General features: G+C 66.7%; 55 protein-coding genes, 2 pseudogenes and 1 riboswitch (1 of these 58 only partly in view). Of the genes and pseudogenes, 29 read left to right on the forward strand and 28 right to left on the reverse strand.

Features of this window, described 5'->3' with window-relative positions:
* Positions 1-193, forward strand: a pseudogene (locus JOZ00_RS19255) (DUF1298 domain-containing protein); the annotation flags it as partial.
* Here JOZ00_RS19255 and JOZ00_RS19260 read toward each other — a convergent pair.
* From JOZ00_RS19260 to JOZ00_RS19270, 3 genes are all read right to left on the reverse strand, one after another.
* Entirely contained in the window at positions 194-808 is a 615-nt protein-coding gene (locus JOZ00_RS19260) for a MarR family transcriptional regulator (RefSeq protein WP_293346434.1), read from the reverse strand.
* Positions 805-2,457: a pyruvate, phosphate dikinase gene (locus JOZ00_RS19265; RefSeq protein WP_293346617.1), complete on the reverse strand. Its 1,653-nt coding sequence runs from the start codon at positions 2,455-2,457 to the stop codon at positions 805-807. Before JOZ00_RS19265 ends, JOZ00_RS19260 begins: the two co-directional genes overlap by 4 nt.
* Before the next feature lie 66 nt (positions 2,458-2,523).
* On the reverse strand, positions 2,524-3,240 hold the full coding sequence (locus JOZ00_RS19270; protein WP_293346437.1) for a histidine phosphatase family protein: 717 nt from the start codon (positions 3,238-3,240) through the stop codon (positions 2,524-2,526).
* Between the two features lie 87 nt (positions 3,241-3,327).
* On the opposite strand from JOZ00_RS19270, the gene JOZ00_RS19275 reads away from it, so the two are divergent.
* On the forward strand, positions 3,328-3,840 hold the full coding sequence (locus JOZ00_RS19275) for a DoxX family protein (protein WP_293346440.1): 513 nt from the start codon (positions 3,328-3,330) through the stop codon (positions 3,838-3,840).
* A gap of 50 nt (positions 3,841-3,890) precedes the next feature.
* Here JOZ00_RS19275 and JOZ00_RS19280 read toward each other — a convergent pair.
* The 3 genes and pseudogenes from JOZ00_RS19280 to JOZ00_RS19290 all read right to left on the reverse strand — a co-directional run.
* Positions 3,891-4,691, reverse strand: a pseudogene (locus tag JOZ00_RS19280) (13E12 repeat family protein); the annotation flags it as partial.
* Between the two features lie 65 nt (positions 4,692-4,756).
* Positions 4,757-6,121: an FAD-dependent oxidoreductase gene (locus tag JOZ00_RS19285; RefSeq protein ID WP_293346443.1), complete on the reverse strand. Its 1,365-nt coding sequence runs from the start codon at positions 6,119-6,121 to the stop codon at positions 4,757-4,759.
* A 155-nt stretch (positions 6,122-6,276) separates the two neighbouring features.
* The gene (locus JOZ00_RS19290) at positions 6,277-6,507 is read right to left on the reverse strand and encodes a hypothetical protein (protein ID WP_293346446.1); all 231 of its coding nucleotides are present in this window, start codon (positions 6,505-6,507) and stop codon (positions 6,277-6,279) included.
* 124 nt (positions 6,508-6,631) lie between these two features.
* On the opposite strand from JOZ00_RS19290, the gene JOZ00_RS19295 reads away from it, so the two are divergent.
* Positions 6,632-8,434, forward strand: coding sequence for a DUF3556 domain-containing protein (locus JOZ00_RS19295; RefSeq protein WP_293346449.1), 1,803 nt, complete (start codon positions 6,632-6,634; stop codon positions 8,432-8,434).
* On the opposite strand, the gene metE is transcribed toward JOZ00_RS19295, so the two are convergent.
* From metE to JOZ00_RS19340, 9 genes are all read right to left on the reverse strand, one after another.
* On the reverse strand, positions 8,431-10,701 hold the full coding sequence (gene metE / locus JOZ00_RS19300) for a 5-methyltetrahydropteroyltriglutamate--homocysteine S-methyltransferase (RefSeq protein WP_293346452.1): 2,271 nt from the start codon (positions 10,699-10,701) through the stop codon (positions 8,431-8,433). The two genes, JOZ00_RS19295 and metE, sit on opposite strands and share 4 nt — an antisense overlap.
* A gap of 146 nt (positions 10,702-10,847) precedes the next feature.
* Positions 10,848-11,047: riboswitch (cobalamin riboswitch) on the reverse strand.
* A gap of 57 nt (positions 11,048-11,104) precedes the next feature.
* A complete protein-coding gene (locus tag JOZ00_RS19305) occupies positions 11,105-11,746 on the reverse strand; it encodes an SDR family oxidoreductase (protein ID WP_293346455.1) in 642 nt (213 codons plus the stop codon).
* Positions 11,747-11,789: 43 nt separating this feature from the next.
* The gene (locus tag JOZ00_RS19310; protein ID WP_293346458.1) at positions 11,790-12,632 is read right to left on the reverse strand and encodes an SDR family oxidoreductase; all 843 of its coding nucleotides are present in this window, start codon (positions 12,630-12,632) and stop codon (positions 11,790-11,792) included.
* Positions 12,633-12,737: 105 nt separating this feature from the next.
* Entirely contained in the window at positions 12,738-14,015 is a 1,278-nt protein-coding gene (locus tag JOZ00_RS19315; RefSeq protein ID WP_293346461.1) for a TetR/AcrR family transcriptional regulator, read from the reverse strand.
* A 138-nt stretch (positions 14,016-14,153) separates the two neighbouring features.
* Positions 14,154-14,801, reverse strand: coding sequence for a nitroreductase family protein (locus JOZ00_RS19320; RefSeq protein ID WP_293346463.1), 648 nt, complete (start codon positions 14,799-14,801; stop codon positions 14,154-14,156).
* Positions 14,801-15,892 carry an acyl-CoA dehydrogenase family protein gene (locus JOZ00_RS19325; protein WP_293346465.1) on the reverse strand — a complete coding sequence of 364 codons (1,092 nt, stop codon included), beginning with the start codon at positions 15,890-15,892 and terminating at the stop codon, positions 14,801-14,803. The genes JOZ00_RS19320 and JOZ00_RS19325 overlap by 1 nt, the downstream gene beginning before the upstream one ends.
* The gene (locus tag JOZ00_RS19330) at positions 15,889-17,031 is read right to left on the reverse strand and encodes an acyl-CoA dehydrogenase family protein (protein WP_293346467.1); all 1,143 of its coding nucleotides are present in this window, start codon (positions 17,029-17,031) and stop codon (positions 15,889-15,891) included. The genes JOZ00_RS19325 and JOZ00_RS19330 overlap by 4 nt, the downstream gene beginning before the upstream one ends.
* A gap of 46 nt (positions 17,032-17,077) precedes the next feature.
* Positions 17,078-17,647 (reverse strand): nuclear transport factor 2 family protein, encoded by a 570-nt coding sequence (locus JOZ00_RS19335; protein WP_293346469.1) that lies wholly within the window; start codon positions 17,645-17,647, stop codon positions 17,078-17,080.
* A 2-nt stretch (positions 17,648-17,649) separates the two neighbouring features.
* Entirely contained in the window at positions 17,650-18,630 is a 981-nt protein-coding gene (locus JOZ00_RS19340) for an SDR family NAD(P)-dependent oxidoreductase (protein WP_293346472.1), read from the reverse strand.
* Between the two features lie 150 nt (positions 18,631-18,780).
* On the opposite strand from JOZ00_RS19340, the gene JOZ00_RS19345 reads away from it, so the two are divergent.
* The 8 genes from JOZ00_RS19345 to JOZ00_RS19380 all read left to right on the forward strand — a co-directional run bounded on the left by JOZ00_RS19345 (position 18,781) and on the right by JOZ00_RS19380 (position 28,322).
* The gene (locus tag JOZ00_RS19345) at positions 18,781-20,454 is read left to right on the forward strand and encodes a VWA domain-containing protein (protein ID WP_366022369.1); all 1,674 of its coding nucleotides are present in this window, start codon (positions 18,781-18,783) and stop codon (positions 20,452-20,454) included.
* 128 nt (positions 20,455-20,582) lie between these two features.
* A complete protein-coding gene (locus tag JOZ00_RS19350; RefSeq protein ID WP_293346478.1) occupies positions 20,583-21,440 on the forward strand; it encodes a CbbQ/NirQ/NorQ/GpvN family protein in 858 nt (285 codons plus the stop codon).
* Positions 21,441-21,537: 97 nt separating this feature from the next.
* Positions 21,538-22,650 (forward strand): ABC transporter substrate-binding protein, encoded by a 1,113-nt coding sequence (locus tag JOZ00_RS19355; protein ID WP_293346480.1) that lies wholly within the window; start codon positions 21,538-21,540, stop codon positions 22,648-22,650.
* A 10-nt stretch (positions 22,651-22,660) separates the two neighbouring features.
* Complete coding sequence (locus tag JOZ00_RS19360) at positions 22,661-23,803, forward strand: spirocyclase AveC family protein (RefSeq protein WP_293346483.1); 1,143 nt, start codon at positions 22,661-22,663, stop codon at positions 23,801-23,803.
* Positions 23,796-24,788 (forward strand): SDR family oxidoreductase, encoded by a 993-nt coding sequence (locus tag JOZ00_RS19365; RefSeq protein WP_293346486.1) that lies wholly within the window; start codon positions 23,796-23,798, stop codon positions 24,786-24,788. Before JOZ00_RS19360 ends, JOZ00_RS19365 begins: the two co-directional genes overlap by 8 nt.
* Before the next feature lie 9 nt (positions 24,789-24,797).
* Positions 24,798-26,015: a cytochrome P450 gene (locus tag JOZ00_RS19370; protein ID WP_293346489.1), complete on the forward strand. Its 1,218-nt coding sequence runs from the start codon at positions 24,798-24,800 to the stop codon at positions 26,013-26,015.
* A gap of 124 nt (positions 26,016-26,139) precedes the next feature.
* Entirely contained in the window at positions 26,140-27,624 is a 1,485-nt protein-coding gene (locus tag JOZ00_RS19375) for an aldehyde dehydrogenase family protein (RefSeq protein WP_293346492.1), read from the forward strand.
* A gap of 56 nt (positions 27,625-27,680) precedes the next feature.
* On the forward strand, positions 27,681-28,322 hold the full coding sequence (locus JOZ00_RS19380) for a maleylpyruvate isomerase family mycothiol-dependent enzyme (protein WP_293346495.1): 642 nt from the start codon (positions 27,681-27,683) through the stop codon (positions 28,320-28,322).
* Between the two features lie 7 nt (positions 28,323-28,329).
* On the opposite strand, the gene JOZ00_RS19385 is transcribed toward JOZ00_RS19380, so the two are convergent.
* Positions 28,330-28,623 (reverse strand): hypothetical protein, encoded by a 294-nt coding sequence (locus JOZ00_RS19385; protein WP_293346498.1) that lies wholly within the window; start codon positions 28,621-28,623, stop codon positions 28,330-28,332.
* A gap of 236 nt (positions 28,624-28,859) precedes the next feature.
* Between JOZ00_RS19385 and JOZ00_RS19390 the strand changes: the two genes are divergently transcribed.
* Entirely contained in the window at positions 28,860-30,128 is a 1,269-nt protein-coding gene (locus JOZ00_RS19390; RefSeq protein ID WP_293346500.1) for a cytochrome P450, read from the forward strand.
* A 53-nt stretch (positions 30,129-30,181) separates the two neighbouring features.
* Complete coding sequence (locus tag JOZ00_RS19395; protein WP_293346620.1) at positions 30,182-30,925, forward strand: lysophospholipid acyltransferase family protein; 744 nt, start codon at positions 30,182-30,184, stop codon at positions 30,923-30,925.
* Here the strand turns inward: JOZ00_RS19395 and JOZ00_RS19400 are convergent.
* The gene (locus JOZ00_RS19400) at positions 30,922-32,358 is read right to left on the reverse strand and encodes a wax ester/triacylglycerol synthase family O-acyltransferase (protein ID WP_293346503.1); all 1,437 of its coding nucleotides are present in this window, start codon (positions 32,356-32,358) and stop codon (positions 30,922-30,924) included. The genes JOZ00_RS19395 and JOZ00_RS19400 overlap by 4 nt on opposite strands.
* A 190-nt stretch (positions 32,359-32,548) precedes the next feature.
* Between JOZ00_RS19400 and JOZ00_RS19405 the strand changes: the two genes are divergently transcribed.
* Together JOZ00_RS19405 and JOZ00_RS19410 are read left to right on the forward strand one after the other, a co-directional pair.
* Positions 32,549-33,706, forward strand: coding sequence for a thiolase family protein (locus JOZ00_RS19405; RefSeq protein WP_293346506.1), 1,158 nt, complete (start codon positions 32,549-32,551; stop codon positions 33,704-33,706).
* Positions 33,703-34,494, forward strand: coding sequence for a crotonase/enoyl-CoA hydratase family protein (locus JOZ00_RS19410; protein WP_293346509.1), 792 nt, complete (start codon positions 33,703-33,705; stop codon positions 34,492-34,494). Before JOZ00_RS19405 ends, JOZ00_RS19410 begins: the two co-directional genes overlap by 4 nt.
* A 51-nt stretch (positions 34,495-34,545) precedes the next feature.
* Here the strand turns inward: JOZ00_RS19410 and JOZ00_RS19415 are convergent, their stop codons facing one another.
* The 3 genes from JOZ00_RS19415 to JOZ00_RS19425 are packed head-to-tail and all read right to left on the reverse strand — an operon-like array spanning position 34,546 to position 37,179.
* Positions 34,546-35,562: an NAD(P)/FAD-dependent oxidoreductase gene (locus JOZ00_RS19415; protein ID WP_293346512.1), complete on the reverse strand. Its 1,017-nt coding sequence runs from the start codon at positions 35,560-35,562 to the stop codon at positions 34,546-34,548.
* On the reverse strand, positions 35,559-36,059 hold the full coding sequence (locus tag JOZ00_RS19420) for an isoprenylcysteine carboxyl methyltransferase family protein (protein ID WP_293346515.1): 501 nt from the start codon (positions 36,057-36,059) through the stop codon (positions 35,559-35,561). Before JOZ00_RS19420 ends, JOZ00_RS19415 begins: the two co-directional genes overlap by 4 nt.
* Positions 36,060-36,093: 34 nt before the next feature.
* Positions 36,094-37,179, reverse strand: coding sequence for a type III polyketide synthase (locus JOZ00_RS19425; protein WP_293346623.1), 1,086 nt, complete (start codon positions 37,177-37,179; stop codon positions 36,094-36,096).
* Positions 37,180-37,277: 98 nt separating this feature from the next.
* On the opposite strand from JOZ00_RS19425, the gene JOZ00_RS19430 reads away from it, so the two are divergent.
* Positions 37,278-38,417, forward strand: coding sequence for an NAD(P)H-binding protein (locus tag JOZ00_RS19430; RefSeq protein ID WP_293346518.1), 1,140 nt, complete (start codon positions 37,278-37,280; stop codon positions 38,415-38,417).
* Positions 38,414-39,136, forward strand: a complete 723-nt coding sequence (locus tag JOZ00_RS19435) for a type II CAAX endopeptidase family protein (protein WP_293346521.1) — start codon at positions 38,414-38,416, stop codon at positions 39,134-39,136. Before JOZ00_RS19430 ends, JOZ00_RS19435 begins: the two co-directional genes overlap by 4 nt.
* A gap of 7 nt (positions 39,137-39,143) precedes the next feature.
* Here the strand turns inward: JOZ00_RS19435 and JOZ00_RS19440 are convergent, their stop codons facing one another.
* Together JOZ00_RS19440 and JOZ00_RS19445 are read right to left on the reverse strand one after the other, a co-directional pair.
* A complete protein-coding gene (locus JOZ00_RS19440; RefSeq protein WP_293346524.1) occupies positions 39,144-40,493 on the reverse strand; it encodes a DUF2867 domain-containing protein in 1,350 nt (449 codons plus the stop codon).
* A gap of 94 nt (positions 40,494-40,587) precedes the next feature.
* Positions 40,588-41,400 carry an enoyl-CoA hydratase gene (locus tag JOZ00_RS19445; protein WP_293346527.1) on the reverse strand — a complete coding sequence of 271 codons (813 nt, stop codon included), beginning with the start codon at positions 41,398-41,400 and terminating at the stop codon, positions 40,588-40,590.
* A gap of 108 nt (positions 41,401-41,508) precedes the next feature.
* Here JOZ00_RS19445 and JOZ00_RS19450 point away from each other — a divergent pair, with 108 nt between their 5' ends.
* Together JOZ00_RS19450 and JOZ00_RS19455 are read left to right on the forward strand one after the other, a co-directional pair.
* Positions 41,509-42,591, forward strand: a complete 1,083-nt coding sequence (locus JOZ00_RS19450) for a CaiB/BaiF CoA-transferase family protein (protein WP_293346530.1) — start codon at positions 41,509-41,511, stop codon at positions 42,589-42,591.
* A gap of 53 nt (positions 42,592-42,644) precedes the next feature.
* Positions 42,645-43,409 carry a 3-hydroxyacyl-CoA dehydrogenase gene (locus JOZ00_RS19455; RefSeq protein WP_293346533.1) on the forward strand — a complete coding sequence of 255 codons (765 nt, stop codon included), beginning with the start codon at positions 42,645-42,647 and terminating at the stop codon, positions 43,407-43,409.
* A 136-nt stretch (positions 43,410-43,545) separates the two neighbouring features.
* On the opposite strand, the gene JOZ00_RS19460 is transcribed toward JOZ00_RS19455, so the two are convergent.
* Positions 43,546-43,668 carry a hypothetical protein gene (locus JOZ00_RS19460; RefSeq protein WP_003878506.1) on the reverse strand — a complete coding sequence of 41 codons (123 nt, stop codon included), beginning with the start codon at positions 43,666-43,668 and terminating at the stop codon, positions 43,546-43,548.
* 320 nt (positions 43,669-43,988) lie between these two features.
* Between JOZ00_RS19460 and JOZ00_RS19465 the strand changes: the two genes are divergently transcribed.
* Together JOZ00_RS19465 and JOZ00_RS19470 are read left to right on the forward strand one after the other, a co-directional pair.
* Positions 43,989-46,331, forward strand: a complete 2,343-nt coding sequence (locus JOZ00_RS19465; protein ID WP_293346536.1) for an MMPL family transporter — start codon at positions 43,989-43,991, stop codon at positions 46,329-46,331.
* A gap of 33 nt (positions 46,332-46,364) precedes the next feature.
* Positions 46,365-47,003: a class I SAM-dependent methyltransferase gene (locus tag JOZ00_RS19470; RefSeq protein ID WP_293346539.1), complete on the forward strand. Its 639-nt coding sequence runs from the start codon at positions 46,365-46,367 to the stop codon at positions 47,001-47,003.
* On the opposite strand, the gene JOZ00_RS19475 is transcribed toward JOZ00_RS19470, so the two are convergent.
* Positions 46,992-47,705 carry an NAD-dependent deacylase gene (locus JOZ00_RS19475; protein WP_293346542.1) on the reverse strand — a complete coding sequence of 238 codons (714 nt, stop codon included), beginning with the start codon at positions 47,703-47,705 and terminating at the stop codon, positions 46,992-46,994. The two genes, JOZ00_RS19470 and JOZ00_RS19475, sit on opposite strands and share 12 nt — an antisense overlap.
* A 38-nt stretch (positions 47,706-47,743) precedes the next feature.
* Here JOZ00_RS19475 and JOZ00_RS19480 point away from each other — a divergent pair, with 38 nt between their 5' ends.
* A complete protein-coding gene (locus JOZ00_RS19480) occupies positions 47,744-48,112 on the forward strand; it encodes a GntR family transcriptional regulator (protein WP_293346545.1) in 369 nt (122 codons plus the stop codon).
* Between the two features lie 30 nt (positions 48,113-48,142).
* Here JOZ00_RS19480 and JOZ00_RS19485 read toward each other — a convergent pair whose 3' ends face one another.
* On the reverse strand, positions 48,143-48,664 hold the full coding sequence (locus JOZ00_RS19485; protein WP_293346547.1) for a DUF1697 domain-containing protein: 522 nt from the start codon (positions 48,662-48,664) through the stop codon (positions 48,143-48,145).
* A 50-nt stretch (positions 48,665-48,714) separates the two neighbouring features.
* Between JOZ00_RS19485 and JOZ00_RS19490 the strand changes: the two genes are divergently transcribed.
* Positions 48,715-49,158 carry a PPOX class F420-dependent oxidoreductase gene (locus JOZ00_RS19490; RefSeq protein WP_293346550.1) on the forward strand — a complete coding sequence of 148 codons (444 nt, stop codon included), beginning with the start codon at positions 48,715-48,717 and terminating at the stop codon, positions 49,156-49,158.
* 50 nt (positions 49,159-49,208) lie between these two features.
* Positions 49,209-49,415 carry a DUF5302 domain-containing protein gene (locus JOZ00_RS19495; RefSeq protein ID WP_293346553.1) on the forward strand — a complete coding sequence of 69 codons (207 nt, stop codon included), beginning with the start codon at positions 49,209-49,211 and terminating at the stop codon, positions 49,413-49,415.
* On the opposite strand, the gene JOZ00_RS19500 is transcribed toward JOZ00_RS19495, so the two are convergent.
* Positions 49,412-49,798 carry a DUF4345 domain-containing protein gene (locus JOZ00_RS19500; RefSeq protein WP_293346556.1) on the reverse strand — a complete coding sequence of 129 codons (387 nt, stop codon included), beginning with the start codon at positions 49,796-49,798 and terminating at the stop codon, positions 49,412-49,414. The two genes, JOZ00_RS19495 and JOZ00_RS19500, sit on opposite strands and share 4 nt — an antisense overlap.
* Positions 49,799-49,883: 85 nt before the next feature.
* Between JOZ00_RS19500 and JOZ00_RS19505 the strand changes: the two genes are divergently transcribed.
* The 3 genes from JOZ00_RS19505 to JOZ00_RS19515 are packed head-to-tail and all read left to right on the forward strand — an operon-like array spanning position 49,884 to position 51,218.
* A complete protein-coding gene (locus JOZ00_RS19505) occupies positions 49,884-50,459 on the forward strand; it encodes a TetR/AcrR family transcriptional regulator (protein ID WP_293346559.1) in 576 nt (191 codons plus the stop codon).
* 9 nt (positions 50,460-50,468) lie between these two features.
* Positions 50,469-51,044, forward strand: coding sequence for an HhH-GPD-type base excision DNA repair protein (locus JOZ00_RS19510; RefSeq protein ID WP_293346562.1), 576 nt, complete (start codon positions 50,469-50,471; stop codon positions 51,042-51,044).
* 27 nt (positions 51,045-51,071) lie between these two features.
* Positions 51,072-51,218 (forward strand): hypothetical protein, encoded by a 147-nt coding sequence (locus JOZ00_RS19515; protein ID WP_063892814.1) that lies wholly within the window; start codon positions 51,072-51,074, stop codon positions 51,216-51,218.
* Positions 51,219-51,293: 75 nt separating this feature from the next.
* On the opposite strand, the gene JOZ00_RS19520 is transcribed toward JOZ00_RS19515, so the two are convergent.
* Both JOZ00_RS19520 and JOZ00_RS19525 read right to left on the reverse strand, forming a co-directional pair.
* Entirely contained in the window at positions 51,294-52,355 is a 1,062-nt protein-coding gene (locus JOZ00_RS19520) for a hypothetical protein (protein WP_293346587.1), read from the reverse strand.
* Between the two features lie 47 nt (positions 52,356-52,402).
* Positions 52,403-53,152 (reverse strand): hypothetical protein, encoded by a 750-nt coding sequence (locus tag JOZ00_RS19525; protein WP_293346590.1) that lies wholly within the window; start codon positions 53,150-53,152, stop codon positions 52,403-52,405.
* Between the two features lie 391 nt (positions 53,153-53,543).
* Between JOZ00_RS19525 and JOZ00_RS19530 the strand changes: the two genes are divergently transcribed.
* Entirely contained in the window at positions 53,544-54,383 is an 840-nt protein-coding gene (locus tag JOZ00_RS19530; protein ID WP_293346593.1) for a DUF732 domain-containing protein, read from the forward strand.
* A 25-nt stretch (positions 54,384-54,408) separates the two neighbouring features.
* Positions 54,409-55,515, forward strand: partial view of a mannosyltransferase gene (locus JOZ00_RS19535; RefSeq protein WP_293346626.1) — the 5' portion only. 129 nt of this gene lie beyond the right edge of the window; the window shows 1,107 of its 1,236 coding nt (coding positions 1-1,107); the start codon lies at positions 54,409-54,411; its stop codon lies off the right edge, out of view.

Here is a 55,515-nt window from a genome sequence, read left to right on the forward strand (position 1 = left end):
TTTGAACTTCGGTGGTGCCCCGGTGCTTCTGACGGCCGGATACCCGGCGTTGTCGCCGGCAATGGGCCTCGCCCACGGGGTGCATGGCATCGGCGACACCATCGCGATCAGCGTGCATGCGGCGGAGTCGGCATTCGGCAACCAGGGTGTCGGCATCGATGGGTATCTTCGGCTGCTCGACGCGGCGCTGTAACTACTGCGCGTCTCCGGATCTGGCCGCTTCTTCGCGCGTGAGGCCGACGGCGTTGATGAGCTCTTCGTGCAGCTCGAACCACACCGTGTGGTAGGAGTCGATCAGCGGCCGGGTCAGCCAGGCGGTATCTCCGGCCTTCACTTTGTCAAGCGCCGCAGACAGTTTCGTAGCGTAGCCGCTCAACCGGGGAAGCTGCGCCGCAGCCTTTTCGATGATGGGCGCCACGCTGGCGTGCACGTCGCCGAGGCGCGCCAGTACCGCGGCGTCGTATTCGGCGTCATCGTGGGTGTTGGGAGTACCGTTCGGGCCGCCCTTGAGCTGCCAATCGGTGACCAGGGACTTGAATTCGGCGTTTACGGCACGAAAATCCTGGTAGGCGGCGGTCATTGCGGCCGGGTCGATGCCCGCCCGCTCCTCGGCGAGCAACTCCTGCAGTGCGGCCCGACCGCTGTTGCTGATCTGCACCGTCGCACCGGTGGCCAGCAGGCCCGCCGCGCTCAGCTGCTCGACGATCGCGGTGATGTCGCCGATTTCGGAACCCAACGTCGCGGCGAGGTCGGCGGGACGGACCCGGCCCTTCAGCCGGACCGCTTGCAGCACAGCCAGTTCGGTCATGATGCGGCCTGCCTTTGCAGGCGAAGCGCGGTCAGCATCGCGATCAGCGGGACGGGGGAAACGACATCGGTATGTCCGCTCTCCAACGCCGCGCGCACCGCGGCGGCAGAGGTGTTCTGGAGCCGCGGGTACTTGCCGCCGGCGTGTGCACGCAGGGGGCTGATCCGGCGGGCGATGTCGGCCAGCTCACGCAGTTCCGGCGTGTCATTTTCCGACCATGCCGACAAGCTCAAGTTGCCTTCGCGCACTTCACCTTCGGTGCCATCGACGGTGACCTGCTTGCCGGCCAGCAATTTGGTGATGCCTTGACCGCAGCCCACCACGGCTACCCGGCCCAGCTCTCGGCTGAGTACCGCCGCATGGCTGGCGGCCCCGCCGACCTCGGTGACGATCCCCTGCGCGGCCAGCATGCCCGAAACGTCTTCGGGCCTGGTGTGATCGCGGACCAGGATGACCGCCTCGCCCCGTTCGGCCGCGAGCAGCGCCTCGTCGACATCGGTGTATGCCTTACCCGATGCCACGCCCGGACAAGCCGGTAGTCCCCTCGCTAAAAGCGGTGCCGCCAAACGTATTTCCGGCTGTAGGGCGGGAAGTAGCAGTGCCTCGACGTGTGCCGGGGTCACCCGTCGCAGGGTCTCGGAATCGTCGATGAGTCCCTCATGCCGAAGCTGCAGCGCCAACCGCACGGCCGCCTGTGCCGAACGCTCGGCCGATCGCGCCTGCAACAGCCAGAGCTTGCCGTCTTCGACGGTGAACTCGATCTCCTGGATGTCAGACTCAAGCCGCTCCAAGGTTCGGGCGGCCCCCATCAGTTCGTCGTAGACGGACGGCTGCTCGTCGCGCAGGGCCGTGATCGGTTCCACGTCAAGCGATCCCGACACCACGTCGTCGCCCTGGCCGCCGGGCAGCCATTCGCCGAACGGCTCGTCGTCGCCCGTTATTGGATTACGCGAAAAGAACGCTCCGGCACCCGAATTGGGACCGTGATTGCCGAACGCCATCGCCTGTACCACCACTGCGGTGCCGTGAAGGTCGTCCATGCCGTAGTGCTCGCGATAGGCCACCGCGCGCGGTGAATTCCACGAGGCGAACACCGCCTCGATGCAAGCACGCAGTTGCACGTAAGGGTCGTCGGGCACGACCGCCTCGTCACCGCCACCCACGATGCGCCCGTACATCCGCGCGAATCGGCGGTAGGTGTCGCGGGCGAAGGCCGGGTCGCCGGTGTCGGCAGCCAGAGCCTGCTCGACCGCGTCGTTCATCCCGACGTTCAGCACCGTGTCCATCATGCCCGGCATCGACTGTGTCGCTCCCGAGCGAACGCTCACGAGCAGGGGACGGGGGCCACGCCCGAACGTGCGCGCGACTTCGGTTTCCAGCCAACTCATCCGGTCGAGGACGTCGGTCCAGATCGAATCCATCGTCGCCGCGGGGTCGGCGAGATAACGCAGGCCCACCTCGGTGGTGATGCAGAATGCGGGCGGCACCGGCAGCTTGTACCGGTGCATCGCATCGACGCCGTGGCCCTTGTTACCCACAAGCTTTCGTGGGTGGCTCGCGCTGCCGTCCAGCAACACCACGGATTGTTCGGTACGGGCCGTGGTGCACCCCCTTTGGTAAAGCCGCTCGTCTGACGCTTTAAGGCCGATGTCGGAACGCCCGCTATGTTCCCACACGAATCAGCAGCCTCAGCCGCTCGGAGCCTTTGCTGCCCGTCAGCACGGCGGCGGGTCGGCGTCCCATTCCGTCAATGTCCACCCATCGGTTGGGCTTCCCCTCACCACGACGTGGCCGACGTTGGGCAGCGGCTTATTGGTCAACAGCGACTGGTCGGGGTTGTGTACGTTCATCAAGACCCACACCATGATCGCCGCGGCATGCGAGAACGCGACCGGATTCACCTCACCGGTGTCGTAGATGTGCTGGACGGCGTCGTTGAACCGCGACTCGAATTCGTTGCCGTCGATGGAACCCGGAATGCGTGCGCTTCGATCGCCCTGCAGCCACTGCATCGGAGCGGCGAATAAAGCCCTCGCGTTGGCCTCGGGTTGCCCTTCGTATTGGCCGGCCTCGATCTCCCGCAGCCCGGGCAGCACATCGACGGTCTCGCTCAACGCCTGTGCTGTCGGCGTGGCCGTTTCTTGAGTGCGGACCATGTTGGAGGCGTAGACGCCGTCATAGTGGTTGGCGCTCAATTGCCCGGCCTGAGTCGTCGCCTGACACCACCCCTTCGGGGTGAGGTCGGGACCGGGAACCGACGTATCGATCAAGCCCGAAGCGTTGCCCTGAGACTCGGCGTGCCGCACCAGGGTCAGCGTGATGGTGTGCGGGCCGGCAGCTCGGGCAATCCCGCAGCCCGCGGCCGACGTCAGGACGAAAAGGGCGGCAATCAAAAACCGCACGGCTGAGATCGCTCGCCGATTCACGGGCAAGAGTCTAGATGCCAGGTAGCGACCCGGCATCGGCTTGGCTTGGCGGCTCCTGTTATCCGCTTAACCGCATGATCTAGGTTTGCACGTATGACTCCCTACGACGTTGGGTTACTGATCCTGCGGCTGGCGTTGGGCGTGACGTTGGCCGCGCACGGCTACAACAAATTCTTCGGCGGCGGTCGCATCCCCGGCACCGCACGGTGGTTCGAAAGCATCGGCATGAAGCCGGGTAAGTTTCACGCCACCGTCGCTGCGACCACGGAAATGGCCGCCGGCCTGGGTCTGGCCGCCGGGCTGCTGACGCCGATACCGGCGGCCGGTTTCGTGTCGCTGATGCTGGTCGCGGCCTGGACGGTGCATCGCCACAACGGCTTTTTCATCGTCAAGGAAGGCTGGGAATACAACCTGGTCCTGGCCGTCGCCGCCGTGGCCGTCGCCACGCTGGGCCCGGGCAAGCTCAGCCTGGACCACGTCATCTTCGGCGACAAGCTCTGGTTCCCGGGTTGGCATGGTCTGCTGATCTCGGTCGTCCTCGGTCTGGCCGGTGCCATCGGCCAGCTGGCGATCTTCTACCGGCCGCCCGCCAAGCAAGCCAGCTAGCCGGGTAGCTGCGGCTCGTCGTCTTCCGCCAGCAGCCTCTCGGGGTGGTGGCCGTCGTGGCCGCGTTGGCCGGGGCTGCGCGCGTCGCGCTCGATGGCTTCTTCGGGGGCGGAGCCGTCGACGGTGGGGTTGAGGTCGTCGGGATTGCACATGCCGGGGGAGGCCAGCTTGGCGAACACGGCCTCGAGGGTGGCGCGGGCTTCCGGGGTCAGCCAGCCGGTCAGTCGCGACATGCCGTCGGCTTGCTGATTGCCGAGTACCAGGCTGCGAGCCCGCACCCTGTCCTCGTCGGTGAAGTTGCCGTCGGGGTTGAGGCAGTCCATCGGGCGGCGGGCCAGTTTCGCGAGTTGCTCGGGGTGAAACTGGGCGGCCTTCGACGCGAGCTGCCGTTCGGCCTGCTCGCGTGTCTCGATGTCGACGAAGTCGGGGAGCTGGTGAAAGAACCGTCGAATCACCGCCACGTGGTCGACGCCGATCGCCCCATCGCGCTGCGCCGCCGCGGTGGCGGGCGACAGCGGCGTCAGGGGCTCGCCGGTCAGCGCGCGTCGCGGGCCCAGGTCGGCGGCGTCGGCGATCCTGACACTCGCCTCAGCGCGCGTGATATGCAACCGGTCGGCCAACGCGTGTGGGAGCTTTCCGCCCAGCTCGCCGGGGTCGGACTGCCCGGCGAGCTGATTGATCAACTGGTGTCCGGGAACTTGTAGCCGGCGCGTCTCGTGTTCGAGCACCTCCAGCAGTCGCAACCGCTCCGGGTTGGTCAGCGAGTCGTACGGGTGCCCGACGAATCGAGACACCGCCGCACGCAACGCCTCGACATCCTCGCGAACCTCCGCACGATCGATCGAACCCATGTTCGAATGCTACTGCGACCCTCCGACAAGGAGACGTTGAAACCATAGTGGCACAAGTGATTTGATCAGCCGACCGCAGCGGTCTCGGCTGCCGTCACCTCGGCCGCGGCGCGCTCGCCGGAACGGATCGCGCCGTCGATCCAGCCGCACATGACGGCCGAGCTCTCGGTCCCCGCCCAGTGGATGCGGCCGCAGGGCTCGCGCAGGGTGTAGCCGAATTCGGTGAGCACCCCGGTCGGGGCGTGGCCGATCATCCCGCCACCGGAATACCGCTCGACGGTCCAGTTCTGTTCGTGGTACTCGGCGGGCGTCCTCGCCTGATCGCCGAACCGGTCGACCAGCTCGGCGATGATCGCCGACTTCCGTTCGTCCGCGGTGAGCCTGCCCAGCCGGCGCGCCGCGGGTCCCTCCGTGATGACGCACATGATCCCGGGGTCGCCGGTATCCGTGCACGCGTCGATGGTCAGGGTGGCGGGGGAGCCCGGCGCGGCCGATTGACCGGACAATCCGTCGGCACGCCAAAACGGCGCGTCATAGACGATCGAGATCTTGATGACGGCGCCGCTCGGCATGCGCTGGTGCAGGAACTCCCGATCGATCGGCAGCATCGGCTCGTAGACGATCGACGTCGCGATCGCCAGCGGGATCGCGACAATGACCCGGCGCGCACGGACCGTCAGATCGGCCGCGCTGATCGTCACGCCGTCGTCGTCCTGGGTGATCTGCCGGACAGGTTGCGAAAGATGCAGCGCGTCGCCCAATTCGGCCACCATCGGGCGGTGCAGTGCGCCCATCCCGCCGACCGGGCGGGCGTCTTGGGAGCCACCCTTGCCCGAAATCGCGAATGTGAGTCCGCCGGCAGACGCCGTCTGCAGCAGCCCCCACAGCAAGGACGTCTCCGAGGCCGCCGAGGTGTAGAGGCCGGCAAAAGCCATGTCGAGCATTTCGGCGGCCTCTTTGGACATGGTGTTCTTGTGGATCCATTCCCCGATGCTGATTCGGTCCCACTCCTGGGCCTTCTTCGCCTCCCAAGGCGCTTCGCGCGGAATCGATTTGCACATCTTCTCGATCGAGGCCAAACCGATCCCGAGGTTGGCGACCGCCCACGGGCTCACCGTCCAGGGAATGGTGCCGCCGTAGCGGTGCTTCTTGCCGCCGACGATCATCATCGCGTCGCCGTCGTTGTGTTGCTTGTACTCCGGCACGCCGAATTCCTGCATCAGCGCATAGATCCGGTCCTGACCCGGTCCGATCCACGCGCCGCCGCGGTCGATCCACGTCCCGTCCGGGCGGGTTTGCGTGAACGTCCGGCCGCCGACCCGGTCGCGCGCCTCCAGCAAGGCCACCGAGCGACCCGCCTGTTTCAATCGCATGGCGGCCGTCAAGCCCGCGAATCCCGCGCCGACCACGCAAAAATCGACCTCAGACACGACCGGCTCCTCACCTAGTGCCACCCCAGCAGCAAAGTACTCCCGCGACGGGTCGAGAAGTGGCGAGTTAGCAGAGATTTCCGCTCGATTTCTGGTGTGCGGAATGCACCGAAGATCGTTATCAGTGAAATCTGTTGCGAGACTTGGGAATCAGGTCAATTGGCGGGCGACGGTCCGCCGTACTGCCAGACCAAAGTGTGATCGCCTGTCATCGTGGGGTTGCACCACATCGTCCTGCCGTTGGTGTCGTCGGTGGTTGCATGCAACACCGTGCACCCATCGCCGGGTGTGGGTGCGTCAGCCCTGGCAGTAGCGGCCTCGGGAGCAAAAGCGATCGATGAGGCAACGGCAATCGCTGCCGCGATCAGAAACCGAAATCTGCTCATGGTGAATATCCCCTCAGGCGCGCGCCGCCTCGATTTCACGGTATCTGTCAGGGAACTCGCAGGCAAAGGATATTTAGCCTGAACTTAAGCCCGCTCGCTTATAACGCGTTCTAGTCTGTGCAACATGGGATTTTTGCAGCCCGAGCTGCCGCAGATCGACATGGACGAGTGGAATAAGGGCACTCGCAGCGAAAAGATCCGGCCGATGGCCAAGCACTGGGCCGAGGTCGGCTTCGGTACGCCGGTTGCGCTGCACCTCTTCTATGTCGTGAAGATCCTGCTTTACATTCTGGGCGCGTGGTTGTTCGCGTTGACTACCAAGGGCGTCAACGGATTTACGGGCGTCGGGTCGTGGTGGTCGGAGCCGATCGTGTTCGAGAAGGTCGTGCTCTACACGATGCTCTTCGAGGTGGTCGGCCTGGGATGTGGCTTCGGGCCGCTGAACAACCGGTTTTTTCCGCCGATGGGCTCGATCCTGTACTGGATGCAGTTCGGCACGATTCGGTTGCCACCGTGGCCGAATCGGGTGCCGCTGACCAAGGGCACCAAGCGCACCCCGACCGATGTCTTGCTGTACGCGCTGCTGCTTTTCGTGACGCTCGGGGCGCTGATCTCGGATGGTGACGGCCCGATACCCGAGTTGGGCACCAAAATCGGGCTGTTGCCGGGGTGGAAGATCGCGCTGGTTCTGATACTCCTGGCCATACTCGGGCTGCGCGACAAGGTGATCTTCCTGGCCGCCCGTGGCGAGGTGTACGCCACGATGGCGGTGACCTTCCTCTTCGGCGGGGTCGACATGATCGTCGCGTCCAAGGTCGTCTTCCTGGTCATCTGGGTGGGCGCGGCGACATCGAAGCTCAACAAGCACTTCCCGTTCGTGATTTCCACGATGATGTCCAACAATCCACTGGTCCGGCCCAGGTCGCTGAAACGCCGCTTCTTCGAGAAGTTTCCGGACGATCTGCGGCCCGGGCGGCTGTCGCGGTGGCTGGCGCACCTGAGCACCGCCATCGAGATGCTGGTGCCGCTGCCGCTGTTCTTCTGCCACGGCGGCTGGCCGACCACGGTGGCCGCCGTCGTGATGGTGTGCTTCCACCTTGGAATCCTCGTCTCGATCCCCATGGGCGTTCCGCTCGAGTGGAACGTCTTCATGATCTTCGGGGTCTTGTCGCTGTTCGTCGCGCACGCCCGTTTGGGGTTGGGCGATCTGAGACATCCGGTGGTGGTGGCGATCCTGTTCGTCGTCATGGCCGGAATCGTGTTGATAGGCAACATGTTTCCACGCAAGGTCTCATTCCTGCCGGGGATGCGTTACTACGCCGGAAACTGGGACACCACGCTGTGGTGCGTCAAACCGTCGGCCAGCGACAAGATCTCACGCGGAATCGTGGCGATCGCCAGCATGCCGCAGGCCCAGCTAGAGCGGTTCTATGGCAGCCCGGAGGCGGCGCAGATCCCGATCTACATGGGATATGCGTTCCGCGGGTTCAACACTCACGGCAGGGCGCTGTTCACGCTGGCGCACCGCGCCATGGCGGGTCAGAACGAGGACGACTACGTCATCACCGACGGTGAGCGAATCTGCAGCACCGCCATCGGCTGGAACTTCGGCGACGGCCACATGCACAACGAGCAGCTGATCGCCGCGATGCAGGAGCGATGCCATTTCGCGCCCGGCGAGGTGCGAGTGGTCCTGCTCGACGCGCAGCCGATCCACAAGCAAACGCAGGCATATCGTTTGGTGGATGCGGCGACCGGCGAGTTCGAGCACGGCATCGTCAAGGTCGCGGACATGGTGACCCGCCAGCCCTGGGCCGACGATGTGCCGGTCCAGGTGCTGACGGAGTCAACGGAGTCAACGGACTCAACCGAAGAGGTGGCTCAAGAGCCGGCCAACGAGCCGGCTCAAGAGCCCGAGGCCACTTAGGCCCCCGCGCGCACCTCCCGCGCCGCGGCGACCATGTTCTTCAGCGACGCGGTCACCTCGTCGGTCTTGCGGGTCTTGAGTCCGCAGTCGGGGTTAACCCACAACCGGTCCGGCGGAACGGCTTTGAGCGCCGCTCGCAGTGACGTGGCCATCTCGTCGGCGGTGGGCACCCGCGGCGAGTGGATGTCGTAGACACCCGGCCCGACGCTGTTGGAGAAGCCGATCGAGTTGAGGTCGTCCAGCACCTCCATGTGCGAACGGGCCGCCTCGATCGATGTGACGTCGGCGTCCAGGTCGGCGATGGCACCGATCACCTCACCGAATTCCGAGTAGCACAAGTGGGTGTGGATCTGGGTCGAGTCGGCGACGCCGGCGGTGGCAAGCCGGAAGGACCCGACGGCCCACTTCAGGTACTCCTCCTGATCGGCACGACGCAGCGGCAGCAGCTCGCGCAGCGCGGGCTCGTCGACCTGGATGACCGCGATCCCGGCATCCTGCAGATCCACGGTCTCGTCGCGAATCGCCAGCGCCACCTGGTTGGCGGTGTCGGCCAGCGGCTGGTCGTCGCGGACGAACGACCACGCCAGGATCGTGACCGGGCCGGTCAGCATGCCCTTGACCGGCTTGTCGGTCAGCGACTGCGCGTACTTGGCCCACTCCACCGTCATCGGCTGCTGCCGGATGACGTCGCCGTAGAGCACCGGCGGACGCACGCAACGGCTGCCGTAGGACTGCACCCAGCCGTTCTTGGTGGCGAAGAAACCGTCCAGCTGTTCGGCGAAGTACTGCACCATGTCGTTGCGCTCCGGCTCGCCGTGCACCAGCACGTCCAGACCGAGTTGCTCCTGCAGCTTGATGACGTCGAGAATTTCCTGCTTCATCCGGCGGTCGTACTCGGCTTCGTCGATCTCACCGGCGACCAGTGCGGCACGGGCCTTGCGGATCTCGACGGTCTGCGGGAACGAGCCGATCGTCGTGGTCGGCAGCGGCGGCAGGTGCAGTCGGTCGTCCTGGCTGGCGCGTCGCGCGGCCGGTTCACCGCGGTGCGTTCCGGACTTGACGATCTCGGCGATACGGGCCCGGACCTGGTCGTTGTGCAGCCGCGGGTCCTTCTTGCGGGAGGCGACGGCGGCGTTGGACGCCTCGATGTCCTTCTCGACCGCCTCGCGGCCCTCGTGCAGTGCCCGAGACAGCGTCACCACCTCGGCGACTTTCTCCTGACCGAACGCGAGCCAGCTGCGCAGTGCATCATCCAGGCCCGTCTCGGGCTCGAGCGAATATGGCACGTGCAGGGTGGAGCAAGACGTCGAGACCGCGACGTTGGCGGCCGAACCCAGCAGCGACGTCAGCTTGCTGAGCGCCGCTTGCAGGTCGGTGCGCCAGATGTTGCGTCCGTCGACGACACCCGCGACCAGGATCTTACCGGCGAGTTCGGGCACTGCGGCGATCGCGGTGTTAGCGCCGTACACCAGGTCGACACCGATCGCCTCGACGGGGGTGCGGGCGAGCGCGGCCAGCGAGGCTCCGGGGTCGCCGAAGTAGGTGGCGACGTAGATGGCCGGCCGGTTGCTCACTTTGCCCAGCGCGTTGTAGACCGCCTCGGCCAGTGCCGGCGCGTCGGGGGAGATGTCAGTCACCAGCGCCGGTTCGTCGAGCTGCACCCACTGCGCGCCGTTGTCGGCGAGCAGCGATAGCAGTTCGGAGTAGATCGGCACCAGCTCCTGCAGCCGCTCGATCGGCGCACCGCCACCGTCGACGCCCTTGCTCAGCAGCAGGAAGGTGACCGGTCCGATGACGACCGGGCGAGCGGGAATGCCAAGACCTCGAGCCTCTTTCAGCTCGGAGAGCACCTTGTCCGGGTTGAGGGCGAACTTCGTCGCGGGCCCGATCTCGGGAACGATGTAGTGGTAGTTGGTGTCGAACCACTTGGTCATCTCCAGCGGCGCGACGTCGGAGTTGCCGCGCGCGGCGGCGAAGTAGCGGTCCAGGTCGTCAGCGACCTGCGTGGCACGAGCCGGCAGCGCGCCCAGCATGACCGCGGTGTCGAGCACCTGGTCGTAGTAAGAGAAGGTGTTCACCGGCACCGAGTCCAGGCCGGCATCCGACAGACTCTTCCAGGTATCGCGGCGCAGGGTGGCGGCGACGTTTTCCAGATCGGCACGGCTGGTACGGCCTGCCCAGTAGCCCTCGGTCGCGCGCTTGAGTTCCCGCTTCGGGCCGATGCGCGGAGAGCCGACAACGGTTGCGGTAAAAGCTTTGGGGGTCACGATATTTCTTCGTCCTTCATTCGGCGTGGTGGTCACCGCCGGCGGACGTGCAGCCGATCCGGACGCGGTTTGCACCCACTAGGTACTCAAACCGCAACGGCTGCAGCCTAACGCCCATTCCACGAGGCGATGAGCCGCCGGGCGCGGGTGCGCCCGGCACAGCTGGCAGGTCTTCGGACTCGCAGGCGCACACCGGTTGGTGTTCCTAGTGGCCGTCGCTTCCCAGTCCCAGTTCTTTTGGACCAGTGCTTGTGACGGCGGTCGTTCCTGCATACCGCTGCGGGACAGTCCCGGATTCTCACCGGGTTCCCTCTTACGAAGCCTGACTAACGTGCTTCGCTCGATGCCGGCGCCGCGAGTTCGCGACGACGACAGACCAGTTGCGTAGCGCAGCCTACTACGGTCAGCTCGCCAGGGCTTCGGCGATGGGAGTATCGCCATTGTTGAACTCGATGGTCCGGCCGATCGTCGAGTCGTCCGCCAGTGCGGCGGCGGCCACGAGGGCGACGTCGGCGCGCGATACCTGCCCCTTTGCCTCACCGATCGCGATCCGCCCGGTCGGTTCATCGAGGGTGAGCCGACCCGGCCCCAACACGGTCCACTTCAGGTCGCTGTCCCGTAGGTGGGTGTCCGCGGCAGCCTTGGCCTCGGCGTAGGCGAAGAACGGATCATCTTGCGGCACACCGTGGTCGGGTCCCGCGCCGAAGTACGACACCATCACGAAGCGCTTGACGCCCGCCTGCGCGGCGGCGTCGATCACCCGGATCGCGGCGTCCCGGTCCACGGCATAGGTCCGCGCCGGGTTGCCGCCGCCCGCGCCGGCCGAGAAGACGACCGCGTCGTGCCCGGCCAGCAGCGGAACCAGCGCGTCGGTGTCCAGCTGTTCGATGTCGGCGACGACCGGTTTGGCACCGGTGGCCGCGACGTCGTCGGAGTGGTCGGGGTTGCGGAAGACCGAGCTGACCTCATCGCCGCGTTCGGTCAGGATGCGGGCCAGCTGCCGGGCGACCTTGCCGTGGCCGCCGACGATGATGATCCGTGCCATGCCCCCGACGTTACTGACGTGAGGGTTCGTTGGGGGCGACCCGCTAAAGCTTTACCTTGCCCATGATGATGTCGATGATCATCTTGCCGGGCGCATAGGCGCCGGTCATCGAGGCCATGGTGTGGCCGGAGTCCACCAGTAGCGTGATGCCGCTGACGCCACAGGCCGCTTCGCTGTTGAGGAAAGCCATCACGTCGCCCATCTGCTCGGGCGTGTGCACCTTGCAGCCGGTTTCGTCCCGGTAGTCCTGGGCGAAAGACAGCCACAGGTCCGCGTTCGCCTGGGCCAGCGGGGTGTCGGTCGGCCCGGGGCAGATCGCGTTGATCCGAATCCCCTTCTTCGCCAGGGGATAGCCCTGGGTGGCCACGTAGGTGTTGATCACCTTCTTGCTGGTGCCGTAGTGGTTGATGCCCTCGGCCTCATGCGCCTCGCACCACGCCTGGGCCGCCGCGAAGTCCGGCGTGGCCAGGAAGTCCAGCATCAGGTCCAGGTCGTTCTCCCAGCCCATGCCGGCGACCGACGAGATGAAGCAGATCGCCGAGCCGTTCGGCAGCTGGTTCTTTTCCAGCAGGCGGTCGATGAGGTGGCGGTGGCCGATGAAGTTGATCTTCATCAGGTCGATCGTCCCGTCGGCCACCCCGGCAGCGGAGAACACGGCGTGGATCGGGCCCTCGATCTGCTCGAGGGCGGCATCGATCGAGGAGGGGTCTCGCAGGTCGACCTGGATTGACTGGGCCACCTTGTAGTCCACCGGCGCGTAGTCCATCACGATCACTTCGGCGCCGAGCTCGCCGGCCGACTTGGCAGCCGCCGCGCCCATGCCGGTCGCACCGCCTACGACGAGTGCGCGCTTGCCGTCGTAGCGCAACCGATCGACAATGCTCATGGAAATCCCCTTCTCGGTGACTGACAATCCGATTCTTCTATTTGCACAACTGTATGGGTAACAGTTATTTGGTTCAATACCGGGGGCAGGCTAATTTAGACGGTCTTACTTGCCGCGAACCGCGGCGCCGCGCAAGACGGTGTCGCGCGCGTGCAGCAACGATGCGCGGATGCCGATCGCGCGCAGAATGTTCTCGGGTATCCACTGGATGCCAATCACGCAACGCGCCAGCATCGCGCCCGACGGGGAATCTATCCGGATTTCGCCGGATCGGATGCCCTCGGAGAGCAGCGATTTCATCTGCCGAAGCCGGGTGGGATACGACCACCCGGGGTTGGTGGTCGGCGGCGACTGCCGCATCCACGCCAGCTGAATCCTGAACTCGTCGGAGAATTGGTCAAGCGCATTGACGTTGACCCAGCTCAGCGCGTCCAGCTTCTCGATCACCGTGGCGTCAGAGCGAAGCACGCTGACCCAGCCCGCCTCCACCTTCTGGCCGAACGACCGCATGATGGAGTCCAGCAGTTCGTCCTTGGAACCGATCACCCGGTAGACGGTGCCGGTGCCGAGGCCCGCCGCCGACGCGATGTCCCTGATCGTGGTGACCTCATACCCCTTGCGGCCGAACTCGCTTCGGGCCACCGCACGGACGTGTGCGGCCTTGTCGCTGGCCTCGCCATCGCTGTCGTCGGTCCACGATTCGACGACGGCACTGGCGGCCGCGAAGGCGGCGGATCGATCCAGCGCGGCGTCGCCGGGTGGCCGAGACGCCAACCCTTGCAAGATGATTCGGCACAAAAGCCCGGCCACCTGGTCGGCGGAGGCCTTGTCGCGCATGACGTCCAGCCCCACCTGCAGCATCGACTGGCAGATTCGGTCGGCCAACGTCGGAAGGTCGATGTCGGATTTGATGTAACCGCTCCACCGTCCGGCGCGCAGAGCTTGCAGCATGGCCTGCTGAATCGCCGCCGGTTGCTGTTGGGTGGTGGCCAGCAGCTCCGGATCCGTGCTGGGCACCTCGTAGAACGACATCTGCAGGGCGGCGCGATGCCGGACGGCACAGTTGGCGATGGCCGCACTCAACTCGGTGATCTTCTCGGAGATGGGACGCGAGTCGGGTTCGTCCAGCCGTGCTTGTGCCTCGCGCCCGATGCGCTCCAGGTCTTCCTGGTAGCGGCGGATCAACTCGACGAGGATCGCTTCTTTGGATTCGAAATGGTGGTACAGGCTGCCCGGGAGAATGCCGGCCGCGTCGGCGATCTCCTGCAGCGAAGTCCGCAATCCCGAAGACGCGATCAACGAGGCTGCGGTTGCGAGGATCTCGGCGCGACGGGGCCCCGAATCGGCGGTGTCAATGGCTCGCAATGACGCGGCTTTCGCCATGTTTAGCGCTTCGCAAACCCGGATGACAGCGGATTCGCGATCATACGCATTCGTCCTCTCAAACCGAACCAAATCTTTGTTAGAGGTTATCAGACTGTGCATATCGAATGCGCTGCACAAAGCGCTGAAAGCCCCATTCTAAAGGGCGGGGCCGTCCCAGCCGTCGCGTCTGACCACCTCGTCGACGGGTCGCCGCCCGGGTGGAGAGAACGTGCGGCCCGCGCGCAGCCGGCCCACCGGCAGCAGGCATCCCTGGATATAGGTTTCCGGGATCCCGAGCAATTCCCGGATTTCGTCTTCGCGGTGCAGGTGCAAGGTCGTGATGCAGGTTCCGTATCCGCGGGTGTGCAGGGCCAGCTGGAAATTCCAGACCGCCGGGAAGATCGAACCGTACAGCGTGGCGAGGTGAAACGACTCGTCGCCGTCGATGCGCGGCAAGTACGGCTCGTAGCAAGGGATTACCAGCAGCGGCACCCGCGCCAGATTCTCGACCAGCCACTCCGTCGACGACATGACCCGCGCCTCGGGCGTCCCGGCGGGCATGAGGCCGGCCACCATCTGCCCACCGACCCTGAGCAGATACGCATCGCGGTACAGCTTGGCGATGTTGCCGCGCAGGTCCGGGTCCGTCACCACCAGCCACCGCCATGCCTGGGCATTCGACCCGTTGGCTGCCTGCAGGCCGATGCGCAGGCACTCGCGGATGTCGCCGAGGTCGACAGGCGCGTCGAGGTCGAGAGACTTGCGCGCCGACGGCGTCGCCGTGAGCAGGTACTCGATGTCCATCAGCGCGCCCCGCTGTTGGCAAGGCGCGCACCGAGTTCCGTGAGATACCGGTCGGGCGGACCCAGCAGCGCGCTCCAGCTCAACAGGCGCTTGAAGTAGAGGTGAGCGTCGTGCTCCCAGGTGTAGCCGATACCGCCGAACACCTGGATGGCGGTGTCGCCGACGGTGGCCAGCCGCCCGGAGAACGCCTTCGCGCGCAGCGCGGCAAGATGCCGCTCATCCGAATCGGCCGCATCGCCGGCCCACAGCGCATGGATGACACCGCTGCGAGCCAGCTCGACGGTCTCATACATGTCGACGCACAGGTGCTGGACCGCCTGGAACGAACCGATCGCCTGGCCGAATTGCTTTCGCGTCTTCGCGTATTCGACCGCTAGGTCGGCGATGGCCCGCGCGGCACCGAGCGCGTCGGCGGCGGTGGCGATCAGCACGTCGTCGACCACCGCGGCGACGTCCGCCGGTTCGGCCGTGGTCAGCCGTCGCGCGGGTGCGCCATCGAAGGTGACGCGGAATTGCTTGCGGGTCTGGTCGATACCGGATTCGGGTGTGATCGAGACGCTGGACCGCTCGACCGCGAAAAGTCCGGTGCCGTCGGAATCGTCGGCAAGTGTCAGCAGGACGTCGGCGGCAGCGGCGTCGGGCACCGCGGCGACCTCGCCGCGCAGCACAATGTCGTTGCCCTGGCGGTCGGCGGCCATCGAGGCGCGATCCAGGAAGCAGACCGTCGCGATCGTCGTGCCGTCGGCGATTCCGCTTAACAACTCAGCACCGGCATCGCCGGCGCCGAGCCGGGTCAGCGCCCGAGTGGCGGCCACCGCGGTCGACAGCCAGGGCCCCGGATGCAGCCCGGCGCCCAGCTCTTCGGCAACGACGCCGGCCTCGACCATCGTCATGCCGGCCCCGCCGTGCTCCTCGGGCACCAGCAGGCCGGTGGTGCCGAGATCGGCTAGCCCACGCCACACCGCGTCGTCCATGCCCCTCGGGTCGTCGAGCAGCGGCCGCACGTGGTCGGAAACCGATGCCTTCTCGGCGAGATAGCGTCGTGTGGTGTCACGCAGCGCCACCTGCTCGTCGGTGAGTTCCAGGTTCATTTGCGCGGCAACCCCAGTACCCGCTGCGCGGTGATGTTCTTGTTGATCTGACTCGTCCCGCCCGCGATAGTCAGTGAACGCGACGTCAGCCGGTAGTTCGCCCACGGCGCGCCCGCCCCGCGAGTGCCCAGCACATCGAAGGCCAGGGCGGCCAGGTCCTGTCCGATCTCGCCCCACACGGTTTTGGCGAGGCTGGCCGAGCCCAACGCGTCACCGCCGTGCAGCGTCGCCGAGATCGACCGCTGGCACAGGACTTCGAGATATTTGATGCGCAAGCCGATTTCGCCCAGGCGTTGCAGCGTCACGGGATCTTCGAGCGCGCCGGCCGCAGCGATGTCGTCGACGAGTTCTTCGAGCCGCACCTGCATCTCCGCGTACAACCTGGCGGCCCCGGCGCGCTCGTGACTGAGCGTGGTGGTGGCCACCTGCCAGCCGGCGTTCAACGGCCCGAGCAACGCGTCGGCCGGGACCCGCACATCGTGAAAGAACACCTCGGCGAAATCGGCGTCTCCGTTGAGGGTGACCAGTGGGCGGACTTCGATGCCAGGCAGCGTCATGTCGACGATGAGGCAGGAGATCCCCTTGTGCTTCGGCGCTTCGGGGTCCGTGCGCACGTAGAGCTGGCACCAGTCGGCCCGGTGTCCGAGTGAGGTCCAGATCTTCTGGCCGTCGACGACGAAGTCATCACCGTCACGCACCGCGCGGGTGCGCAGCGCCGCCAGGTCGGATCCCGCTTCGGGCTCCGACATCCCTTGGCACCAGATGTCGTCGGCGCGCATCATGCGGGGGAGCAGCGTGAGCTTCTGGGACTCGGTGCCGTATTGCATGATGGCCGGCGCGATGTTGTTCAGCCCAATCACGTTGAGCGGCATCGGCGCTCGCGCGCGCGTGGTTTCCTCGGTGTAGACCAGCTGCTCAAGAACGGTCGCGCCGCGCCCGCCGTATTCGGTGGGCCAGGAGACGGCGGCCCAGCCGGCGTCCGCCATGGTCGCGTTCCAGACGCGCAGCATCTCGAACTTGGCGTCGTCGAGGCCTGCGGGCCGCCGCGCGGCCACCAACTCATCGGTCAGGTTCTCCGACAGCCAGTCGCGCAGCTCGGTGCGGAACTTTTCCACTTCCGCCGGGTACGAGAAGTCCACGGTTTCTTTTCTGGCCCTTGGATCTGATCGGACGTTTGGCCGGACTCTACGGTTGAGCAGATATTTGGTCAACAAGGTTCGGCGCCGGGCGCGACGCCGTGAGCGGCCGATCGTACGAGGGGTCGCTCGTGTCGTGGCTGCCGGTGCGCGCGCCCGCGACCATCGCGAGGGCCGCCTCGGTGAGCAGCGACTGCGATTCATCCATGAACTCCACGAGACAGACCCGATCGACGATCGCCCAACGCCCGTCGCGCCGCTCCAGCCGGTCGACATAACGACCACCGGAGATCGTCATGTGATTCTCCGGTTCGCGGTCTGTCGCGATGAACAGGTAGTAGGTCTCGGCGTGCGCTTCGTCACCGTCGATGTCGGAGGTGTGATTGAGCAGGTAGTGCTGATAACGCGTCTGGTTGCCGTGGTAGGCCAGTGCCCAGTCGATGAAATCGTCTACCTCGCCGACGAATCCGACGTGGTCGTCGACGGCGCCGTCGTGGTACGCCGACCGCAGGAGCGCGCGATCTTGGCGGTCGATCCCACGCGCGTAGCGCTGCATGCAGTCGTGAATCTCCGCGCGGTCGGTGAGACGCTTGATCTGCCTGGCCAATTCGTCGTCCACGATCAGCTCCTGTTGGATTGCGGTTCGGGGAATGCGACATCAACGTTGCCCGGCATCGCGCTGACACCGCGCCGCTCGCACACTTCCAGCACTTCGTCGACGATCGAACCCGGTACGAAGAACTTCTCGGTGTCAGACATCCTCTCGAGATGCGCCTCGATGTCTTCGGCCGTCGGTTCGGTTCCGGTGTCGGCCAGCCACCCTTCGCTCAGCCCGACGAACACCCGCGCGTAGCGCCCGGCGGCGGCCGAATAGTTGCGGTGGGTGAACGTGCACGCGCCGCTCGCGAGGAAGGTCACCAGCGGCACCACGAGTTCGGGCCGAATGGCTTGCATGAAGCCGGATTCGGCGAGGAACTTCTCGTCGCCGACGGTCTCGGTGACCATTCGTGAGAAACCGGTGGGCATAACCGAATTGGCGAGTATCCCGTGCGCTTCGCCCTCGATCGCGATCACGTTCGTCAACCCGACCAGCCCGGCTTTGGCCGCAGCGTAGTGCGCCTCCATGGGCTGACCGAAGATGCCGGCGGAGGAGGAGATGAACACGAACCGTCCGCCGCCGTTCTTCTTCATCACCCGATACGCCGGCTGTGAAACATAAAAGCCGCCGTCGAGGTGCACGCGCAGCATCCGGGTCCACTCGTCGGCCGAGAGGTCTTCGAACGGCACGCTGCCGAAGATGCCTGCGTTGCTGACGACGGTGTCAAGCCGTCCGAACGCGTCGACGGCAGCGTCGATGATCGCCTGGCCGCCCGCCGGGCTGTCGACCGAGTCATAGGAGGCGACCGCCTTGCCCCCCGCCTTCCTGATTTCGTCGACCACCTCATCGGCCACTTTTGCGTCGGCGCCGTCGCCGCGCATCGAGCCGCCGAGATCGTTGACGACCACGGCCGCACCGCGGCGCGCAAGGTCGAGCGCATACAGGCGACCGAGTCCGCGACCGGCGCCGGTGACCACGGCCACCCGGTCGGTGAAGTCGATCATGGTGTGCTCCTGAGCAAGACGAAACGACAGTCCGGTTTGATTGACTGCGGTTGTACCGGACCCTACGGTGGAACAGATATTTGGTCAACAAGGTATCGGAGGTAGGGCGTGACGGATGGCGCTCGTGACGACCGGCTGCGCGGCCTGGGCATGCTCGCCTCGGCGCTCGCGGGCCGGGCCGTCGCGGTCGCCGACCTGCGACCCGGTGAACCGGCCTGGACGGACGGCCAGACGATTTTCGTCGACGCCGCCGCGGGTCGCGCGACGCTCGAGGCGGTCGCGGTGCACGCATCGATGATCGCGGCGGACAGCCTGGATCCCGAGGTGATGCGTTCCCTTGTCCGCCATCCCCGAACGGCCAAGCGCTATCTGGCGGTCGAGGGGCACCGCGCCCTGCTCAGCAACGCCGACCTGTTGCCGAGCGCGCTGGCTTCGATCGGCGACCGGGAGATCGCCGACCGCAGCGATTCGCCCGCCGCGTCGCTGGCGATCGCCACCGGACGCGGCGTCCTCGACGACCCGCCGGCCGTCTTCGGCGTGATTCGCGCGGGCAAGGTGGTGGCGGCGGCGTCGCGCGCTGCACGGCAACAGGATTCGGACCAGGACTCGGCCAATCCCGGACATGTCCCGCGCAAGCACGCCGCCCAAGACCTGGAGGAGCTCGACGACGGCGTGGTCGACGACTCCGACGATCCGGACCTGTTCACCAGTCCCGTTGGCGGGGGCGGGTTTATCGGCAAATGGTTGAAGAAGATGCTGTCGTCGGCCCGCAAGACCGGTAGCGGCGGGGGACCGCCGGGCGCTGACAACCCCACGCATCGCACGAACTCGGGAATCCGTGGCGCGCATGCGGTCTCGTCGCTGGCGTCCACCTCGAGCGAGGACGTGAACGATGACGAAGCAAAAGCCTCCGACGGCGTGCGGTATCCGGAATGGGACGTCGCGCGCAAGAGCTATCGGCCCGCGTGGTGCACCGTGAAAGAGGTCGAACCCAAGATCAAGGCCACCACTTTTCGGGCGACCTGGCCACTCGACGACCCGATCGGCGTGCGGCGCCCGCTGTCGCGACTGGGAATGGGTCTGCACCGTCGCCACCGGCAACCGCAGGGCGACGACATCGACGTCGACGCGGCCGTCGAAGCCCGCGTCGAGGTGCGGGCCGGATCGGTGCCCGACGAGGCGGTGTACCTCGACAGCCTGCGGCGGCGGCGCGACCTGTCGGTGCTGCTGCTGCTCGATGTGTCGGGTTCGTCGGCGGAGCCCGGAACGTCCGCGCGCACGGTGCACGAACAACAGCGCGCCGCGGTCGCCAACCTCACCGTCGCCCTGCACGACCTGGGAGACCGGGTCGCGCTCTACGCCTATTACTCGCAGGGCCGCCGCGCGGTGAGCATGGTGCCGGTCAAGCGGTTCGACGACCACCTGAACGCGCAGGTCATCCGGCGGCTCAACAGCCTGGAGCCCGGCGCTTACTCGCGCCTGGGCGCGGCCATCCGGCACGGCTCGGCGGTGTTGGAAGCGCGCGGAGGAACGTCGCGCCGGCTGTTGGTGGTGCTGTCCGACGGGCTCGCCTACGACCACGGCTACGAACGCGCTTACGGTGCCGCCGACGCGCGCCGCGCCCTGACCGAGGCCCGCCGGCGGGGCACCGGCTGTGTCTGCCTGACGATCGGCGCGGGAACCGATGTGCACTCGTTGCGCAGGGTGTTCGGCAACACCGCGCACGCGACGATCGCCCGTCCCGACCAACTGGCCGGTGTGATCGGACCGCTGTTCCGCTCCGCGCTGCGCTCGGCAGAGGTCCGGCGGAAGATATCCGCCTGATGCCAAGTCGCAGAACGGAGTTGGCGCATCCCTGTGCCCGACTTGCTCGTCAGGGCACTTGAAACAAACATCTGTTCCGCGATACGCTGCAAGGCCAGATACGCTGAAAGGCCAACGGAAGGCAACCAATGGCCAACGAGTCCGGGATCGCTCACCGGAACGGCGCTCCGTCCGGCACCGACGGAAAGGCAGACGTGCGGCCCTATTACCAGTCTGTCGGCAGTGAGGAAGCGATTTTCAAGGCGGCGTATCGACAGGGTCTGGCGCTGGTCCTGAAGGGTCCGACGGGCTGCGGCAAGACCCGCTTCGTCGAGGCGATGGCCTACGACCTGGGCCGGCCGCTGATCACCGTCGCCTGCCATGACGACCTCACCACCGCGGACCTGGTCGGCCGGTATCTGCTGCGGGGCGACGAGACGGTGTGGGTGGACGGACCGTTGACCCGTGCGGTGCGCGAGGGCGCGATCTGCTACCTGGACGAGGTGGTGGAGGCCCGGCAGGACACGACGGTGGTGTTGCACCCGCTTGCCGACCATCGGCGCCAGCTGCCCATCGAGCGCCTCGGCATCACGCTGGACGCGGCGCCTGGCTTCGGCCTGGTGGTGTCGTACAACCCCGGCTATCAGAGCGTCCTCAAGGACCTCAAGGATTCGACCCGGCAGCGCATGGTCGCCGTCGAATTCGATTTCCCCGCCGCCGATGTCGAGGAGGGGATCGTCGCGCACGAGGCGGGCGTGGACGGCGCCACCGCGGCCGAACTGGTCCGCTTCGGGCAGGCCATCCGCCGCCTGGAGGCCGGCGGGCTACGCGAGGTCGCCTCCACGCGCGTGCTCATCGCGGCGGGCAGGCTGGTCGCGGAGGGCCTGACGATGCGAGAGGCGGCCCGCGCCGCGATCGCCGGGCCGCTCACCGACGACGTGGCGGTGGGCAAGGCCCTGGGCGAGATGATCGAGATTTATCTGGGCACCTCGGACGGGGCCCGGTGAGGCCGATGATTGACGGTGCATACCGCCGCCGCTAGGGTCTGAACAAATATTAGGTTTCATTGATCAGCGCGCTTGAGCTTGCCACCCGGGAGGTCAGATGTCCTACGAAAGCAGCGCGGAGCCGATCAAGGTCGGCTACCTGATGGACTTCACGCTGCCGCCCGGATTCCCCGAGGAATTGTTGGCCAGTTTCACGCGCTGCTTCGACCTCGTCTTCGAAGAAGCCGTCGAGCAGGGCATCATCGACCGCCCGGTGCAGATGATCTACCGCGAGGTGGAGGGGTTGCCCAAGGGTTCGGTCAAGGCAGTGATCGACGCCTACGGCGAACTCGTCGACGAAGGCTGCCTGCTGGTGTTCGGTCCGCACATCACCGACAACTGCGTCCCGACCCGCGACGCCATCGAGGAGCGGTTCAAGGTCCCGGCCATCAGCGTCACCGGCACCGATGACTGGCTGGGCGAATGGACGTTTTCCTTCCCGCAGGGCTCCATGACCGATGAGCCGATCTTCATCGCGGACCTCGTGGCCAAGCGTGGGCTTTCCGAGATCGGAGTCCTCGTCGAGCAGAACCTGATCGGCGAAAGCTACCTCAAGAATCTGCGAAGCGCCTGCCGCCGCAACGGCATTCGCATCGTCGCGGAGGCGGCGATCGCACAGACCGCACAGGACATCAACGAAGCCGTGCGAACCCTGCACGATGCGAAGGCCGAAGCCATCGTCCATCTGGGCTTCGGCTTCGGGATCGTGTTCATCAATCCGGCGCTGCAAGCCGTCGATTGGGACCCGCCGCGATTCACCACGACGGCCTTCCAGAACGCCTGGGTGAATCCGATCATGTGGGAAGCGTTCATGGGCTGGACCGGGATCGACCAATACGACGAGGCCAACCAGGTCGGCCAGGACTTCCTCGACCGCTACTCGAAGAAGTACGACGGCAGCCGTCCCGAATATTGCGTGTCGGTGGTCAACCGCGACGTCGCCGCCACACTCGTGCGTGCGTTCGCCGACGCTCACCCGCTCAGCCCGCGCGGCGTCAAAGAGGCGCTGGAACGGGTGAAGATGATGCCCGCGGCCTCCGGCGCGCCGGGCACCCGGGTGTCGTTCGGCAAGTGGACTCGCCGGGCCTGGATGGGCGCCGGCTATCTGGTCGCACGCAATCTTGATGCCGACGGCATCAATTCGCACTTGGTCGATCGCTTCGGAGAGTGAGGCGCAGAAAATGAGCACGGACCAATCCATATCGCCTGCCGCACAAGAGAAGCCGGCGTCTTCGCAGCGCGGCGAGAAGCGTGGCTGGGGCGGCTGGATCGCCGGTGCCGCCCTGGCCGCGTTCGCGCTGTTCTTCATCGTCAATTGCCGTGTGGCCCTTGACCCGCGCGTCGCCAACCCGAACGTGCAGGGCAGGCCGCGTCCGGTGAAGTTCACCTTCGGTCTGGATTACATCGGGTTCCTGGACTGGGCCACGGTCGTGGCGCTGATCGTGCTGCTGATCGTCTTCATCAGGGACTGGCGCCGCAATCCCGGGAGCCCGGTGATGCTGATGTTCCTGTGCACCACGCTGATCGTGTGGCAGGACCCGATCATGAACTGGTCACCGTTCGCGGTCTACAACCCCGATCTCGTTCACTGGCCCGAATCCTGGCCGCTCGTGTCGTTGTCGCCGACGGTCGAACCGTTCGTGGTCTTCGGTTACGTGATGTTCTACTTCGGGCCCTACTTCCCAGCGGTTTGGCTCGTGCGCAGACTGCAGGCAAAGTACGGGCCGACGAGTTACGTGTCGCGGCATCCTTTGGTCAGCCTGGGTCTGATCACGCTGGTGATCGGATTCATTTTTGATGCGTTCCTGGAAAACATCCTGATCCACTGGGGCATGTATATCTACTCGCAGGTGATCCCGTGGGGATCGGTGTTCACCGGCACCACATTCCAATTCCCGCTCATCTGGGAATCGTTCTCGGTGTGTTTCGTGATGGTGCCTGCGGCGATCCTCTGCTACCGCGACGACACCGGTAAATCGGTGGCGGAAAAGCTTGCCGCCAAAGCGAAGTTGTTCCCAACCCGCCCGGTGCTGGGCACCTTCCTCGTGATGTTCGCGATCATCAACGTCTCCTACTTCGCCTACGGCGCATGGTTCTGGGTCATCAAGGTCAGCCACGCGGCGACCTCCGTCGCCTGCCCATGGCCGTACCCGGAGGCCAAAGTCTATGACCCGCAAGGGTATTACGAGAAGGCTGGCGCACAGGGCCCGTACTCGGTCGGCATCTGGTCGACCTGGGCGAGCGGCGAGCCGAACGGCAGGCCGCACGTCGACCCGCCGCCGCCCGGCCAAGGCGCCTGCGCAACCCAGGGCAAGAATGGCTGAGCCGCGGACCGTCGTCATCACAGGTGCGTCGCGTGGGCTGGGATTCGCGTCGGCCGTGCGGCTCTACCGCGAAGGGTGGCGCGTGGTCGCGGCCATGCGTACCCCCGACCTCGCGCTGCCGCAGCTGCGGCAGGAGACCGGGGCGGGTGAAGACGACGAGCGGCTGATCGGCGTGCAGCTCGACCTCACGGACCCCGCGTCGATCGCCGCGGCGGCCAAGGCGATCGAAGAGGCCGTCGGCGCGCCCTACGCGTTGGTGCACAACGCGGGGATCTCGGCGGCCGGAATGGTCGAGGAAACCGATACGGCGTTGTGGCAGAGGATGTTCACCACCAGCGTCCTGGGTCCCGTCGCGCTCACGCAGGCTCTGCTGCCGTCGATGCGGGCGGCGGGCGAGGGACGCATCGTGCTGGTGTCCAGCGCGGCTGGGGTGCGCGGTCAGCCGGGCACGGCGCCGTATTCCGCTGCCAAGGGGGCGCTGGAACGTTGGGGCGAATCGATGGCGTGCGAGATCGCGCCCTTCGGCCTCGGCGTCACCGTTTTGGTCGCCGGCACGTACGACACCGAGATCATCACCGACGCGGGCACCACCGACGATCGCAATTTTGAAGGGCCGTACGCGCGGCTGCACAACACCATGAACACCCGCGGCCGATTCGCGGTCAGCTTCGCCCGGCCGCCCGAGCGGTTCACCGACGGCCTGGTCAAGGCGTTGGGGGACCGGGGTCCGTTCCGCCGTCGCGGTGTCGGCCCGGACGCGTCGATGTTGTTGGTGTCCAATAGGATTCTTCCCGCATCGGGGATGCATCACGTGTCCCGGGTCGTGCTGGGCATACCCAAACAAGGATCGATGCGGGGCGGCGCGTGGCCGTTGACCGCGGCGCAGAACGCGATGCTGCTGGCGGCAAAGGTGATTCCGCAACCGGTGCTGCAGCGCCTGGTGTCGCTGGCGGCCAAGCGCCGCAAAGCAACTGAAGGGGAGTAAGGGGTAAAGATGGAACAGCTTTTCGACGATCTCGACGATTTCGGGTCGTTCGACGACGCGATCTCCGGTGACGTGCGTGACCCGTACACCGAACTGGCACGGCTGCGCCGCGAGGAACCGGTGCAGCGACTCGAGACCTCGGGAGCGCTTCCGCACGAGGAATCGCTGCCGATGTTCATCGTGTACCGCCACGAGGACGTCCAGCAGATGCTGCGTGACAACGAGACGTTCTCGTCGTCGGCCGTTATCGCGGCGTTCGGGCCCGTGCTGGGTGAAGGCGTGATGCTGGGCATGGACGAGCCGGTCCACGGCCGGCTTCGTTCGCTGGTCTCGAAGGCGTTCTCGCAGAAGTCATTGGCGCGTTACCAGGACGAGTTGGTCGGCCGGGTGGCGAACACCCTGATCGACAAGTTCGCGCCCAAGGGCAAGGCGGATTTGGTCAAGGAATTCACCTTCGACTACCCGAGCCAGATCATCGCGGGACTGCTGGGTCTGCCCGAGAAGGACTATCCGCAATTCCAGCGGTGGTCGATTTCGTTGCTCAGCTGGCTGATGAACCCCGAACGCGGGCTGGCGGCCTCGGCGGCGCTGTGCGAATACTTCGCGCCGATCCTCGACGCTCGCCGGGCCGACCCGAAGGACGACTTGATCAGCGCGCTCGGTGCGGCCGAGATCGACGGGGAGAAGCTGGCGGACGAGGAGATCTTCTCGTTCCTGCGACTGCTGCTGCCGGCCGGCGTCGAGACGACCTACCGGTCGCTGGGGAGCCTTCTTCTCGGGCTGTTGAAGGATCCGGAGCAACTGGACGCGATCCGTGCGGATCGGTCGTTGCTACCGCAGGCCATCGAGGAGGGTGTGCGGTGGGAACCCCCGCTGCTGACCATCACCCGGGTGGCGACCCGCGACACCGAACTCGGCGGTGTGGCGATCCCGGCGGGAGCGACGGTGATGCCGATGCTGGGTTCGGCGAACCGCCAGGAGGATCGCTACCCCGATCCCGACACGTTCGACATCCACCGGCAGGCTCGGGCCCACCTGGGCTGGGGGCACGGCGTCCACGTCTGCCTAGGCATGCACCTGGCGCGGCTGGAAATGCGGACCGCGATCAATCTGCTGCTGGACCGGCTGCCGAATCTGCGGCTGGACCCGGACGCGGACGACCCGCACGTCCGCGGGCAGGTTTTCCGGTCGCCCACGTCGGTGCCGGTGCTATTCGATGCCCAGTGACAACCACAGCTTGCCAATCGGCTAGTTTCCAGTAAGGCTCACCATTGGGTGGTCCCCGTCTGGCGATGGAATCCTGCGTCCCGGCGCTCTAACCAGCGCCTCGTCTAAAGAGAGCTGAACAGATATGGCTGACACTGTAAAGGTCCGGTTCGAGCCGAAGATGATGATCGACGGCAAGCTGGTCGACGGCCAGGCCGGTACCTTCACGAACATCAACCCGGCGACCGAGGAGTCGCTCGGCGAAGTGTCCGACGCCTCCAAGGAGGACATGCACCGCGCGATCGACGCCGCCCGGCGGGCTTTCGACGACACGGACTGGTCGACCAACAAGGAATTGCGTAAGCGCTGCCTGCTGCAGCTGCACGAGGCCATCGAGTCCGAGATCGACGAGCTGCGCGAGGAGCTGATCCTCGAGGTCGGCTCGCCCCGGGCCATCACCTTCGGGCCTCAGCTGGACGCACCGCTTGAAGACGGGCTGAAGTACCCGGCCAGGTTGATCGACGAGTACGCCTGGGAGACCGACCTGGGCGACAAGGTGATCAGCCTGACCGGGACGCTGACGACCCGCAAGGTCTGGCGGGAGCCGGTAGGTGTGGTCGGCGCGATCGTGCCGTGGAACTTCCCGTTCGAAGTCACCCTCAACAAGCTCGGCCAGGCGCTGGGCACCGGCAATACCGTGGTGCTCAAGCCCGCGCCGAACACCCCGTTCAACGCGAACCGGCTGGGCCGGCTGATCGCAGAGAAGACCGACATCCCGGCCGGCGTCGTCAACGTCGTCACCGCCTCCGATCACTTCGTGGGCGAGGAATTGACCCTGTCGCCCAAGGTCGACCTGATCTCGTTCACCGGCTCGACGGTGGTCGGCAAGCGCATCATGGAAAAGGGTGCGGCCACCATGAAGCGGCTGTTTCTGGAGCTGGGCGGCAAGTCGGCCACCATTGTGCTGGAGGACGCCGACTTCGGCACGGCATGCATGGTCGGTATCGCGCCGTGCATGCACGCCGGTCAGGGTTGCGCGAACCCGACCCGGCTGCTCCTTCCCCGGTCCCGGTACGACGAGGGCGTGGAGATCCTCAAGAACATCTACGAGAACGTCACGTGTGGCGACCCGCAGGACGCCGGAACCCTGTGTGGGCCTGTGATTTCGCAGCGGCAGTTCGAGCGGGTGACGGGCTACATCCAGAAGGGCGTCGACGAGGGCGCCACGGCGCTGGTCGGCGGACCCGGCGCGGAGACCGGCTTCGACAAGGGATACTTCATCCGGCCAACGCTTTTCACCAACGTCGACAACAAGATGACCATCGCGCAGGAAGAGATCTTCGGCCCGGTGCTCTCGGTCATCCCGTTCGATGATGAAGAGGATGCCATCCGGATCGCCAACGACAGCGTGTACGGGTTGGCCGGCAACGTGTTTGCGGGTTCCCTCGAACGCGCGCTGTCGGTGACCCGCCGAATCAAGGCCGGTTTCATGGGGGTCAACGGTGGTGCGCCGTACGGTGCCGACACCCCGTTCGGGGGCTACAAGGAAAGCGGTGTGGGACGCCAGAACGGGATCGCTGGCTTCGACCAGTACACCGAGGTCAAGTCTGTGGCGTATCCCGCCGGCTAAGCGACCAGGTGACGGCCGCGCCGTCGAAATATGATGCGAACCAACGGCTTCGAGCGATGCCGCTAGACCGTGAGTTCGTGTTCGCGGCCGTCGCTGACGAGCGGCGCCGGATGGCGTGTCTGCTGGAAGGCCTGAACGCCGAGCAGTTGAGCACGCCGAGCCTGTGCAAGGGTTGGGACGTCAAGACCGTTGCCGCCCATGCCGTCAGCACCGTCACCGACGGCACTGCCGCATTCCTGCGCTTGGCGGTGCGCCACAGGAGCATGGCCCGTGCGGTCGACGAATTGGCGCGCCGCCGTGCGCAATTGCCGGCCGCAAAGATCGCTGCCGACCTGCATCAGTGCGCTGATCACCCGCTCAGTCCGCCGCTGTTCGGGCCATTGGACCCACTCGCGGACGTCATGGTGCACGGTGGCGACATGAGGATCCCACTGGGTCTGCCCTTCGTCCCCGATCCGCAGCGGGCGGCGTTGGCCATGGACTTTCTGACCGGCCCCTGGCCGTTCGCCTTCGTTCCGGTTGGCCGGCTACGCGGGATCAGCCTGCGCGCCAGCGACATTGATCGAACGTGGGGGAGTGGAGCGCAGGTGCACGGACCGGTGGCCGCGTTGATGATGGCGGTCACCGGGCGCACTGCGCTGCTGCACCTGCTCGACGGGCCGGGGCTGCCGAGACTTTCCCGCCGACTGCTTGGCTGACGTGTTGTCAGGAGCCGGGTTTCACGGGCCGTTTCAAGGTGCAGACGAGGCTCCACTCGAAGTAGTGGTCGCCACCCTTGTCGTAGTCCTTGAAGTTGTGGGAGACCTGGGTCCGCTGCATCGAGGACCCCACGATCTCCCAACCCTGTTCTCCGTAGGCGTTAGTGAGGCGGGTCAACTCTGCCACTACCGCGTCCAGAGATTCGTCCGTATGCGAGATGAAGAGGCTCTCCCAGCGCTGGGGATACCACTTGCCATCTGACGCCAGCCACCAACCGGGCCCGGGGGAAGGAGTGCTCACATCCCGGCACCCTACTTCGCGACGGCGCGGAAAAAAATGAATAAAAGATGACCGAATGTTGTACGCACCGCTGTGGATGTGGGTCTCGGTGGTCTCGGTGGTCTCGGTGGGCTGGGTGCAGGCCGTCGGCGTTCAGCTTGACCTAATATTTGTTCGGCTCTAGATTACGGGTAGTGGTTTTTACGTCGCCCAGGTCGACGTGCATGGGGGCGATACCTGGATGCCTAGGAGTGCTTTTGAGTGATTTCGATTCGGTGGATTTCTTCACCGACCCATCCCTGATTCCCGATCCGTATCCCTACTTCGATCACCTGCGCGGGCGGTGCCCGGTGCTGGCGCAGCCCGACCAGGGCGTCGTCGCCATCACCGGGCACTCCGAAGCGCTGGCCGTTTATAAGGATCCGGCATTCTCGGCGTGTGTTTCCGTCGCCGGACCCTTCTCCGGACTGCCGTTCGAACCCGAGGGCGATGACATCGGCGAGCTGATCGAACGGCATCGCTCGCAGATACCCATGAGCGAGCACATCGTCACTCAGGATCCACCCGAGCACACTCACACGCGCGGTCTGCTCAGCCGGCTGCTGACGCCCAAGCGGCTCAAGGAAAATGAAGACTTCATGTGGCGGCTCGCCGATCAGCAACTCGACGAGTTCGTTTCCTCGGGCACGTGCGAATTCCTCGACGACTATGCGCGCCCCTTCTCGGGCCTGGTGATCGCCGACCTGCTGGGCGTCCCGCCGGAAGACCATGAGGAGTTTCGTGCCGTTTTCTCCGGCAAGGTGGTCGGGGGCATCGAGGACGATTCCGTCACGCGCGCACACAATCCGCTGGAGTATCTCGACGCGAAGTTCACCGCCCACATCAGCGAGCGCCGACGTGAGCCGCGCGAGGACGTGCTGACCGAACTGGCCCAGGCGAAATACCCCGACGGATCGACTCCCGAGGTGATCGACGTCGTCCGGCTGGCCACCTTCCTGTTCGCTGCCGGGCAGGAGACCACCACGAAGTTGCTCAGCTTCGGCCTGCGAACGATCGCGGAAAACCCCGAGATTCAGGCACTGCTGCGCGAAGACCGCAGCAAGATACCGACTTTCGTCGAAGAGGCCCTGCGGACCGAGAGTCCGGTCAAGTGTCATTTCCGCATGGCCCGCACGTCGACGACGGTCGGGGATACCCGGATTCCGGCCGGGACCACCGTGATGTTGCTGCCCGGAGCCAGCAACCGGGACGATCGTAAATTCGCCGAGCCCAACGAGTTTCGCCTCGACCGTCCCAACGTCCGCGAGCACATCGCGTTCGGGCGGGGCAACCACTCCTGTCCCGGCGCACCGCTGGCGCGAGCGGAGGGCCGAATCTCGCTCAACCGGATCCTCGACCGGATGTCGGACATCGCCATCTGCGAAGACAAGCACGGGCCGGCGGGCGCGCGCCAGTACAGCTACGAACCGACCTGGCAGATGCGCGGCCTGACCGAACTGCACCTCGGATTCACCCCGATCACGTGACCGACCAACCAGACCACGAGGTCGGCCGGTGGGACCCCGAGTTCACCAAACGAATGGTCAACGCGGCCGATCCCATTGCGCGGCGCTGGTTTCGGTTCGAGGTGCGGGGGTTGGAGTCGGTGCCGACAACGGGCGGTGCGCTGATCGTGGCGAACCATTCGGGCGGCATGCTGACCCCCGATGTCCTGATCTTCGCCGCGGCCTTCTACCGCGAATTCGGTTACGACCGGCCGTTATACACGCTCGGGCACGACGGGCTGTTTCCCGGCCCGGTGTCCGACTGGATGGCCCGTCTAGGGGTCATCCACGCCAGCACGAAAAACGCCGCGAACGCACTCCGGTCGGGTGGGGTGGTGTTGGTGTTCCCCGGCGGCATCTACGACGCCTATCGGCCGACGCTGTCCGAGAACGTCATCGACTTCAACGGGCGCACCGGATATGTCAAGTGCGCGATCGATTCCGGTGCGCCGATCGTGCCCGCGGTGTCCGTCGGTGGGCAGCAGAGCCAGTTTTTCCTCACCCGAGGGACGTGGCTGGCAAAGCGGCTTGGCCTGTCCCGCTTCCGGTCGGACATCCTCCCGGTCACATGGGGTTTTCCGTTCGGCCTCAGCGTCATCGTGCCGATCAACCTTCCGCTGCCGACCAAGATCGTCACCCGGGTGCTGCCGGCGATCGACGTCGCCGACCGATTCGGCCCGGATCCGGACGTCGCCGACGTCGACGCGCATGTCCGCTCGCGGATGCAAACGGCCCTGGACCGGCTGGCCCGCGACCGGCGTTTCCCGATCCTGGGTTAGGACCGCAGCGCCGCCGGGGGCATCGCGCTGTCGACCATCGCGATCTCATCGGAAAGGCCTGCCGCCGTGCGGATTTCACAGAAGGCGTGAACCATGGCGTCGGTCATCTCGTGGGTGTCGCCCAGCGTGCGGTCGTCGGCGATCACCGAGATGTTGAGTTGATCGACATAGCTCCACACCGTGATGTTCATGCCGCACCCGGCGATCAGCGGACCGACGGAATAGATCTCACTGACCGGTGCGCCGGCGAAATGACCGCGCTCCCGCGGTCCGGCCACGTTGGAGACGGGCACGTTGAACAGCCTGGTCTGCGCACCGCGCCGGGCCAGCCAGCCGAACAGCGGCGGGGCCGCGGGGGGCGGCAGATAGGCGATCAGCTTGCCGTACAACTCGGGTCCGAAGAGCTCGTTGTTCTCTTTGGCGATGGCGGTGCTCGTCGACGTCAACCGCACCCGCTCCAGCGGATCGCCGAGGTGCGTCGGCAGCGACACCGCCATGCCCGCCAACTCGTTGCCGCTGATCCGATTTGGTGAGCGGTCCGTCGTGGCCGGGACCGAGGCGACGATCGGCCGATCCGCAGCGCCGTCGTAGCGCAACAACAACTCGCGCAAGGCCCCCGCGGTCATCGCCATCACCATGTCGTTGATGGTGATCTGCAGGTGCTTGCCGGTCTGCTTGACCTGCGGCAGCGACAGCGTCGCGGTCGCGAACGTGCGTCTTGGCGAGACCAGGTGATTGATGAACGTCGGCGGCGCGTGCAGCATCCGCGCGAGATCCGGCTGCCTGCCGCGCTCCCGCGAACGCCGGCGCAACCGCCGGGCGCCGGAAACGGCGTCGGTCATCACCCGGGGGAGCGCGGCGATCTGCTGGGCATGGTCTCGCCCGGCCGCGGCCAGCAGCTCGCCTTTCGACGGCAGGACGCAGGTGGTCTCGTTGTCGTGTTCGTCTTGCCCGGGAATCGCCGAATCCATCAGTCGGGCCAAAAGATTGGAGGATGCCACGCCGTCGGCCAGGGCGTGGTGCAGCTTCCCGATGAGCGCGAACCTGTTCCCGGCCAGGCCCTCGGCGAAGTGAAACTCCCACAGCGGCCGGCTGCGGTCCAGCGGGGTGGTCGCGATGTCTCCGATGACCTCGTCGAGCTCCCGGCGGCCGCCTGGGCTGGGCACCCGCACACGCCGCAGGTGGTAGTCGAGGTCGACGTCGCAGTTCTGCAGCCACATCGGATGATGCAACCGCCACGGGATGGCCAGCAGCTTGTAGCGCAGCGGGTCCAGCCGGTGCAACCGCCGCAGCAGGGCGCGGCGGAAGACGTCGAAGTTGAACTCGCCCTCGTAATCGGCGGCATCGACGATGGCGACCTTCAACGTGTGGGTGTGCAGGTTCGGTGTCTCGCTGTACAGCAGCATCGCGTCCATACCGTTGAGCCGCTTCACACGACCATTATTGACCGGCTCGAGCCATTGGCGAGAACAAATTTCTGGTTCATGCAGGTCGTTGACGCCGGGCCCTGATTCGCAAGGGCCACCCCGCCCCCCGACCTCCCAACGCGTTGGTTGACAATCGGTGGCAAGGTCCACGGAAGACATCGAGTCTGAAGTCCGGCAGTCAAAGGAGACTAGAAACATGGCTGAAGCCGTCATCGTCGAGGCAGTGCGATCCCCGATCGGGAAACGCAACGGCGGATTGTCCGGGGTTCACCCGGCCGACCTGTCGGCACAAGTGCTCAACGGGCTGGTCGACAAGGCCGGCGTCGACCCCGCAATCGTGGACGACGTCATCTGGGGCTGTGTCATGCAGGCCGGCGAACAGGCCCTGGACATCGGCCGCACTGCGCTGCTGACCGCCGGCTGGCCGGAGACCGTTCCCGGCGTGACCGTCGACCGCCAGTGCGGTTCGAGCCAGCAGTCCATCCACTTCGCCGCGGCCGGTGTGGTGGCCGGGCACTACGACGTCGTCGTCGCCGGCGGTGTCGAGTCGATGTCGCGGACGCCGATGGGCGCGTCGCTGGCCAACGGCGGCCGGCCTTACTCGCAGACCTTCCTAGACCGCTACCAGGGTCAGATCCCCAACCAGGGCATCGGCGCCGAGATGATCGCCGAGCAGTGGGGCCTCGACCGCGTGGCGCTCGATGAGTTCTCCCTGGGATCGCACGAAAAAGCTGCCGCCGCACAGGATTCCGGTGCTTTCGACGACCAGATCGTGGGCATCAAAGTGGCCGATGGCCACGAAAAAACGACAGTACTCAAGGACGAGGGCATCCGGCGCGGCACGCCGATGGAGAAGATGGCGTCGCTGAAGCCGGCGTTCAAGGAGGACGGCGTGATTCACGCCGGCAACTCGTCGCAGATCTCCGACGGCGCCGCCGCGCTGTTGTTCATGTCCGCCGAGAAGGCGAAGTCGCTGGGGCTCAAGCCGATTGCCAAGGTGCACACCGCCACGCTGGCCGGTGCGGACCCGGTCATCATGCTGACCGCGCCCATCCCGGCGACCCAGAAGGCGCTGCAGCGGTCCGGCCTCTCCATCGACGACATCGGGGCATACGAGGTCAACGAGGCCTTCGCGCCGGTTCCGCTGGCGTGGCTCAAGGACATCGCGGCCGACGAGAAGAAGCTCAACCCCAACGGCGGCGCGATCGCGCTCGGCCACCCGCTCGGCGGTTCGGGCGCCCGGATCATGACCACGCTGCTGTATCACATGCGGGACAAGGGAATTCGCTACGGCCTGCAGACCATGTGTGAGGGCGGCGGCCAGGCCAACGCCACCATCGTGGAACTGCTGTGACCGACGCGCCGGGCGCGCTCGCCGAGCGCCACGGCAACGTTCTGGTCATCACCATCAACCGGCCCGAAGCCCGCAACGCGGTCAACGGTGCCGTCAGCATCGGCGTCGGCGATGCGCTGGAAGAGGCGCAAAACGACGCCGATATCCGGGCCGTGGTGATCACCGGCGCAGGCGACAAGTCGTTCTGCGCCGGTGCCGACCTCAAGGCGATCGCGCGCCGGGAGAACCTGTACCACCCCGACCACCCCGAGTGGGGCTTCGCCGGCTACGTCCACCACTTCATCGACAAGCCGACGATCGCCGCGGTCAACGGCACGGCGCTGGGCGGCGGCACGGAGCTGGCTCTGGCCAGCGACCTGGTGGTGGCCGACGAGCGGGCCCAGTTCGGACTCCCCGAGGTCAAGCGCGGACTGATCGCCGCCGCCGGTGGTGTGTTCCGGATCGTCGAGCAGCTGCCCCGCAAGGTGGGGATGCACCTGCTGCTGACCGGCGAACCGCTCACGGCCGCGGCGGCCTGCGAGTGGGGCCTGATCAACGAGGTGGTCAAGGAAGGCACGGTGCTGGAGGCCGCGCTGGCGCTGGCCGCCAAGGTGACCGTCAACGCGCCGCTGTCGGTGCAGGCCAGCAAGCGGATCGCCTACGGCGTCGACGACGGAGTGATCGTTGGCGACGAGCCGGGCTGGGAGCGCACCGTCAACGAGATGCGTGTCCTGATCAGGTCCGAGGACGCCAAGGAGGGGCCGCTGGCGTTCGCCGAGAAGCGGGAGCCGGTCTGGAAGGCGCGCTAGTGGCGATCGCGAGCGCGGCGTGCCGGGCGAAGCGGGTCGCCACCATCAGGCCTAGTGCGCCAGAACGTTCACCCCGAAGCGGAACAGCCCGGGTACCTGTTCGCAGACCGGCACGATGGCACGACGCGTCGCGCGTGGCGTGCTGGCCAGCACCAGCGCCCGGGTGAGCAGCCGGTAGTCGCGGGTAACCCGATGCCACGCACGCTCATACGACGCGGGCGCGTCGTTGACGATGGCGTCGACGGCCGCGCGCGCCTGCTTGACCGCCAGGCTGATGCCCTCGCCGGTCAGCGCGTCCTCGTATCCGGCAGCGTCGCCCACCAGCAGAACCCGACCCGCCACCCGGCGCGAGACCACCTGTCGCAACGGGCCGCAGCCGCGCGGCTGGCCCCGGCCGGCCCCCTCCAGCCGGCCGGCCAGCTCCGGGAACCAGGCCAGCTGCGGCCGCCCGGGGGACAGGATCGCGACTCCGACCAGATCCGGTTCCACCGGCGTCACGTATGCCTCACCCCGGCGTGACCAGTGCACCTCAACGAACTCCGACCAGGCCGGCACCCGGTAGTGCCAGCGCACGCCGTAGCGCCGCGGCCTTCCCGCAGTCGCGGTGATTCCCACCGCCCGCCTTACCTGGGAGTGCAGCCCGTCGGCCGCGACCATCCATTTCGCGCGCACGCCGGCGGCCGTCACTCCGTGCGCATCCTGTTGGACGGTTGTCACCCGCGCCCGAAGCCATTCGGTGTCTTGCTCTTTGGCGCGCGCCTCCAGCGCCGCGTGCAATGTGGTGCGTCGCACCCCTCGGCCCGGCCCGTCGCGAAATAGAGCCTGCGCGCGGCGATGCTCGCTGACGTAGGCGATTCCGCGAAAGGGCATGCCGGCCGGGTCCACACCGAGTGAGGTCAGTTCCGAAAGGCCGCCGGGCATCAGCCCCTCGCCGCACGCCTTATCGATCGGGCCGTCGCGCGGCTCGGCAACGATCACCGAAAGTCCTTGCCTGCGTGCGTGTAACGCCGTCGCAAGGCCGCTGGGGCCGCCGCCGACGATCAACAGGTCGGCGTCGTAGTCGCTCATGCGTAACCCAACGCGGAGTTCTCCACCTGCAGACGCACCCGCAACAGCATGGCGTTGGCCAGCGTGAAAATCGCCGCGGTCAACCACGCGGTGTGCACCAGCGGCAACGCGAACCCTTCAGCCACCACTGCAACATAGTTCGGATGGTGTAGCCACCGGTAGGGCCCTTCGCGCACCAGCGGGGCCTGCGGCAAAACGATCACCCGGGTGTTCCACCGGTGACCCAGCGTCGTGATGCACCACCACCGCAGGCCCTGACTGAGCGCCACCACCGCCAGCATCGGCCAGCCCAGCCAACCGATGAACGGCCGGTGCAACGCCCAGGTTTCGACGACGCAGCCGACGAGCAGCGCGGTGTGCAGGACCACCATCACGGGATAGTGCGACCGGCCAAACTCCTTGGCGCCCTGGTCAAACGACCATCGCGCATTGCGTTTGGATACCACCAGCTCCCCGAGGCGTTCGATCCCGACCGCCAGCACCAGCAGGTAATACATGCCTCAAGTCTCCACCAGCTGTCGTTTACCGGCGCTACCAGGCCAGCAGCACGAGTTCGGAGCAGAACGCCGGACCCATCGCGATCATCAGGCCGATCGAACCGGGCGGCGGTGGGTCCGCCATGTTGGCCCGGAGCACGTCGAGCACCGAGACCGACGACAGATTACCGTTCTCGCGCAACGAGTTTCGCGTGTGGTCGAGGGCTTCGCCGGGCAGGTCCAACACGGTCTCGACCGCTTCGATCACCCGCGGTCCACCCGGGTGGCACACCCAGGTCGTGACGTCTTGCGGGGTCAACCCATGATCGGCGAGGAATTCGCGCACGTCTTCGCCCAGGTACTTCTCGGCGATGGTGGCGACGTCGGCGGACAGCACGATCCGGAAACCGTCGCCGCCGATCTTCCAGCCCATGACCTCTTCAGTGTCGGGGTAGATCCGGCTGCGGGTCGCCAGCACCTGCGGACCCAGTCGCTCGGCACCCGCGCGGTGGGCCCCCTCGGCGACCACCGCGGCGGCCCCGTCACCAAAGAGGCTGGTGGCGACCAGATTGGCCACCGAAGTGTCTTGCCGCTGAATGGTCAGCGAGCACAGTTCGACCGCGAGCAGGGCCGCCGACTGGTCCGGAAAAGCGCACAGGTAGTCGTGCATGCGCGCCACTCCCGCCGCACCGGCCACACAACCCAGACCGAACAAGGGGACACGCTTGATGTCCGGTCGCAGTCCGACCCGCGTCGCGAGCCGCGCCTCGAGCGTCGGAACGGCAAGTCCGGTCACCGTCGTCGAAAAGATGATGTCGAGCTCCGAGGGCTTCACCTTCGCCTCGTCGAGCGCGGCCAGCAGCGCCTGCTCGCCCAGGTCGAGCGCGACGTCGAGGTAGACGTCGTTGGCCTCGGTGAATCCGTTCAACTCGCTGTAACGCTCCAAATCCAGCGCGGTGTTTCGGAATTCGACCCCGCTGCTGAGCGCGAAGCGGCGAAAGTCCGGACCGGCGATGTCCGTCAGCTTGCGAATGGCTTCGTTTTGCGTGTACCGGTTTGGCGGGAATTTCACCGCGACGCCGGCGACGGACGGATTGGCCGTCGCAACCTTGGTCGAGTACCCCCCGTTGATCTTGTTCATGTACGGGGTCACGGTTTCGTCGTCGTGTCGGTTCAAACGCGATAAATGTGACACAGCCCGTTCTGCGGCGAGCGCGGTTCCGCGGCTAGGGTCGGGGTATGCGGATACTCGTCACCGGGGCAACCGGCTACGTGGGATCGCGGCTGGTCACGGCGTTGCTGGCAAACCACCACGAAGTCGTCACCGCCAGCCGAAACCCGAAGCGATTCAAGCGATTCGGATGGTTCGATGACGTCACACCGGTCGCCCTGGATGCCGGCGACCCGGATTCGATCCGAGCGGCTTTCGCCAGCGCAGGGCCTATCGACACGGTGTATTACCTGGTCCACGCCATCGGCCAGCCCGACTTCCGGGAGGCCGACAACGCCGCGGCGGCCAACCTCGCGACCGCCGCGAAGGACGCCGGTGTGCGCCGCATCGTCTACTTGGGCGGCTTCGTTCCCGCCGACGAGGACCTGTCCGAACACCTGACGAGCCGGGCCGAGGTGGCCGAGGCCCTGACGGTGCCGGATGGTCCGGAACTGGTGTGGCTGGGCGCGGCGATCATCATCGGCGCCGGGTCGACGTCCTTCGAGATGATGCGCTACGTCGGCGACCGGTTCCCGCTCATCCCGATACCGAGTTGGATGGACAACGCGATCGACCCCATCTCCATCCGCGACGTGCTGCACTATCTCGTCGCCGCCGCCGACCCCGACGTGGTGCCCGCGGGGGCGTACGACATATCCGGGCCCACCACGACCTCCTACCGGGAGTTGCTCAAGACGTACGCGCGGGTCTCGGGCAGGTGGCACGCCGGTTTGCCGGTCGGTAGGATCGATACCGGGCTGGCGTCGCTGATCACCGGTGTCGCGCTGCCGGTACCGCCTGGACTGGCCGGCGATCTGGTCGAATCGCTGGATCATCCGATGGTGGCATCCGCCAGTGACCTGCGCGATCGGGTACCCGATCCGCCCGGCGGGCTCATCGGGATCGAGGAGTCGATGAGGTTGGCGCTGGCCGACCGGCGGGCGCGCCCGGTGAACGCCCTTGCCGATCCGCATCACCTCGCCGACACCGATCCCGCGTGGGCCGGCGGTGACGCGCTGCGGATCCGGCGACTCGTTCGGAAGGTCACGCCGCCGATCGTCCGGCCGACCCTGGGACTGGTGAAGCTGGTTCCCGGGCCGATCGCCGGAGCCGTTCGCACCGGCCTCGAGATCCTGGTCTACATGACTCCGAAGATGGGTCCCGCATGAGCCAGTCGATGGCTCCGTATCAGACCAGCGTGTTCGCCGAGTTGCGCCGCGCCATCACCAATGTCGCTGTGCCCTACAACGAACCGCCAAGGACGGTGCGGCGCCGGCGCGTCATCGTGACGATCACGCTGGTGATCGGCGGCGGGGTGCTGGGGTTCTCGTTGCGGCGCCACCCGGGGGAGGCCAGCTTCTACTGGTTGACCCTGGCGCTCGCCGCGGTGTGGATCGTCGGCGCATTCGTCTCGGGTCCGCTACACCTGGGCGGCATCTGCTGGCGGGGCCGCAACCAACGGCCGATCATCACGGGAACGGCGACCGGCCTGCTGCTGGGCGGTGTGTTCGTGGTGGGCGGCCTGATTGCCCGGGAGATTACACCCGTAGCGGAGTTGATAACCCGGGTGCTGCTCTACGCCCACCACGGGTGGTTTCCGGTGATTGTCGCGATCACCCTTGTTAACGGCGTCGCCGAGGAAGTGTTCTTTCGCGGCGCGCTCTACACCGCGCTGGGCCGCTATCACCCCGTCCTGGTTTCGACCGTCTTCTACACGTTCGCGACGCTCGCCAGCGGCAACTTCATGCTCGGTTTCGCCGCGATCATCTTGGGGACGGTGTGCGCGTTCGAGCGCCGGGCGACCGGCGGTGTGCTGGCACCGGTGCTGACCCACTTCGCGTGGGGTCTGATCATGGTGCTCGTGCTGCCGCCTATGTTCGGCGTCTAGGCAAGGCTCAAGCCTCGGCGACGACGCCGCGCGCCAGGGCTTTCAGCGCCGCAGTACGCATGGGCCACAACGCATACCAGTACAGACGCCCCGGTATCCCGTGCGGGAAGAAGATCGCCCGCTGCCGGTACTCGGTCCCGCCACCGTCGCGCGGTTTCACGGTGATCTCCAGCCACGACCAGCCCGGCGACCGCATCGGGGCGCGCAGCTGCAGCCTGCTGTCGGGTTCTCGCTCCGCCACGCTCCAGCGCTTGAGCCAGCGTCCCGAGCCGCCGTCGGCTGCGTCCTCGGCGGCCTTGAACACCTGTTCGGGGCTCGCGCTCGTCGTCGCCGCCCGCACATCGGTGTAGACGACCTCGCCCGCCCAGTCCGGGTCGGAAGGCAATGGCTCGGCCGGCTCGGACCGCAACGACGACCAGGTGGCGTCGGGGAGGCCGTGCGCCGCGCGGCCCAGCGCAGACGCGACCGCGCGACGGTAGCCAATGAGGCCGCCCGGTGGCGCCTCGATGATGCCGTCGATGTCCGAATTGCGCATCACCGCATCGCATTCCAGCGACTCGATCAGCGGTCGCGCCAATCCCGGCGGAATCGGCGTCACGGTGCCCACCCAGAGGCTGGCGATCGTCGGCGTCAGAAACGGCAGGACGACGAGGTAGCGATTGCCCAGCCCCGCCACCTGCGCGTAGACGCGCATCATGTCGCCATATTCCAAGACATCGGGTCCGCCGATGTCCCAGGTGCGCGACGACGGCACCGGTGCCGTCGCCGCCGCGGACAGATAGTGCAGCACGTCGCGCACCGCGATCGGCTGAATCCTGTTGTGTACCCACTTCGGTGTGGTCATCACGGGCAACCGGTCGGTGAGGTGGCGGATCATCTCGAACGACGCCGACCCCGAGCCGATGACCACGCCGGCCTGCAACACCACCGTCTCGATGCCGGAGTCGAGCAGGGCCTCACCCACGGCTTTGCGCGACTCCAGGTGCGGCGAGAGCTCGCGGCCCTCGGGATGCAGGCCGCTCAGATACACCACCCGCCGCACGCCGGTGCGGCGAGCAGCCGTCACGACGTTCTGGACGGCGCGGTTCTCCTCGGCCATGAAGTCCTTCGACGTGCCCATCGAATGGACCAGGTAGTAGACGACGTCGATGCCGTCGAACGCCGCGATCAGCGAATCGACATCACCCAGATCGCCGCGGGCGACCTCCGCCTGCTGCCGCCAGGGCACGTCGGCCAGCTTGTCGGGGTTGCGCGCCAGCGCGCGAACGTGATGGCCGTCGTCCAGCAGTCGCGGCACCAAGCGGCCACCGATGTAGCCGGTCGCTCCGGTCACCAGGCAGCGAACCTGTTCGCCCATCGATGCTCCGTTCCCCTCAGGTTGTTAAGAATCTGAAAGGAAGGATTGCCCAATCGATCCAGGCTTAAGCGCTACGAGGCATCACGCGCGGGATTCAGCGGTCGGTGAAATCGGGGGTGCGGCGCTCCTGGAAGGCCTTGGTGCCCTCGGCCAAATCCGGCGACCGCAGCAGGATGCCCTGTCCTTCGAACTCGCGCTGCAGGGCAGAGTCCAACTCGGTGAGCGTGGCCGCGTTGATCGACTGCTTGGTTTTGGCGAACGCCACCACCGGACCCGTCAACAACCTCGCGATGACCTTGTCCACCTGGGCCTCGAACTCCTCGTGCGGATAGACCGCGCTGACCAGGCCCCAGGACAGCGCCTCGGAGGCCGGCAGACGTTCGGGCAGCAGCGCCATCTGCATCGCTCTGATCCGGCCGACCGCCGCGGCCACCAACGCCGAAGCGCCGCCGTCGGGCATCAAGCCGATCTTGGTGAACGCAAGCATGAAAAACGCCTTCTCCGAAGCCAATACGACGTCACAGGCCAGGGCAAGGGAGACGCCGACACCCGCCGTCGGCCCCTGAACGACGGCGACCACCGGATGCGGAAGAGCCGTGATCGCCCGGATCAGCCGGTTGATCTCCAACACGATTTCGTCCGGTGAAAATCCGCTTCCGCCGGACATGTCGTCGGCGCTGATGCCCGCGCCGGAGCAGAAGCCACGACCGGCGCCGCCGAGGCGCACCACCTTGACGTTCGGGTCGGTAGCCGCGCGTTCCATCGTGTCGGCAAGTCCGGTAATCACCGGAACGGTAAGCGAATTGAGGCTGTCGGGACGGTCGATGGTTACCGACAGCACCCCTTGCGTCAGGGTGACGGCAAGGCCCTCGATGGAGGTCTGGGTGTCGATCGTGGTTTGCGGCATGGGCTGAGCCTAGTGAACCGACGAAAGCGACCGGGGTGCGCGCCCGTCGAGGCTGGCTGCGAAGATGCGAACTACGAAGCGTCAGAGCAGACGAAAGGTCGGTGGATCGTGGCTGGACCGCTACAGGGTTTGCGCGTTATCGAGTTGGCGGGCATCGGGCCCGGGCCGCACGCCGCGATGATCCTCGGAGATCTCGGCGCCGACGTCGTGCGCATCGATCGGCCGTCGGCCGGTGCCGGCGGTGTCGTCAAAGACGCCATGAGTCGCAACCGCCGCATCGTCACCGCCGATCTCAAGTCCGACGAGGGGCGCGACCGCGTGCTCAAACTCGTCGCCAAGGCCGACGTGTTGATCGAGGGCTACCGCCCGGGTGTGACCGAGCGCCTCGGCCTGGGCCCCGAGCAGTGCGCGCAGGTCAACGATCGGCTGGTCTACGCCCGCATGACCGGCTGGGGACAGACCGGCCCGCGCAGCCAGCAGGCCGGTCACGACATCAACTACATCTCGCTCAACGGGATCCTGCACTCCATCGGCCGGGCGAACGAACGGCCCGTGCCGCCGCTGAACCTGGTCGGCGACTTCGGCGGCGGGTCGATGTTCTTGCTGGTCGGCATCCTGTCCGCGTTGTGGGAGCGGCAGACCTCGGGCAAAGGGCAGGTCGTCGACGCCGCGATGGTCGACGGCTCTAGCGTGCTGATCCAGATGATGTGGCAGATGCGCTCCTCCGGCATGTGGACCGACGCGCGCGGCACCAACATGCTCGACGGCGGCGCGCCCTACTACGACACCTACGAGTGCGCCGACGGGAGATACGTCGCGGTCGGCGCGATCGAACCGCAGTTCTACGCGGCGATGCTGGCCGGACTGGGGCTGGACGCCGCGGACCTGCCGCCGCAGAACGACGTCGCCCGCTGGCCCGAGCTGCGGGCGGTGTTCACCGAGAAGTTCGGCAGCCAGGACCGTGACCACTGGGCCAAGGTGTTCGTCGACTCCGACGCCTGCGTGACACCGGTGCTGGCCTTCGGGGAAGTGCAGACCGAGCCCCACATCACCGAGCGCGACACGTTCTACGAAGTCAACGGGGGCCTGCAGCCGAGGCCGGCGCCGCGGTTCTCCCGCACCGCCCCGGACACGCCGCGCGCGGCGTCCCCGGCGACCGACATCGAAGCCGTCCTTACGGACTGGGTATAGTGCCCAACCAACAGGTTGGTTGGCAAACGTTGCCAGGATAGGGAAGGACTCGAATGGAGATCAAGGACGCCGTCGCCGTCGTCACCGGGGGTGCCTCCGGCCTGGGCCTGGCCACCACCAAACGACTGCTCGACCGCGGTGCCCAGGTGGTCGTGATCGACCTGCGCGGTGAAGAAGCGGTCCGCGAGCTGGGCGAGCGCGCCCGCTTCGTCGAGGCCGACGTCACCGATGAGGCTGCCGTCGGCAAGGCGCTGGACGCCGCGGAATCAATGGGCACGCTGCGCATCAACGTCAACTGTGCCGGCATCGGCAATGCCATCAAGACGCTGTCCAAGGATGGTCCGTTCCCGCTCGACGGCTTCAAGAAGGTCATCGGCGTCAACCTGATCGGCACATTCAACGTGCTGCGGCTGGCCGCCGAGCGCATCGCCAAGACCGAGCCGGTCGGTCCCGAGACAAGCCCGGAGCGTGGCGTCATCGTCAACACGGCCTCCGTCGCCGCGTTCGAAGGCCAGATCGGCCAGGCCGCCTACTCGGCGTCCAAGGGCGGCGTGGTCGGTATGACGCTGCCGATCGCGCGCGACCTGTCGCGCGAGCTCATCCGCGTGGTGACCATCGCGCCCGGTCTTTTCAAGACCCCGCTGCTGGGGTCGCTGCCCGAGGAGGCGCAGAAGTCGTTGGGCAAGCAGGTGCCGCACCCGGCCAGGCTGGGCGACCCCGACGAGTACGGCGCGCTGGCGGTGCACATCATCGAAAACCCGATGCTCAACGGCGAGGTGATCCGCCTGGATGGCGCGATTCGGATGGCGCCCCGCTGATCGGTTGAGGCAAAACGAAAGCCCCCCGCTGATGCGGGGGGCTTTCGTGATGATTGGGTTCGACGGTTACTTACGGAACCATCGACTGACGGCGGGTTCGGCCATTAACAGCCGCGCGAGCATGCTCATGGTCTGCTCAACTCGCCGCTTGCAGTTCGTCGAACTGCTCGGAGGTCTCGCCTTCCACCAGGACGTCGCCGTGGTAGAGGGCTTCGAAGTCAACTTTGATGACGTCGGCACTTGTGTCGTCGATCCACATGACACTGAGCGTATGGGCCACCATTAAGGAATCTTTGAGTCACGATTCGGAAAATGGTGGCAATTTACCGGCGGGTAGGTTCGCCGTCGTCGAACCCCGGATTTGAGCCCTGAGCTGCTTACTTTCTGCTCACTTTTCTTGCCGGACTCTTATCGTCGCTTGGGTTTAAAACCGCCTGAAAAGCGGATTGAACCGTCCGGCGGGCCGTCCCCGTTCTTGAGAGAAGACGCTGTCGAACATTCGGAAGTTAGCGTCGTTAAGTTTTTGAGGACAATCGAGCGGCCGGCGCGCTTTACCCCCTGGCGGCGGAAGGGCTCCCAATGCTGCAGGCAGTCGCTCGGCTGGCCATCGCCGCGCCGCGCCGCGTCGTCGCAATCGGCGTTCTGGTCTTCGTCGCCGCCGCGGTGTTCGGTCTGCCCGTCGCCAAGAGCCTGTCCGCCGGGGGTTTCCAAGATCCGAACTCGGAATCGGCACGCGCCATCAGCGTCCTGGCCGACAAGTTCGGGCAGAGCGGTCAGCAGATGCTGATCCTCGTGACGGCGCCCGACGGCGTGAACAGCGCCAAGGCCCGCAAGGTGGCCACCGATCTCGGCGGCGCTTTGCAGGGGTCGCCGCTGGTCTACAACGTGTCATCGGCCTGGTCCGGTCCCGCCGATGGTCCACCGCCCGCCGGCAATCTTGTCAGCCGCGACGGAAAGTCGGGGCTGATCGTGGTCAACCTCAAGGGCGGCGAGAACAACGTGCAGAAGAACGCCCAGACCCTCGCGGACCAATTCGTCCATGACCGCGACGGCGTCACCGTGCGCGCCGGCGGACCGGCGATGCAATACGCCCAGATCAACAAGCAGAACCAAGAAGACCTGCTGGTCATGGAGATGATCGCGCTGCCGCTGAGCTTCCTGGTGCTGGTCTGGGTGTTCGGTGGGTTGCTGGCCGCGGCGTTGCCGATGGCGCTCGGTGCTCTGGCCGTCGTGGGTTCGATGACGGTGCTGCGCCTGGTCACCTATGCCACCGAGGTGTCGATCTTCGCGCTCAACTTGAGCACCGCGCTGGGCTTGGCCCTGGCGGTCGACTACACGCTGCTGATCGTCAGCCGCTACCGCGACGAATTGGCCGAGGGCGGCGACCGCGAGGCGGCGCTCGTCAAGACCATGGCGACCGCGGGGCGCACGGTGCTGTTCTCGGCCGTCACGGTGGCGTTGTCGATGTCGGCCACGGCGCTGTTCCCGATGTACTTCCTGAAGTCCTTCGCCTACGCGGGGGTGGCCACCGTGGCCTTCGTCGCGACCTCGTCCATCGTGCTCACCCCCGCCGCGATCGCGCTGCTGGGCCCGCGGCTGGACTCGCTGGACGTGCGAAAGTTGCTGCGGCGCATGCTGGGCCGCCCCGATCCCATCCACAAAGAGGTCGAGGAGCTCTTCTGGTACCGGTCCAGCAAGTTCGTGATGCGACGCTCTCTGCCGGTCGGCGTGGCCGTCATCGCCCTGCTGGCGCTGCTCGGCTTGCCGTTCGCCTCCGTGAAATGGGGCTTCCCCGACGACCGGGTGCTGCCGCGGTCGGCTTCGGCGCATCAGGTCGGTGACCAACTGCGCAACGACTTCGCGAATGACCTCTCGACGGCGGTGCCCGTCGTCGTGCCCGATGCCCGCGGCCTGAGCCCGGCCGACCTCGACAACTACGCGGCCGCCTTATCGCGGGTGCCCGACGTGTCGGCGGTGGCCGCACCCGGCGGCACCTTCGCCGCCGGGCAACGCATCGGACCGCCCGCCGCGGCGACCGGGATTGCCGCCGGCAGCGCATTCCTGACCGTGAACAGCACCGCGCCGCTGTTCTCGCAAGCCTCCGACACCCAGCTCAAGCGGCTGCACCAGGTGGCCGGGCCCGCCGGTCGATCCGTCGAGACGGCCGGTGTCGCCCAGGTCAACCGCGACAGCTGCGACGCGGTGACCGACCGACTTCCGTTGGTGCTGGGACTGATGGCCGCGATCACCTTCGTGCTGCTGTTCCTGCTCACCGGCAGCGTGATGCTGCCGATCAAAGCGCTGATCTGCAATGTGCTTTCGCTGACCGCCGCGTTCGGTGCGCTGGTGTGGATCTTCCAGGACGGCCATCTGGGCGCGTTGGGGACGACCCCGAGCGGGACGCTGGTGGCGAACATGCCGGTGCTGCTGTTCTGCATCGCGTTCGGTTTGTCCATGGACTACGAGGTGTTCATGGTGTCGCGGATCCGCGAGTACTGGTTGGCTGCCGGCGGCTCGCGGGCTCTGGGACGCACGGCGGCCCAGGCGCACGCGGCCAACGATGAAAGTGTGGCGCTCGGTGTCGCGCGCACCGGCCGGGTGATCACCGCCGCGGCGCTGGTGATGTCGATGTCCTTTGCCGCGCTGATCGCCGCTCACGTGTCGTTCATGCGGATGTTCGGTTTGGGCCTCACGCTTGCGGTGGCCGCGGATGCGACCCTGGTGCGGATGGTTCTGGTCCCGGCGTTCATGCATGTGGCGGGTCGCTGGAATTGGTGGGCGCCAAAGCCTTTGGTGTGGTTACATGAGCGGCTGGGCATCAGCGAGGGGCCGGCCCAAGGGGCCGAATACCTCGAGCCGATCGAGGAACCGGTAACACACAACGGGCATCCGGTCCGGGAGTCGGTCACCAATATCGGCTGACCGGTCGATCGATACAAGAAGGTTGACGAATAGATGACGACGCAGGTGGAGAACCCGTTCTTCGCGCGGATCTGGCCCTTCATCGCGAGCCACGAAACGGACGAGGTGCGCGCACTTCGCCGGGAGAACCTGGCCGGCCTGTCGGGCCGGGTGTTGGAAGTCGGGGCGGGCATCGGGACGAACTTCCCCAACTACCCGGAGTCGGTCGACGAGATCATCGCCGTGGAGCCCGAGGCCCGGTTAGCAACTCGCGCCCGCGCCGCGGCGGAGACGGCGCCCGGGCGGATCGTCGTCAAAAGCGAGACGGTGGAAGCGTTCACCGGCGGCGCACCGTTCGACGCGGTGGTGTGCTCGCTGGTGTTGTGCTCGGTGCACGACCCGACCGGCGTCCTGCGGCAGCTGTACTCCTTGCTGCGGCCGGGCGGGGAGTTGCGCTACCTCGAGCATGTGGCCAGCGCCGGTGTCCGGGGCCGCTATCAACGGATCGCGGACGCGACGCTGTGGCCCAGGTTGTTCGGCAACTGTCACACCCATCGCGACGCCGAGCGCTCGATCATCGACGCCGGATTCGAAATCGCCAGCTCCCGGCGGGAATTCACGTTGCCCGCGTGGGCCCCGATGCCGGTCTCGGAGCTCTTGCTGGGCCGGGCGCGCCGGCCGCTAGTTCAGTAGGGCGGGCAGCCGCTGCAGCAGTCCGGGCAGCGCCTGGCTCGCGGTCTCGCGGATGCTGATCGTGGCGCTGCCGGACAGCGGGGTGACTTCGGGGTTGACCTCGATGACCGCGGTGCCGCGCGACAGCGCCAAGTCGGCCAGCCCGGCCGCCGGGTAGACGATCGCCGACGTGCCCACGACCACCATCACGTCCGCGGCTTCGGTCGCCTCGACGGACCGCTGCCACGGTTCGGCGGGCAACGCCTCACCGAACCACACGATGTCGGGGCGGATCAGGCCGCCGCACGCGCAAACCGGGGGGTCTACCTCCAGCGTGGGTTCGGCCATGACGGGAAGCGCTTCGGTGTAGGGCATACCGCAAAGCGCACAACGGAATTGGAAAAGGCTGCCGTGCAGATGGTGGACGGGTGCGCTGCCCGCCCGCTCGTGCAGATCGTCGACGTTCTGGGTGACGACGCTGACCTCGGCGTGGTCTTGCCAGTCGGCGATGGCGCGATGCCCCGCGTTGGGTTGGACGTCGGCAACCAGATAGTGGCGCCACAGGTACCAGCCCCAGACCCGCTCGGGGTTGTCGCGCCAGCCTTGGGTGCTGGACAACTCGTACGGGTCGAAGCGGGCCCACAATCCGTTCTTGTCGTCGCGGAACGTCGGCACGCCACTTTCCGCGGAAATCCCCGCGCCGCTGAGCACCGTTATTCGCATCTGAACAACATAGTCAAGCGCTGAGTGATACTGGACGGGTGGAACTGGGTGACTGGTTGCGGGTCGACATGAAGGCGGGCAAGCCGCTGTTCGATCAGCTCAGGACGCAAGTCATCGACGGGGTCCGGGATGGCGCCCTGCCGCCGGGCACCCGGCTGCCCACGGTGCGGGAACTGGCGGGCCAGCTCGGCGTCGCGGTCAACACCGTGGCTCGCGCGTACCGCGAACTGGAAACCGCGGCGATCATCGAAACCCGCGGTCGCTTCGGCACTTTCGTCGCTCGCTACGATCCGACCGACGCCGCGATGGCGGCCGCGGCCCGCGAGTACGTGCGGGTGGCACACGGGCTCGGCCTGGGGAAGGCCGACGCACTGCGCTACGTCGAGGCCGTTCCCGAAGACGAGTGAGACTGGCTGCCGGGCAACGGATTTCGAGCCTTACCGCAACACCTTGTCGAGCGTGCGCAGGTTGCGAGTGGTGGTCGACGACTTGTAGCGCGGCTTGCCCATGGTCTTGCCGATCTTGCTGTCCAGGGTGCTGCCTTTGGGGACCTGCCAGTAGACGACGCCGTCACCGCGGCCGATCTTCTCTTTCGGGCCGGCGTCCTTGTCCAGCGCCGCGAGTTCGTCGAGCACGTCCGCGTCGGCGACGAACGTGACGTAGGACTGGTATCCGTCGACCTCGGGCTCGAAGGGGTAGGCGTCGACAACCGCACGTACCTTCTCGAGGTCGTAGACCAGCACCCACGCGTCGTAGCCGAACTTATCCCGCAGCGCGGCTTCGGCCTTCTTGCGCACCCCGGCCGCCCCGGCCGAGGACTCCAGCAACACGTTGCCGCTGGCCAGGATGGTCCGCACGTTCTTGAATCCGGCGTCGGTCAATGCGCTCGCCACCTCGGCCATCTTCAGATTGACGCCGCCGACGTTGACGCCGCGCAGGAATGCCGCGTAGTTGGTCATGATCCATTCTCACCGGCCTGCGTTGCCGGGCAAAGACGTAGGCTTTCGACATGGGACGCCAAGTCTTCGACGACAAGTTGCTGGCCTTGATCAGTGGGAACTCCCTCGGCGTGCTGGCCACCATCAAACGCGATGGACGGCCCCAGCTGTCGAACGTGAGTTATCACTTCGACCCGCGTGAAGTGGTGGTGCGGGTCTCGATTACCGAGCCCCGGGCCAAGACCCGCAACCTGCGGCGCGACCCCAGAGCCTCGCTCCTGGTCGATTCCGACGACGGGTGGTCGTATGCCGTCGCCGAGGGCACGGCGGAACTGACGCCGCCGGCGGCCGCGCGCGACGACGCGACGGTGGAGGCCCTGATCGCCCTCTACCGCGAGATTGCCGGTGAACACCCGGACTGGGATGAGTACCGAGACGCGATGGTCACCGATCGGCGGGTGCTGCTGACGCTGCCGATTTCACACGTGTACGGAATGCCGCCGGGCAAGCGGTAGCGGTGCCGTGTTAGCGGTCCGGCGGGCCAGGCCGGGATAGGCTCTCTCCTATGGCCGAATCGAACGCCCCGCAGGGCTCCGCAGCTTCTGACCCGGAGCAATCCGAGGACGACAACAAGCGCAAGTTCCGTGAGGCCCTCGAGCGCAAGATGGCCAAGTCCTCCGGCGGGTCCGACCACCGGGACGGCGGCGGCAAGCAGTCGCGGGCGCATGGCGCGGCGGGAAACCGTCGGGAATTCCGCCGCAAGAGCGGCTAGCCGCCGGATTTCTTCGCCGCGGTGAGCGCGAAAAATGCTGCGGGAAAAGCGAACTCGATACCGGTGAGGACGTCCTGGAACCAGTGTGGCGGGCCGTTGCGCACGACCGAGATCAGCCTGCCGATGCCGCCCGCAAGCATGATGCCGGCCAGGACGCGCACCTCGCCGGTGCTGATTGGCGACCTGCGGGCGGCCTGGATCCAGGCCAGGCCGTACCCCGCGAATATGGCGGAGTAGAAGCGTTCGCGCGAATCCACCGTCGCATTGGCGTCGGTGGCGCCGGGGACCGAAGCCACTCCTTCGGCGAAGTGGTAGCAGCCGATCGCGACCGATGAGGCGCCGGTGGCGGCGGCCAGGTACTTGAGGTACTCGTCGCGTCGCACGCAACCTCCAGACCCCTTGCGAGCCACTAAGTAGATTAGTGTCAACTTAAGGCGAAAAACGTTGCGTGTCAACTAGAATTCTGCCGTGGCAATCCAACGCCGACTCCCGCCGGGGCGGCGCCGCGAACAGGTGGTGGACGCGGCCGAACGCGTCTTCGCCGAGCGCCCGTACGAGGAGATCACCATGGACGTGGTGGCCGAGGAGGCCGGCATCTCGCGCGCGCTGCTGTATCGGCATTTCCCCGGCAAGCCCGCGCTGTTCGCCGCCGTGTACCAGCGTGCCGCCGATCGGCTGCTCGCCAGCGTTCACGTCGACCCCGACGCTCCACTCGAAGGGCAGATCGTCGCCGGTCTCGACGCGCATTTCGATTACTTCCTGGCCAATCGCCACGCGGTGCTGGCGGCCAACCAGACGTTGGCCGCCGACCCGGTGGTGCAGGGCATCATCAACTCCGAGCTCGAGGCGCTGCGCGACCGGATCGCCGACGCGATCGACCTCGACCACGTTGCACGCCAACGGCTTTCCGCATTGGTGATCAGCTGGCTGGCGTTCGTGCGGGTGCTGTGTGTGCAATGGCTCGCCGAGCAGAATTTCACCCGCGACGAGCTTCGGGCCATCTGTGTCAACGCCCTCGGCGCGGTGCTCGAGGCGCGCCTCTAGACTGTGCGGGTGCCGAAACTGCAGCTTGTCCAAGAGCCGGCCGCCGACGCGCTGCTGGACGACAACCCGTTCGCGTTACTGGTCGGCATGCTGCTCGACCAGCAGGTACCGATGGAAACCGCCTTCGCGGGTCCAAAGAAGATCGCCGATCGCATGGGCGGCTTCGACGCCGGGAAGATCGCCGACTACGACCCCGACAAATTCGCGGCGCTGTGTTCGGAAAAGCCTGCGATACACCGGTTTCCGGGATCGATGGCCAAGCGCATCCAAACCCTGGCGCAGATCATCGTGGACGATTACGACGGCGATGCAGCCGGGTTGTGGAAGGCCGGCGACCCCGACGGCAAGGAGCTGCTGCGCCGGCTGAAGGGACTGCCCGGATTCGGTCAGCAGAAGGCGCAGATCTTCCTGGCACTGCTCGGCAAGCAGTACGGGGTTACGCCGGACGGCTGGCGCGAAGCGGCGGGGGAGTTCGGCAAGCCAGGCACGCATGTGTCGGTCGCCGACATCGTCGACGCCGACTCGCTCGGGCAGGTGCGGTCGTACAAGAAGCAGATGAAAGCCGCAGCCAAGGCGGCGAAGTAGTTGGTGCACAGAAGGGAAAGGCGAAACGTGAAGACACACATAACGTGTCCGTGCGGCGAAGCCATCGTCGGTAAGGATGAGGACGAGCTGGTCGAACTGACCCAGGCTCACCTCGCCAGCGTTCATCCGGGCCTCGATTACGACCGCGACGCGATCCTGTTCATGGCGTACTGACGCCACGCGAACGCGCGTGCCCCCGATGCGGGGACACGCGCGCTCATGGCAGGCAAACAACGCTGGTTGTCTGCGTTAAGGCACCACCGTGGAGCCGATCGTGGGCATGAACTGGCACTGCTTTTCCTTGGTCGTGACCTGACCGAAGATCGTCGACATGACGCTGCCCGAACCGGTGTCGGCGATCGCGGTCAACGTCGTCGGACCGTCCGGGTTCAGGTCGGAGCGCGGCTTGAGTGCCACGGTCCCCGACTTGCCCGTCGTCAGGTTCACCCAGGTGACGTTCAACGGCAGCTTCTGCACCTCGGCGGGGCCGGGGGTGCCGACCGCGGTGAACACGTAGGCGGTCTGGCCGGCACTCGGACCGGGCACCGGAATCTTTGCCGGCCCGGCCACCGATAGCGCGGTGGCAATCGAACTACTACCGTCCGCAAGGCAATTGGTGCCGATCGAGGGGTACATGAAGTCCTGCGTGGGCGGGGCGTCAGGGCCGAAACCCGGTGCGGCCGCCGCGGGGGCGGCCGCGCCCGGCGCCGGTGCCGGTCCTGCGTTCGGCGCCGCGGGTGCGGCCGGCGAGGGCGGCGGCACGGGCGCCGCGACGGGCACGTTCGCCGGGGTGGGGGCCGCAGGTGCCGGTGCCGAAACAGGCCCGGCAACAGGCGGTGCGGCAGCGGGCGGCGCGGCGGCCGGCGGACCGGCGGTGGGTATCGGTCCGGCCGCGCGCGCCGGGTCGACGCCGGTCGGCAGGTGCGCCTGCGCGCCGGGTTCGATGCCCTCCGGCGGGACGTGCGGGCCGTCGGGTAGTGCGGTGGTGTTCGGGGCCGCGGCCGGCGTGCCCGGTCCCACGAACTGGCTCACCGAGGTGGCCACGTTCTTGGACTCACTCGGCGCGGTCGGGCTGTGCGCGAATGCCTGGGCGGCGGCCATCAGTAGCTGTGTCGCCTGTGCGGGATTGCCGGCGGCCTGCTGGATGATCGGGCTCAGCTGCGATAGCGCGGGCAGGCCCGGAAGTTCTTGTGTCGAGTTCGGTTGCGGTGCCGCCGGGTCGGCTGCCGCGCTCGGGCAGAACCCGAACGCGGCAGCCGAAGCCGTGACGACAGCGGCCAAACCTTTGGACAGATTCCAAGTGGTTGCCACGGTGTCCTCCGGTCGTTAGGTAGTGGCTGTGCTGTCTGGTGTGTGGGTCAGGGCAGGGCCGCGAGCAGCGGCGCTACCGGCCCGGCCGGGTTGGGTGCCGCTGCCGCCGGTGCCGCGGGGGCACCCGGAGCCGGCGCCGCGGGAACCTGTCCGGCAAGCGCCGGCAGGTCCTGCGGAAGCGACATCTGCGCCGGCATGTTGACCGGCAGGCCGGGCAGCAGCGCCGGCATGTCGACCTTCGCCTGCGGGATCGAAGGAGTCGGCGGAGTGGCCGGTGCTGCCGGTGTCGACAGCCCCGGGATCGCCGGCAGCCCGGGGATCGACGGCGTGGCCGGAGTGGCGGCGGGTGCCGCAGCTGCCGGCTGTGTCAGGCCCTGGATCAGCCCCGGGATGCCCGTCGCGGCCGGAGCGGCCGGAGCGGCGGGTGTCGCGGGCGACGTCAGCCCGGGAATCGCGGACGTCGGAGCAGTCGCGGCGGGTGTCGTCGACGACGTCAGCCCCGGAATCGAGGGGATGGCGGCCGGCGACGATGCCGGTGTGGCCGAGGTGGCGGAAGGAACTCCCGGGAAGGTGATTCCAGGAGCGGCCGGCGCCGACGGCGGCGTGGCGCCGAGTGCGGTAGCGAGGTTTTGCAGGATTTGCGGTGCGTTGGCCGCCGAACTGATCAGCTGCTGCGGAATGTTCGGCACCGGCGGAGCCGGCACGGGGTCGGCGTGGGCGATTCCGCCCGCCAATAGTGCTGCGGACGAACCGGCCAAGATGGCGGCTGCACGCATGTAAGTCCAGATGGTTGGCATGATTCTCCCTGGTAGTCGATGACTGGTCCCGAGGCCGAAGTTACTTTGATACGGATGGGACTCAAGTGACACGTGTGGCGTTTATTTGATCGTTACTGATACGAGTGAGAGCGGTTATCAGACGGGCGGGTGTTTGCCCGGCGACCACCGGGACGGTCTGGTCGGCCGGAGAGGTGCCCTGGGAGCGCGACCCGCGTAGCCGACTCTTTTTTACGAGCGGTTCACAAGCCCCGTCCTGTACATGTCGGCTCGGCTCCGAGATAATCAGCCTGGTGAATTCACGGAAAGTGCAAAGTTAATTTCCGGATGCCGGGGAACCTCGCCTGGCGGCCACGCGTATATAGAAAAGTAAATGCGGTCCGGGGGGGCTAGCAGAAACGGAAAACCTGCCATGGCAACCAGAGTCACCGCCCAGGCCGGCTCGCTGGTTGCCGCCATCGTGGTGATAACGAGCGCCGCAATTCTGCGCGGTCCCATCGCGGTAGCCGACCCCCAGGACGACCAGTTTCTTGCACTGCTCGCTAAAAATGACATCCCCGCCCTCGAGGGCGTGCCAAGCCTGATTACGGAAGCCCACAACGTTTGTCGCGCACTCGATGCCGGCTACACGGTGGATGACGTGGTCAAGGCGATGTTGGACAACGCCTACAGCGCCGACCCGGGCGAGCGCAATTTCGACAAGGGCCGTCTTATGCGCACCGAATCCCGGTTCATCTCGTCGGCGGTGGGCGCCTACTGCCCGTACGACCAGGGCAAGATCACCTCGATCATGTCCAACGCAGTGCCGATACGGAATGACCCGGCGGCCCGGGGGGCCGCATACACGCCTAAATCGTCAGGCGCAGCGCTGGTTTCGCTGACCGGAAAGCTGCCCGAAATCAGCCCGACGGACCCGCCACAGATTCCGGCACCCAAGCCGCCGGATGCGCAGACGCTGTCACCGCCCGTGCCGATCGCGGCACCGCCTCCACCAAGGCAGGTGCCGCGTCAACAACCGCAACAGTCGCCACCGCAGCAGGTGGCGCCGCCGGAGGCGTCAGCGCCCCCACCACCCGAGGCGCCGCCGCCGCCGCCCGAGGCGCCTCCTCCGCCGCCACCCCCACAGGCTCCGCCGCCACCTCCGCCACCTGAGGCCCCGCCGCCACCTCCGCCGGAGCCACCCAAGCCACCGCCTCCTCCTCCGCCGCCGCCTCCGTCGTCGCCGCCGGGCTTTGTCCGGCTCGCGCCGTAACGCGGGCACCGAGGCGTCCCCCCGGATCGCTAAAGTCGGGCGGGTAAACACCACCTCGGCCGCCGCGGCGGCACCCCGAACCCGGCGGCGCGCGAGCCTTCTTCAGGCGGCGCCGGCGCTGCTCATCGTCAGCATCGCGGCGCGGCTGGGCTGGACATATCTTTCGCCCAGCGGCGCGAACTTTGTCGACCTGCACGTCTACCTCGGCGGCGCCGCGGCCATCGACCATCCCGGCACGCTGTACAGCTACGTCTACGGCGACAAGACGCCGGACTTCCCGCTGCCGTTCACGTATCCGCCCTTCGCGGCGGTCGTCTTCTACCCGCTGCATCTGTTGCCCTTCGGCCTGGTCGCATTCGGATGGCAGCTCGCGAGCATGGCCGCGCTCTACGTCGCGATCCGGATCAGCCAGCGGCTGATGGGTGTGCCCGCCGGCCCGCACGGTCGCCGGCTGGCGATGCTGTGGACGGCGGTGACGATGTGGATCGAGCCGCTGCGCAGCACATTCGACTACGGACAGGTCAACGTGTTGCTGATGGTGGCCGTGCTGTGGGCGGTCTACACCACCCGGTGGTGGCTGTCGGGGTTGCTGGTCGGCGTGGCGGCCGGCATCAAGCTGACGCCCGCGATCTCGGGTCTCTACCTGGTCGGCGTGCGGCGCTGGGCCGCGGCGGCGTTCTCGGCGGTGGTGTTCGCCGCCACCGTCGGCGTGTCCGCGCTGGTCGTCGGCGACCAGACGCGCTTCTACTTCTTCCACCTGCTGGGTGACGCGCACCGCGTGGGCCCGATCGCCACGTCGTTCAATCAGTCGTGGCGGGGCGGCATTTCGCGGATCCTGGGCCACGACGCCGGGTTCGATCCGCTGGTGTTGGCCGCGATCGCCGCCACCGCGGTGCTGGCCCTGCTGGCCTGGCGAGCCCTGGACGCCAGCGACCGGCTGGGCAAATTACTGGTGGTCGAGCTGTTCGGCCTGCTGCTCTCGCCGATCTCCTGGACGCACCACTGGGTGTGGCTGGTACCGCTGATGGTCTGGGCGATTCACGGCCCGTGGCACCGGCTGCCCGGCGCGCGAATCGTCGGCTGGGGCTGGCTGGCGCTCACGATCATAGGGGTTCCGTGGTTGCTGAGCTTC

The organism is Mycobacterium sp. (assembly GCF_019243155.1).
Taxonomy (GTDB): domain Bacteria; phylum Actinomycetota; class Actinomycetes; order Mycobacteriales; family Mycobacteriaceae; genus Mycobacterium.

Excerpts from the sequence above, each read along its gene's own strand:
- JOZ00_RS19260 (WP_293346434.1), bottom strand. The coding sequence starts at position 808 with ATGACCGAACTGGCTGTGCTGCAAGCGGTCCGGCTGAAGGGCCGGGTC.
- JOZ00_RS19275 (WP_293346440.1), top strand. The coding sequence starts at position 3,328 with ATGACTCCCTACGACGTTGGGTTACTGATCCTGCGGCTGGCGTTGGGC.
- JOZ00_RS19290 (WP_293346446.1), bottom strand. The coding sequence starts at position 6,507 with ATGAGCAGATTTCGGTTTCTGATCGCGGCAGCGATTGCCGTTGCCTCA.
- JOZ00_RS19295 (WP_293346449.1), top strand. The coding sequence starts at position 6,632 with ATGGGATTTTTGCAGCCCGAGCTGCCGCAGATCGACATGGACGAGTGG.
- JOZ00_RS19305 (WP_293346455.1), bottom strand. The coding sequence starts at position 11,746 with ATGGCACGGATCATCATCGTCGGCGGCCACGGCAAGGTCGCCCGGCAG.
- JOZ00_RS19310 (WP_293346458.1), bottom strand. The coding sequence starts at position 12,632 with ATGAGCATTGTCGATCGGTTGCGCTACGACGGCAAGCGCGCACTCGTC.
- JOZ00_RS19315 (WP_293346461.1), bottom strand. The coding sequence starts at position 14,015 with ATGGCGAAAGCCGCGTCATTGCGAGCCATTGACACCGCCGATTCGGGG.
- JOZ00_RS19320 (WP_293346463.1), bottom strand. The coding sequence starts at position 14,801 with ATGGACATCGAGTACCTGCTCACGGCGACGCCGTCGGCGCGCAAGTCT.
- JOZ00_RS19325 (WP_293346465.1), bottom strand. The coding sequence starts at position 15,892 with ATGAACCTGGAACTCACCGACGAGCAGGTGGCGCTGCGTGACACCACA.
- JOZ00_RS19340 (WP_293346472.1), bottom strand. The coding sequence starts at position 18,630 with ATGATCGACTTCACCGACCGGGTGGCCGTGGTCACCGGCGCCGGTCGC.
- JOZ00_RS19345 (WP_366022369.1), top strand. The coding sequence starts at position 18,781 with ATGCTCGCCTCGGCGCTCGCGGGCCGGGCCGTCGCGGTCGCCGACCTG.
- JOZ00_RS19350 (WP_293346478.1), top strand. The coding sequence starts at position 20,583 with ATGGCCAACGAGTCCGGGATCGCTCACCGGAACGGCGCTCCGTCCGGC.
- JOZ00_RS19355 (WP_293346480.1), top strand. The coding sequence starts at position 21,538 with ATGTCCTACGAAAGCAGCGCGGAGCCGATCAAGGTCGGCTACCTGATG.
- JOZ00_RS19360 (WP_293346483.1), top strand. The coding sequence starts at position 22,661 with ATGAGCACGGACCAATCCATATCGCCTGCCGCACAAGAGAAGCCGGCG.
- JOZ00_RS19365 (WP_293346486.1), top strand. The coding sequence starts at position 23,796 with ATGGCTGAGCCGCGGACCGTCGTCATCACAGGTGCGTCGCGTGGGCTG.
- JOZ00_RS19370 (WP_293346489.1), top strand. The coding sequence starts at position 24,798 with ATGGAACAGCTTTTCGACGATCTCGACGATTTCGGGTCGTTCGACGAC.
- JOZ00_RS19375 (WP_293346492.1), top strand. The coding sequence starts at position 26,140 with ATGGCTGACACTGTAAAGGTCCGGTTCGAGCCGAAGATGATGATCGAC.
- JOZ00_RS19380 (WP_293346495.1), top strand. The coding sequence starts at position 27,681 with ATGCCGCTAGACCGTGAGTTCGTGTTCGCGGCCGTCGCTGACGAGCGG.
- JOZ00_RS19395 (WP_293346620.1), top strand. The coding sequence starts at position 30,182 with ATGGTCAACGCGGCCGATCCCATTGCGCGGCGCTGGTTTCGGTTCGAG.
- JOZ00_RS19405 (WP_293346506.1), top strand. The coding sequence starts at position 32,549 with ATGGCTGAAGCCGTCATCGTCGAGGCAGTGCGATCCCCGATCGGGAAA.
- JOZ00_RS19415 (WP_293346512.1), bottom strand. The coding sequence starts at position 35,562 with ATGAGCGACTACGACGCCGACCTGTTGATCGTCGGCGGCGGCCCCAGC.
- JOZ00_RS19420 (WP_293346515.1), bottom strand. The coding sequence starts at position 36,059 with ATGTATTACCTGCTGGTGCTGGCGGTCGGGATCGAACGCCTCGGGGAG.
- JOZ00_RS19425 (WP_293346623.1), bottom strand. The coding sequence starts at position 37,179 with ATGAACAAGATCAACGGGGGGTACTCGACCAAGGTTGCGACGGCCAAT.
- JOZ00_RS19430 (WP_293346518.1), top strand. The coding sequence starts at position 37,278 with ATGCGGATACTCGTCACCGGGGCAACCGGCTACGTGGGATCGCGGCTG.
- JOZ00_RS19435 (WP_293346521.1), top strand. The coding sequence starts at position 38,414 with ATGAGCCAGTCGATGGCTCCGTATCAGACCAGCGTGTTCGCCGAGTTG.
- JOZ00_RS19440 (WP_293346524.1), bottom strand. The coding sequence starts at position 40,493 with ATGGGCGAACAGGTTCGCTGCCTGGTGACCGGAGCGACCGGCTACATC.
- JOZ00_RS19445 (WP_293346527.1), bottom strand. The coding sequence starts at position 41,400 with ATGCCGCAAACCACGATCGACACCCAGACCTCCATCGAGGGCCTTGCC.
- JOZ00_RS19455 (WP_293346533.1), top strand. The coding sequence starts at position 42,645 with ATGGAGATCAAGGACGCCGTCGCCGTCGTCACCGGGGGTGCCTCCGGC.
- JOZ00_RS19460 (WP_003878506.1), bottom strand. The coding sequence starts at position 43,668 with ATGTGGATCGACGACACAAGTGCCGACGTCATCAAAGTTGACTTCGAA.
- JOZ00_RS19465 (WP_293346536.1), top strand. The coding sequence starts at position 43,989 with ATGCTGCAGGCAGTCGCTCGGCTGGCCATCGCCGCGCCGCGCCGCGTC.
- JOZ00_RS19470 (WP_293346539.1), top strand. The coding sequence starts at position 46,365 with ATGACGACGCAGGTGGAGAACCCGTTCTTCGCGCGGATCTGGCCCTTC.
- JOZ00_RS19475 (WP_293346542.1), bottom strand. The coding sequence starts at position 47,705 with ATGCGAATAACGGTGCTCAGCGGCGCGGGGATTTCCGCGGAAAGTGGC.
- JOZ00_RS19485 (WP_293346547.1), bottom strand. The coding sequence starts at position 48,664 with ATGACCAACTACGCGGCATTCCTGCGCGGCGTCAACGTCGGCGGCGTC.
- JOZ00_RS19490 (WP_293346550.1), top strand. The coding sequence starts at position 48,715 with ATGGGACGCCAAGTCTTCGACGACAAGTTGCTGGCCTTGATCAGTGGG.
- JOZ00_RS19495 (WP_293346553.1), top strand. The coding sequence starts at position 49,209 with ATGGCCGAATCGAACGCCCCGCAGGGCTCCGCAGCTTCTGACCCGGAG.
- JOZ00_RS19525 (WP_293346590.1), bottom strand. The coding sequence starts at position 53,152 with ATGCCAACCATCTGGACTTACATGCGTGCAGCCGCCATCTTGGCCGGT.
- JOZ00_RS19530 (WP_293346593.1), top strand. The coding sequence starts at position 53,544 with ATGGCAACCAGAGTCACCGCCCAGGCCGGCTCGCTGGTTGCCGCCATC.